57 protein-coding genes (1 of these 57 running past the window's edge) are annotated in these 57,671 nt (G+C 37.7%); 5 read left to right on the forward strand and 52 right to left on the reverse strand.

Annotated features, from left to right (window positions below):
• Positions 1–261: 261 nt before the first annotated feature.
• From B0I10_RS11700 to B0I10_RS11720, 6 genes are all read right to left on the reverse strand, one after another.
• Entirely contained in the window at positions 262–6,159 is a 5,898-nt protein-coding gene (locus tag B0I10_RS11700) for a fibronectin type III domain-containing protein (protein WP_146740352.1), read from the reverse strand.
• A 341-nt stretch (positions 6,160–6,500) separates the two neighbouring features.
• The gene (locus B0I10_RS11705; RefSeq protein ID WP_112086702.1) at positions 6,501–6,854 is read right to left on the reverse strand and encodes a hypothetical protein; all 354 of its coding nucleotides are present in this window, start codon (positions 6,852–6,854) and stop codon (positions 6,501–6,503) included.
• A gap of 7 nt (positions 6,855–6,861) precedes the next feature.
• Entirely contained in the window at positions 6,862–7,029 is a 168-nt protein-coding gene (locus B0I10_RS15695) for a hypothetical protein (RefSeq protein WP_181456946.1), read from the reverse strand.
• 96 nt (positions 7,030–7,125) lie between these two features.
• Positions 7,126–10,845: a hypothetical protein gene (locus B0I10_RS11710; protein ID WP_146740353.1), complete on the reverse strand. Its 3,720-nt coding sequence runs from the start codon at positions 10,843–10,845 to the stop codon at positions 7,126–7,128.
• Positions 10,846–11,065: 220 nt separating this feature from the next.
• On the reverse strand, positions 11,066–15,499 hold the full coding sequence (locus B0I10_RS11715; RefSeq protein ID WP_181456947.1) for a lamin tail domain-containing protein: 4,434 nt from the start codon (positions 15,497–15,499) through the stop codon (positions 11,066–11,068).
• 194 nt (positions 15,500–15,693) lie between these two features.
• Complete coding sequence (locus tag B0I10_RS11720; protein ID WP_181456948.1) at positions 15,694–18,984, reverse strand: T9SS sorting signal type C domain-containing protein; 3,291 nt, start codon at positions 18,982–18,984, stop codon at positions 15,694–15,696.
• A 406-nt stretch (positions 18,985–19,390) separates the two neighbouring features.
• Between B0I10_RS11720 and B0I10_RS11725 the strand changes: the two genes are divergently transcribed.
• A complete protein-coding gene (locus tag B0I10_RS11725) occupies positions 19,391–20,185 on the forward strand; it encodes a helix-turn-helix domain-containing protein (RefSeq protein WP_181456949.1) in 795 nt (264 codons plus the stop codon).
• 46 nt (positions 20,186–20,231) lie between these two features.
• Here the strand turns inward: B0I10_RS11725 and eno are convergent, their stop codons facing one another.
• From eno to rpsL, 34 genes are all read right to left on the reverse strand, one after another.
• Positions 20,232–21,527, reverse strand: a complete 1,296-nt coding sequence (gene eno, locus B0I10_RS11730; RefSeq protein ID WP_112086707.1) for a phosphopyruvate hydratase — start codon at positions 21,525–21,527, stop codon at positions 20,232–20,234.
• Positions 21,528–21,689: 162 nt separating this feature from the next.
• The gene (gene carA / locus B0I10_RS11735; RefSeq protein WP_112086708.1) at positions 21,690–22,808 is read right to left on the reverse strand and encodes a glutamine-hydrolyzing carbamoyl-phosphate synthase small subunit; all 1,119 of its coding nucleotides are present in this window, start codon (positions 22,806–22,808) and stop codon (positions 21,690–21,692) included.
• A 491-nt stretch (positions 22,809–23,299) separates the two neighbouring features.
• Entirely contained in the window at positions 23,300–23,806 is a 507-nt protein-coding gene (rplQ, locus tag B0I10_RS11740; RefSeq protein WP_112086709.1) for a 50S ribosomal protein L17, read from the reverse strand.
• A gap of 62 nt (positions 23,807–23,868) precedes the next feature.
• Positions 23,869–24,861 (reverse strand): DNA-directed RNA polymerase subunit alpha, encoded by a 993-nt coding sequence (locus B0I10_RS11745; protein WP_112086710.1) that lies wholly within the window; start codon positions 24,859–24,861, stop codon positions 23,869–23,871.
• Between the two features lie 21 nt (positions 24,862–24,882).
• Entirely contained in the window at positions 24,883–25,488 is a 606-nt protein-coding gene (gene rpsD, locus B0I10_RS11750; protein ID WP_112086711.1) for a 30S ribosomal protein S4, read from the reverse strand.
• Between the two features lie 116 nt (positions 25,489–25,604).
• Positions 25,605–25,988: a 30S ribosomal protein S11 gene (rpsK, locus tag B0I10_RS11755; protein WP_112086712.1), complete on the reverse strand. Its 384-nt coding sequence runs from the start codon at positions 25,986–25,988 to the stop codon at positions 25,605–25,607.
• 8 nt (positions 25,989–25,996) lie between these two features.
• Positions 25,997–26,371, reverse strand: coding sequence for a 30S ribosomal protein S13 (gene rpsM / locus B0I10_RS11760; RefSeq protein WP_112086713.1), 375 nt, complete (start codon positions 26,369–26,371; stop codon positions 25,997–25,999).
• A 2-nt stretch (positions 26,372–26,373) separates the two neighbouring features.
• Positions 26,374–26,490, reverse strand: a complete 117-nt coding sequence (ykgO, locus tag B0I10_RS11765; protein WP_084139925.1) for a type B 50S ribosomal protein L36 — start codon at positions 26,488–26,490, stop codon at positions 26,374–26,376.
• Positions 26,491–26,502: 12 nt separating this feature from the next.
• Complete coding sequence (gene infA / locus B0I10_RS11770) at positions 26,503–26,718, reverse strand: translation initiation factor IF-1 (protein WP_112086714.1); 216 nt, start codon at positions 26,716–26,718, stop codon at positions 26,503–26,505.
• Between the two features lie 5 nt (positions 26,719–26,723).
• On the reverse strand, positions 26,724–28,070 hold the full coding sequence (gene secY, locus B0I10_RS11775) for a preprotein translocase subunit SecY (protein ID WP_112086715.1): 1,347 nt from the start codon (positions 28,068–28,070) through the stop codon (positions 26,724–26,726).
• Between the two features lie 12 nt (positions 28,071–28,082).
• Positions 28,083–28,535 (reverse strand): 50S ribosomal protein L15, encoded by a 453-nt coding sequence (rplO, locus tag B0I10_RS11780; protein ID WP_112086716.1) that lies wholly within the window; start codon positions 28,533–28,535, stop codon positions 28,083–28,085.
• 11 nt (positions 28,536–28,546) lie between these two features.
• A complete protein-coding gene (gene rpmD, locus B0I10_RS11785) occupies positions 28,547–28,729 on the reverse strand; it encodes a 50S ribosomal protein L30 (protein WP_112086717.1) in 183 nt (60 codons plus the stop codon).
• A gap of 14 nt (positions 28,730–28,743) precedes the next feature.
• Positions 28,744–29,268, reverse strand: coding sequence for a 30S ribosomal protein S5 (gene rpsE, locus B0I10_RS11790; RefSeq protein ID WP_112086718.1), 525 nt, complete (start codon positions 29,266–29,268; stop codon positions 28,744–28,746).
• Between the two features lie 6 nt (positions 29,269–29,274).
• Positions 29,275–29,628 carry a 50S ribosomal protein L18 gene (rplR, locus tag B0I10_RS11795; protein WP_112086719.1) on the reverse strand — a complete coding sequence of 118 codons (354 nt, stop codon included), beginning with the start codon at positions 29,626–29,628 and terminating at the stop codon, positions 29,275–29,277.
• Between the two features lie 12 nt (positions 29,629–29,640).
• Positions 29,641–30,183 carry a 50S ribosomal protein L6 gene (rplF, locus tag B0I10_RS11800; protein ID WP_112086720.1) on the reverse strand — a complete coding sequence of 181 codons (543 nt, stop codon included), beginning with the start codon at positions 30,181–30,183 and terminating at the stop codon, positions 29,641–29,643.
• Positions 30,184–30,199: 16 nt separating this feature from the next.
• On the reverse strand, positions 30,200–30,598 hold the full coding sequence (gene rpsH, locus B0I10_RS11805) for a 30S ribosomal protein S8 (protein ID WP_112086721.1): 399 nt from the start codon (positions 30,596–30,598) through the stop codon (positions 30,200–30,202).
• Positions 30,599–30,742: 144 nt separating this feature from the next.
• Complete coding sequence (gene rpsN, locus B0I10_RS11810; protein WP_112086722.1) at positions 30,743–31,012, reverse strand: 30S ribosomal protein S14; 270 nt, start codon at positions 31,010–31,012, stop codon at positions 30,743–30,745.
• A 3-nt stretch (positions 31,013–31,015) separates the two neighbouring features.
• A complete protein-coding gene (rplE, locus tag B0I10_RS11815) occupies positions 31,016–31,567 on the reverse strand; it encodes a 50S ribosomal protein L5 (RefSeq protein ID WP_112086723.1) in 552 nt (183 codons plus the stop codon).
• Positions 31,568–31,569: 2 nt separating this feature from the next.
• Positions 31,570–31,884, reverse strand: coding sequence for a 50S ribosomal protein L24 (rplX, locus tag B0I10_RS11820; protein WP_112086796.1), 315 nt, complete (start codon positions 31,882–31,884; stop codon positions 31,570–31,572).
• 11 nt (positions 31,885–31,895) lie between these two features.
• Positions 31,896–32,264 (reverse strand): 50S ribosomal protein L14, encoded by a 369-nt coding sequence (gene rplN, locus B0I10_RS11825; RefSeq protein ID WP_007803649.1) that lies wholly within the window; start codon positions 32,262–32,264, stop codon positions 31,896–31,898.
• A 2-nt stretch (positions 32,265–32,266) separates the two neighbouring features.
• Positions 32,267–32,527, reverse strand: coding sequence for a 30S ribosomal protein S17 (rpsQ, locus tag B0I10_RS11830; RefSeq protein WP_112086724.1), 261 nt, complete (start codon positions 32,525–32,527; stop codon positions 32,267–32,269).
• A gap of 17 nt (positions 32,528–32,544) precedes the next feature.
• The gene (rpmC, locus tag B0I10_RS11835; protein ID WP_112086725.1) at positions 32,545–32,736 is read right to left on the reverse strand and encodes a 50S ribosomal protein L29; all 192 of its coding nucleotides are present in this window, start codon (positions 32,734–32,736) and stop codon (positions 32,545–32,547) included.
• A gap of 13 nt (positions 32,737–32,749) precedes the next feature.
• On the reverse strand, positions 32,750–33,169 hold the full coding sequence (gene rplP, locus B0I10_RS11840; RefSeq protein ID WP_112086726.1) for a 50S ribosomal protein L16: 420 nt from the start codon (positions 33,167–33,169) through the stop codon (positions 32,750–32,752).
• A gap of 19 nt (positions 33,170–33,188) precedes the next feature.
• Positions 33,189–33,938, reverse strand: coding sequence for a 30S ribosomal protein S3 (rpsC, locus tag B0I10_RS11845; protein ID WP_112086727.1), 750 nt, complete (start codon positions 33,936–33,938; stop codon positions 33,189–33,191).
• Between the two features lie 8 nt (positions 33,939–33,946).
• Positions 33,947–34,357 carry a 50S ribosomal protein L22 gene (rplV, locus tag B0I10_RS11850; RefSeq protein ID WP_112086728.1) on the reverse strand — a complete coding sequence of 137 codons (411 nt, stop codon included), beginning with the start codon at positions 34,355–34,357 and terminating at the stop codon, positions 33,947–33,949.
• 6 nt (positions 34,358–34,363) lie between these two features.
• Complete coding sequence (rpsS, locus tag B0I10_RS11855) at positions 34,364–34,642, reverse strand: 30S ribosomal protein S19 (RefSeq protein WP_112086729.1); 279 nt, start codon at positions 34,640–34,642, stop codon at positions 34,364–34,366.
• 10 nt (positions 34,643–34,652) lie between these two features.
• Positions 34,653–35,477, reverse strand: coding sequence for a 50S ribosomal protein L2 (rplB, locus tag B0I10_RS11860; protein WP_112086730.1), 825 nt, complete (start codon positions 35,475–35,477; stop codon positions 34,653–34,655).
• Positions 35,478–35,483: 6 nt separating this feature from the next.
• Positions 35,484–35,774: a 50S ribosomal protein L23 gene (rplW, locus tag B0I10_RS11865; RefSeq protein ID WP_112086731.1), complete on the reverse strand. Its 291-nt coding sequence runs from the start codon at positions 35,772–35,774 to the stop codon at positions 35,484–35,486.
• A gap of 6 nt (positions 35,775–35,780) precedes the next feature.
• Entirely contained in the window at positions 35,781–36,410 is a 630-nt protein-coding gene (rplD, locus tag B0I10_RS11870; protein WP_112086732.1) for a 50S ribosomal protein L4, read from the reverse strand.
• A complete protein-coding gene (rplC, locus tag B0I10_RS11875; RefSeq protein WP_112086733.1) occupies positions 36,410–37,027 on the reverse strand; it encodes a 50S ribosomal protein L3 in 618 nt (205 codons plus the stop codon). Before rplC ends, rplD begins: the two co-directional genes overlap by 1 nt.
• 111 nt (positions 37,028–37,138) lie before the next feature.
• On the reverse strand, positions 37,139–37,444 hold the full coding sequence (gene rpsJ / locus B0I10_RS11880; RefSeq protein WP_026710316.1) for a 30S ribosomal protein S10: 306 nt from the start codon (positions 37,442–37,444) through the stop codon (positions 37,139–37,141).
• A gap of 11 nt (positions 37,445–37,455) precedes the next feature.
• Entirely contained in the window at positions 37,456–39,612 is a 2,157-nt protein-coding gene (gene fusA / locus B0I10_RS11885) for an elongation factor G (protein ID WP_112086734.1), read from the reverse strand.
• Between the two features lie 10 nt (positions 39,613–39,622).
• Positions 39,623–40,099 carry a 30S ribosomal protein S7 gene (rpsG, locus tag B0I10_RS11890; RefSeq protein ID WP_112086735.1) on the reverse strand — a complete coding sequence of 159 codons (477 nt, stop codon included), beginning with the start codon at positions 40,097–40,099 and terminating at the stop codon, positions 39,623–39,625.
• A 23-nt stretch (positions 40,100–40,122) separates the two neighbouring features.
• The gene (gene rpsL, locus B0I10_RS11895) at positions 40,123–40,527 is read right to left on the reverse strand and encodes a 30S ribosomal protein S12 (protein WP_026710319.1); all 405 of its coding nucleotides are present in this window, start codon (positions 40,525–40,527) and stop codon (positions 40,123–40,125) included.
• A gap of 497 nt (positions 40,528–41,024) precedes the next feature.
• Between rpsL and B0I10_RS11900 the strand changes: the two genes are divergently transcribed.
• Both B0I10_RS11900 and rlmB read left to right on the forward strand, forming a co-directional pair.
• Positions 41,025–42,692: a BamA/TamA family outer membrane protein gene (locus tag B0I10_RS11900; RefSeq protein ID WP_245942990.1), complete on the forward strand. Its 1,668-nt coding sequence runs from the start codon at positions 41,025–41,027 to the stop codon at positions 42,690–42,692.
• 29 nt (positions 42,693–42,721) lie between these two features.
• Positions 42,722–43,456, forward strand: a complete 735-nt coding sequence (gene rlmB, locus B0I10_RS11905) for a 23S rRNA (guanosine(2251)-2'-O)-methyltransferase RlmB (protein ID WP_112086737.1) — start codon at positions 42,722–42,724, stop codon at positions 43,454–43,456.
• A gap of 67 nt (positions 43,457–43,523) precedes the next feature.
• Here rlmB and B0I10_RS11910 read toward each other — a convergent pair whose 3' ends face one another.
• Complete coding sequence (locus B0I10_RS11910; RefSeq protein ID WP_112086797.1) at positions 43,524–44,279, reverse strand: rhomboid family intramembrane serine protease; 756 nt, start codon at positions 44,277–44,279, stop codon at positions 43,524–43,526.
• Between the two features lie 74 nt (positions 44,280–44,353).
• Here B0I10_RS11910 and B0I10_RS11915 point away from each other — a divergent pair, with 74 nt between their 5' ends.
• Positions 44,354–45,631: a replication-associated recombination protein A gene (locus B0I10_RS11915; RefSeq protein ID WP_112086738.1), complete on the forward strand. Its 1,278-nt coding sequence runs from the start codon at positions 44,354–44,356 to the stop codon at positions 45,629–45,631.
• Positions 45,632–45,782: 151 nt separating this feature from the next.
• Here the strand turns inward: B0I10_RS11915 and B0I10_RS11920 are convergent, their stop codons facing one another.
• From B0I10_RS11920 to radC, 6 genes are all read right to left on the reverse strand, one after another.
• Positions 45,783–46,541: a hypothetical protein gene (locus tag B0I10_RS11920; protein WP_112086739.1), complete on the reverse strand. Its 759-nt coding sequence runs from the start codon at positions 46,539–46,541 to the stop codon at positions 45,783–45,785.
• 18 nt (positions 46,542–46,559) lie between these two features.
• On the reverse strand, positions 46,560–47,252 hold the full coding sequence (locus B0I10_RS11925) for a YjjG family noncanonical pyrimidine nucleotidase (RefSeq protein WP_112086740.1): 693 nt from the start codon (positions 47,250–47,252) through the stop codon (positions 46,560–46,562).
• A 47-nt stretch (positions 47,253–47,299) separates the two neighbouring features.
• Complete coding sequence (locus B0I10_RS11930) at positions 47,300–47,872, reverse strand: hypothetical protein (RefSeq protein ID WP_181456950.1); 573 nt, start codon at positions 47,870–47,872, stop codon at positions 47,300–47,302.
• Positions 47,865–49,250, reverse strand: a complete 1,386-nt coding sequence (locus tag B0I10_RS11935; RefSeq protein WP_245942991.1) for an ABC transporter permease — start codon at positions 49,248–49,250, stop codon at positions 47,865–47,867. Before B0I10_RS11935 ends, B0I10_RS11930 begins: the two co-directional genes overlap by 8 nt.
• Entirely contained in the window at positions 49,251–49,880 is a 630-nt protein-coding gene (locus B0I10_RS11940) for an ABC transporter ATP-binding protein (RefSeq protein WP_112086741.1), read from the reverse strand.
• A gap of 113 nt (positions 49,881–49,993) precedes the next feature.
• On the reverse strand, positions 49,994–50,689 hold the full coding sequence (gene radC / locus B0I10_RS11945) for a RadC family protein (protein ID WP_112086742.1): 696 nt from the start codon (positions 50,687–50,689) through the stop codon (positions 49,994–49,996).
• A gap of 92 nt (positions 50,690–50,781) precedes the next feature.
• Here radC and B0I10_RS11950 point away from each other — a divergent pair, with 92 nt between their 5' ends.
• On the forward strand, positions 50,782–51,366 hold the full coding sequence (locus B0I10_RS11950; RefSeq protein ID WP_112086743.1) for a DUF1287 domain-containing protein: 585 nt from the start codon (positions 50,782–50,784) through the stop codon (positions 51,364–51,366).
• A 60-nt stretch (positions 51,367–51,426) separates the two neighbouring features.
• On the opposite strand, the gene B0I10_RS11955 is transcribed toward B0I10_RS11950, so the two are convergent.
• From B0I10_RS11955 to B0I10_RS11975, 5 genes are all read right to left on the reverse strand, one after another.
• A complete protein-coding gene (locus tag B0I10_RS11955; protein WP_112086799.1) occupies positions 51,427–52,782 on the reverse strand; it encodes a UDP-N-acetylmuramate--L-alanine ligase in 1,356 nt (451 codons plus the stop codon).
• A 66-nt stretch (positions 52,783–52,848) separates the two neighbouring features.
• Positions 52,849–53,535, reverse strand: coding sequence for a tetratricopeptide repeat protein (locus B0I10_RS11960; protein ID WP_112086744.1), 687 nt, complete (start codon positions 53,533–53,535; stop codon positions 52,849–52,851).
• Positions 53,536–53,659: 124 nt separating this feature from the next.
• Entirely contained in the window at positions 53,660–55,807 is a 2,148-nt protein-coding gene (locus tag B0I10_RS11965) for a S46 family peptidase (RefSeq protein ID WP_112086800.1), read from the reverse strand.
• A gap of 167 nt (positions 55,808–55,974) precedes the next feature.
• Positions 55,975–56,979: a GTPase ObgE gene (gene obgE / locus B0I10_RS11970; protein WP_112086745.1), complete on the reverse strand. Its 1,005-nt coding sequence runs from the start codon at positions 56,977–56,979 to the stop codon at positions 55,975–55,977.
• 93 nt (positions 56,980–57,072) lie between these two features.
• Positions 57,073–57,671 carry the end of a hemolysin family protein gene (locus B0I10_RS11975; protein WP_112086746.1) on the reverse strand. It continues 676 nt past the right edge of the window, so only the last 599 of its 1,275 coding nucleotides appear in the window; the start codon falls outside the window, past its right edge — the gene reads right to left on this strand; it ends in the stop codon at positions 57,073–57,075.

Raw genomic sequence — 57,671 nt, forward strand, 5'->3', positions numbered from 1 at the left:
CACTATAATTGTAAACCAATTACAGGATTAAAAATGAACCGTAAACCAATACTAGGATTTAATTAAAAACTGTAAACTTTTTTTAGGACGATACAAAATTCACAACTGAAATACCATCTGATTTTGCTCCCTTGAGGGCCGGGGCAATCAAAATCACGAGAAGCAATGAAATCCCCTACTGAAATACAATCTGATTTTGCTCCAACCTAGGTAGGTCGAGGCAACAAAATCAAGACAAAAAACAAAATTTAATAAAATAAGTTAAAATACTACTTTTTTAGTAACACTATTTCCGTTTACATCCACAATTTGCACCAACACAATTTGATTCGCAAGGTTAAGGTCTTCAAACGTAGTCGTATGAGCATTAATCTTCTCGTTGGCAGCAATGAATCGACCACGAACATCAAACAAAGTTACTTTGTCTAATACCGTGTTCGAGGAAGCTAAAACCGTAATCGCTTGGTCCTTTTTCACGACAATAACATCTTGCAAATCGAAAGGATTGACACCCAATGTTTCGTTGGTAAAACGAAGAACAAAACGATCATCAAACGTTCCTTGTTCGGTCAAGAAAACATACGGTTCGGTTTTTAAATCATGAATAGTGTTTAACAATTTATCTTCCAAGTACACATTTTGCTCATCAAACAAACCATCAAACGTAGCGAGTTGAACTGTGTACATCCCCTGCGAAGAAGACTTGTAGCCTAACGGATGTAAATCCGTTACTTCAAAAGGCAAGGCTCGTCCTTGGATGGTTAACTTTTTATCGTTTAACACGGAATAGAAACTCACCGGGTTTCCGGCCTCGGTTACTTCGCCGTCGTATTTAAAATCATAATCATTAGTTGCTCCGGCTACATAACCCAACAATAATTGCTTAAAGCCGCCTTCATGGTTTGAAAGCTCCAGCCAAAGCCGATTTTTATTGGCTGTAGTTTGTGTCAGTGGCACACCACTCATTCTGAAAAACTGCATATTATTACCTAACAATCGCATGGAATTTCTAAAGATGGCGGTTCCGGTTCCGGCACATTTCATAAAAAACCCTTGTCCGGCCGCAATGGTTCCATCGGGAATGGTGTTGTTGATGCCCGAGTTGGTGGCCGACTGCGTGCCAACTCCACCGGTATAATTATACACCGCATAATCATTGGAGGTATATTGAAAATTAGTGATGGGTGTGTTGTGTGTCCAGAAATAAATCGTTCCACCTACCGCTCCGGCATTGGAAGGATCATCCATAAAATCATCGGCACTAATCGCACTAGGATACGGATTTCCGAGTAGGTTTCTATCGTTCAAGCCATTGACTACTATAGGAACCGTAATATCACCATTGTGTGGAACACCCACAAACTGGCCATTATAGATGGTTGGCGTTACCGCGTTAAAAGGGATTGATCCCGGTGCACGGATAATGTAACCGATTCCGGCTACAAAACTAGACGCTACGGAAACGTTTGACCAATTGTAAATAGCGGTATTCCATAAATAAAAACGTGCGGCATTCGTATTAGGTGAAAATGAACCAAACGTTTGATTCGCTACCGGCGAAGACCAATACGTATAATCATAGGTGACCATTGGCGTTGAATTTCTACGGTAGGTAATTGGTCCTGTATTAACGACATCGTTAATTTGAACTAAACTGGCGTTATTTTCAAAAATAAAATTAGTGGTAGCCGGTGGACCGGTTACGTTGATTTGATTATTCACTATAAAATTATGGTTGGCCAGCACAGTCACTGTTCCGGATTGAACTTCAATAGAACACGCTTGTAGATCACCCGAAGAAGTGTAATTTCCGGCAAACACGACGCGTTTGGTGTTGTCCGGCAAACCATTACTCCAAGCCGTACCATTCCAAATTGTAGTAGGAAACGCTACACTTTCAACCACCGAATAAGCCAATGGACAAACGCCACTTTGAATCACGGCTCTAAAGTATTTGGCGGAAGTGATAACACCCATTTGGGCCGGTGTAAGGGTATCAGTCGTGTTAGCAATAGTAGCGACGTTAACCGTAAAAGCGGCATCATCCGCCGACTCCCATCGCACAATCGTGCCGGAATAACCGGATAAGGTGATAGCCGTTGGAGAGGTATCGGAACACAACACCTGACTGCCGGAGAGCGTTCCGCCCAATGGTGTGGGGTCTACGGTAATGAGTATATCTTCGGTTGTACTACAGCCATTTGTGCCTAAAGCAGTGGCGGTATACGTTCGGGTTGATGTGGGTTGTGCATAAACAATGCCAACAGGTGTTCCGGCAACATAAGGTACCGTAGCTGCTGCATCGGTAAATAACTCGGTATCCGGTGACCATAACACTTCGAGTGAGAGGGCTGCGGATACTTCAAAATTATCGACACCCCACGCCCAACCCCAATTGGATTGGAAGTTAAAGCGAATTTGAACGTTGGGATTCCCAATGTAGGCATCTAAGTTGATGGTGTGTTGTACCCAGTTACTACCCGCTCGTTGAGAAGACAAAAAGGTTTGCAAAACAGTCCAATTCGTTCCATCAGTAGACACTAATACTTGAGCCACATCACCGGAAACGTAACGCAACCAATGCCAAAAGGAAACGGATGCCGAAACATAAACACTTAAGTCAATAGGTGGCGAAGTTAGGGTAGTTCTGGTAACGGTAGTCTCCCCCTGCGAATCGGAGTTGGCCAAGAAAAAAGTTGTGGCATCGTTGCTGGAAAACGTATTGGTCCAGTTGGGACTTCCGTAATTATACGGACTTGTACGTAAGGTCCATTGCGAAGCAATGAAATCCCCTCCTACGGAAGTATTTGCGGCAACCCAACCCGGTGCTGAGCTATTAAAATCTTCCGAATAAACCACTGTTGAGGTCGTTGACCCTACAGATGCAGATAAAGGTTGAATGCTATTTTCACAAATCGTAGCCGCAACCGGAACGATAGCAATCGCTGGCGGTAACGGATTGACAGTTACCGTAAGGGTAGCTACACTAGTACAGAAAGCACCTGATGTTTGAGCAGCCGTTAACGTGTAAGTCGTGGTGGTGGTTGGATTGAACTCAAAACCGGCCCCCACAGAACCTGAAACCCCTACATTGGGCGACCATGTATACGTGTTGTACGAACCGGCACCGGTTACAGTTACGGTGGGTGTTGTTTCTCCATTACAGATTACTTCGGCACTACTACTTAACGAAAAAGCAGGTGGTAAGGCAACCATAGCATTGACAGCAATTCGTGGTGAGACACATTCTGTTGTAAATTTCCAATTATAGAAAAAATAATAAAAAGTATTGTCAATCGGGTTACCCGTAATTTGAGCTACGCTGGATACGTAAGGATACAAAGCTCCTGATGAATTGCTGCGTAAGCCGGAAGTTGGCATAGAACCAATAAAGAGATTATAGGTGCCAACTGGCAGCGGATAATTTAGTGCGATGGTTTGAGGTGTATTTCCGCCGGTTACCGTGGTGGTAAAGGGAAACGTAGCAATGGTTACGTTGAAAGAATTACGCAATACAATTTCACCGGATTGTCCGGAAGCGAGAGGAAATAGATCAACGGCTTGGAGGATGGTACTGTTTAAAACATCAAAACTCATACTGGTGGGGAACGTTGTTATTTCAGTAGTTCCACCCAATGTTGCTGGTGATGTTGGCCCTGCTTTGGCGGTTGCTCCAAATGCTTTGGCCTGAACATAATAGACTGTTGAAGTACTCAACGTAGGCGTGATAAAATTATTTCCTGTAAAAATACTTAATCCGTCAGTGGGCACATCATACCATTCGATAAAGGAGCCTGAATTAGGTGTGGCCGATAAATTTAAAGTGCCTACACCACAACGAGAACCCCCGGAAGAGGCTGTCACCAGAGGCGTATTACATTCTGTTGTGAATGTTTGCACTTCACTCCAAATACTTCGATCTACTCCTCCACAAAAACCTCTTACCCATAGGTAATAAAAGGAAGAGGCGGTTAGTCCCGTAATTGTGGCTGTAGTGACCCCTGCACCCACTGAACCGGAGGGAACGGTAGCTGCTGTTGGTGGTGTTGGAGACGCTGAATAATAATATTGATAACCATTTGATGGCGGTGGAACAGAGGCCGTCCATGAAATAGAAGCCGAATTATTGGTTACGGAAACAACTTGTATATCGGTCGGTTCAAAACAAGTGGGGGAAATCGTCACACTTATGTCGTCTATCGCAATAAAACTTTGGGCGGCAAAACTGAATCCGTGAAACCCAATGTAATAAATACCGGTGCTTACAGGCGTAAAATCAACAGATGCGACTTGAAATGAAGTGTTGTTGATATTGAGTAAATCCAACAAGGTAACATTCATGCCCGCAACATCTTGAGAATTACCCAAACGAACCCGTAAATTTTCAAAAAATGTGCCTGCTGCATTGGTATTGTATCTAAAAAATAACCGATACGAAGTGCCTCCGGTTAAGTTCAACCCTGGCATAAAAAACCAATCGTTCATATCAGCAGTTGGATTTTGGGCAATGAACATCGCTCGGGGGGAAGAAGCAAAACTAACACCTTGCACACCCCACTGAATAACATCGGCATTATCGTTCACACGGGTAAAGCAGGGAGCTAACCCACCAAGCGGTGCGGTATCGAAATTTTGTGTATACGGAATGTTATAATAGCCACAAGGCAACAAACCCACATTGATTACATTGCTATTAATCGCACAGGGCCCCGGACCTATGGCACGCACACGGTACCAATAATTGGTTGCGGTTGGCAAATCGGAAACCGTCAAACTGTTTACTAAACCTACCGAAAGGTTATTGTAAGCGGGTAGAATGTTCGTAAAAGTAGCGTTGGTGGAAATATCGATTCGGTAATCAGTGGCAATCGGCACATCATTCCAATTAAGCGTAAAACCATTTCCGTTGATTGATGTGGCAGCGGTGGCAGCGGCTGTAGGCGTACAAGTAGTTGCCGAAGCCGTTAAAATGTTGGTTAATCGATAAAACGGAGCTCCGATACAAGTATCATTATATGGAATGACCCAATAATAATAGGTAGTTCCCGGAGTTAATCCAGCTTGATTAAAAGTAGTGACCGCAGCAGGAGCTGCACTAACAACGGTGTAGGTTGTAGCAATCGTGTTTCCTGCTATCCAATAGCCTCCGTTAATAACCTCAGCGGCGGTAGGTGGTGTATTGACCAAACTTCTCAAAACCAAATAATGGGTTGAAGACGGTGTAGCAGGTGTAAAACTATTCCCAACAAAGGAATTGAGGGTGGTATTCGTTCCACCGATTACTAATCCTGTAGCAGAAGCGGAGGGAGTAGTACAATTTGCGGTTGGGGGTGACCAAGTATATGTTAACCCTAAATCCGGATAAGCCAGAGAGGGTGGTGCCGGAAAAGGGAGCGTGTTGCCAATGGTTCGTACATTGCTGTTTGCAGCTGTGCCTGGTGTAGTTGTTCCAAACCAAGGTGTATTGGTTGTTTTTGCTCTATTCAATACATTTCCAACATTTCCATTAGCCGGAAAAGTAACATTTGGCCCACGAAGACCAACTTGAACCGGACGGGAAGTTGTGCCAATAGGCACACAGTTTCCGTAGGATACTTGGATTTGGTTGGAGGTTTCAAATAATTTAATTTGAAAATTAAACACACCGGGGTCGATCGCTCGTTCTGCATCTTGCCACTGTATAACTAAAATACGATTAGGAGTTGAACCCTGTATTTCATATCGAATAGGAGAAATACCGGTATTATCGATTAAGTTGATACCTAACGCACTAATGACTCCCAAGTGAGCCGTGTTGGTACTGATCGGTGTATAAGTTGCGGGAGCGGGTTGTACCGCACCGAAAGTAATATAGCCATTCGGACTAACGAAACATTCCGTATGAGTTACCCCATCATAAACAAAATCAAACCCAAAATTAATCAAGGAAGCAGCTCCGGCAGTGTGATCATTCCATCCTGCAGGATAAACTACTGTGGCTGTGGCTGAAATTGGGGTGTACCCTGAAATATCTTCTGAAAAAGAGTAGGTACTCACTTGTGCACGTGCTGAAGAGCTTATCAAAAACAAGAGCAATGTGATGAACAACACAGTTGCGTTTTTAGCCTGTGTATGCAAAGGAAAGCGTCCGCTAACAGTAAAAAGTTTGTTGCACTTCATATTTATTTCATTAATCCTTAAGAGGTAGTATATCAATTTTTTTGTGGTATATATTTTTTGGAAATGGCTAAAAACCTAAAAATCAGTTTTATCCATTATAAAATTACATCTTTTGATTGCACATACTATTTTTTTAATTTTAAAAAATTAACATTTCGTTAAAAACCAAAAAACATCGACGAAATGCACATTGCGTGAAGTACTTATCTTATAATTCTTATAAATGGATTTAGAGGAATAATTCCTGTTTTTTTAACGCTTAGAAATCAAAAACCCCTCTAAAAAGAAGGGTTATGAAGGGTTTTAACTAACTGATTGTTTAGTTTCTTTTTGACGTAAAACTAAACCGTTGCGTTTACATAACTGTCCGCTTTTTTCATAATCGAACGAATCAAGATGGTCTTGGTAGACATTCCAGATTTTAAGTATTGTTCTTTTTTGGATACTAAGGCAGAACGGTTAAGGGTAGTTGATTCTTCTTTTGCAGCAGAAACTTTCGTTTCTTGTTTTGCTCCGGAAAACCAATTGGCTATTTCAATTGAACTCGTTTCAACAGTGTTTTCTTGAATCATCGCTTGGGCTTGTTCTTCTGAAACTAGTTCAGTTGTAACTGTAGTTTGAGCAGCAACTTCAGTAATAGCAGAAAAAAGAACTAAGAGTAAAGTGATTAAGAATTTAGTGTTGATTGCTTTCATAGGTAGTTTAAAATCGTTTTGTTTTTATTGCTGATGTAAAAGTAGCTTGGTTGTCTGCTTCTACCCTATTTTTTCGATAACGTGTCGATAAACTCGATAAAAAGACAGCGGACTGAACATGGATGGTCAAAATGTGCATTTCGTCGATAATTGCTTTATTGACAGTGCTTTCCATAGAACGTTAAAACGTGTAGTTCATCTGATTAGAAGAAAGTAGACATAAAAAAACCCTCGATTGCTCGAAGGTTTTAAGTCTATCTTTTAGATTATGCTAGTGAACCACTTTTTTAGAACTTGTTTGTCCGTCGATTGAAGTAATCTGAACAATCAATACTTGATTAGCTACTCGCTCTAGGGGTAGAGAAATACTTGTTGCAGCAACATCACTTTGTTCCGCTACTAAACGCCCACGCATGTCGAATACTTTCACATTGTTCATTGGGATTGATCCGGAATTGATTTCAATGGTTTTATTTTTAGAATAGACAACAACTGTATTTTCAAGTAGTGGACTAGAAACAGACAAGGTACTTTCGTACACAATTTCAAAACGATTGGAAAATGTTCCTGCATCCGAAACAAAACTGTAAGCAGCATTTCGTAAATCATGTGCTACGTTAAGTAAATTATCTTTTAAGAAAATGTGTTGCTCGTCATTTAAGAATAATCCATCCACCGTATTAATGGCAATTTCAAAACTTCCCGAATTGTTTGTTTTAAATTGTAAGGGCACCACATCAGTAGAAACAAAACCTGCCCGATGTTGAACCGCAAGTGCCGTATCTGCAACAACAGAATTTAACGATAACGAGCTGTCATTGATATATTCTCCATCCAATTGATTATCAATACCATTTGTAGCATCTTCTCTGTATCCCACTACCAAAGCACCAACAACGGTAGAATTATTTTTTAAATGTAACCAGATTCTGGAGGCGTTACTGTTTTCTTCACTTCTGTAAAAAACACCGCTATTCACTTCTCTTTGTAGGTTATTGAAGGCTAAATTTCCGGCACTGTTTGCTTTTACAATAAAACCTTGTCCGGGTTGAATATTGTCGTAAGGATGTGGACCGTCACTAAAAGCACCGCCACTATAGGTAACATAAGCACTTCCTGCGGCGTTATTCGTTTTTCTCCAAAAGTACAAATCGCCATCAATCAAACTACTGTTGTCATCTAAAAATGTCTCAATACTAATGGGAGAAGGATAAGGATTTCCCACCGCATTGTAACCGCTACCGGCATTGGATAACGTAAATGCTAAATCACCGCTATTGGGTTTTCCAACAAAACTTCCTTGCCATGCCGTTGGAGAAGTTGGATGGTTATCCGGCATTCTGATTAAATAGCCTTGACCTGTAGTGAAATCATTTGATCCCGGTGCAATTACTGCATAAGTATTAGCTGATGTAGTATACGTATAAAAACGATTGGCAACAGTGAGTGGTGAAAAGCTCAGTAAATTTTGACTCTCCACCGGCGATGACCACAAGGTATAATCCAAACGCATTAAACTTTGTGATTGTCTTTCAACCGTAATATCGCCACTGTTCGGATTACTGGAACCTTCTTGCATTAAATAAGCATCATTTTCCAACGTAAACGAACTTCCGGTATCTACCGTTAAACCTCCGCTTAATGACACCACATCGCCTGATGAAATAATAACATCTGCATTGCTATCAACGGTCAGAGAACAAGCTACTAAATCTCCGGATGAAGTATAATCAAATGAAATTATCGCAGAAGTGGTGACATCTGGTGCTCCGTTATTCCAACTTCCGCCTGAAGCAACTGTCCATGTGGTGGATTTACCATATTCTAAATCTTGCGTCGCTGTGTTAGAACAGTTTCCATTAGTTAAGGTCCATGTTAAAGTATAAATACCATTTCCGCCGGCAGGCGTAAAAGTAGCCGTTGGACTATTCACATCAGAAAATTGTGCCAACAACGTACTCGGTCCGGCCACCGACCAAGCTCCAGAACCATAAGTGGGTGTATTACCACTTAATACGACAGCTTGAGTAGAACAGAAACTTTGATTACTTCCAACGGAAGCCGTTTGCGTACAAGTACTACCCAAGGTAAATTGATTATTTCCTGTCAAAGTAGTAAAAGCAGTTGTATTGGTATAGTTTGGTGCCGTAACAGCATGACTGCTTGTTGTTCCTGATTCTCTTTTGAGCATAACTATTGTTCCTGTTATAGCATCACCGGCTCCGTCTAAGGTTACTTGATACCCAATTGAAGAACCTCCGGTCTGGCTAATCTCCCAATACCTGCTGTTATTCAAGTTAATTGATGAAGGTAAAGTGCCCGGTAAAGCAGCTTCAAATTGTTCCATAGAAACTGTACTTGTTCCGGTTAAAGCAGTATATTCATAAACAACAGGTTTATACACACCATCTTTCCCTATCGGAAAAGTAAAGCTAGTGGCAGCATTAAATACTTTATGTAAACGTCCATTTATATATCGCGAAGCATTTGCTCCTGTAATTGAACCTGTCAAATGAATGGTAATGGCAAAACTTCCAGTCGTGGCAACTCCATCTAAAAATTCTAAAGTAGAAGTTGTAAAATCTTGATCTAAGGTAACACCCGAAGAACGGTTAATGGTCATTGTTCCGGTTATAGTGTTGGCAGTCGACAAAGTAAACACACCCGTAGCTGCTCCTCTAAATTCATAGCTAGCTCCTGAATTATAGGTGGGATTAACAGTTGCTGTAGTGACACTACCTTGCACTCCGGTTGCATTAGCGGTAATCATTTTTGCACCTGCATTCAAGTTAAATTCACCATTGGTTTCAACCAAACCGCCACCTGTCACAACGTGAGTGCCACAATTAATTGTACCACCATTATTCACTGTAAGTATGCTTCTCCAGGGGGCATTGTTATTTCTATTTAAAAAAACATCACTGCCTAAAACTAAAGTGCTGGCAGTATTAACTGTAAAATTGGTATAAGTAACGTTGGAAGGTGTGGAAAAGTTGAGCGTTTGAGGAGTACTACCCGTTAAAACAAATGTACCGTTCACCACCGCGGTAGTTAAAGTAGAAGTGGTCATCGTGGCTGAACCGGATACAGTAATAGCTCCACCTACATTAATGGTGGTCGTAGCCGTACCACTCGCCCAATCAATTACGCCACCTGAATTAGAAAAATTACCGCCCACGGTTAGCGTGCGTGCCGTTGCAGAATTATTCAAATTAAGTGTTTGTCCATTTGTGGATAAAATCGTGAAATCACCATTTATGGTTGTCAGCCCACCCGAAGCTCCTGCTAAGTTATTTATTGCGGCACTTTGTCCGGAACAATTCCAAGTGAAATTGCCAAACGCTTGACCTAAACCGGCAGAAGGAATTGTACTCGTAATCCCTGTCACTAAACAAGTTGAGTTTGCATTCCATGTGGCGGTAGGAATAGTACTTCCGTTCATCGCATGTTGATAAGTCCCCACAGCAGAGAAACTTAGGTTGGAAGCAGTTGATGTTAGAGTTCCTCCCGTTCGCACAATTGAACCGGTTACAGTGGTAACACTATTAGTGGCCGTATAAATGGAACCCGCTGCGGTTGGAGTTAAAATCAAAGTTCCTGCAATCGCCATCGTTTGATTAGATCCCGTATAGGCCAATCTCATCGTTCTTGATCCGCCTCCGGTTGTACCAACTAAGGTTAACGAACTTCCTGCATCAATTGAACTCCCCGTATTATCAATCGTAATCGTTCGAGCTCCACCATTTGCAGTGAAGGTGACAGCGGCATTGCCGGTAATGGTTAATGTATTAATGGTTGTATTGGTATTTACACTGATATTTAGTGTTGTATTGATAATCACATCATCCCCTGCACCGGGAACTCCGGAAGGTGACCAGTTACTTCCCGTATTCCAAGTTCCATTAGTGGCACCTACCCACGTTTTTTGGGCAAATACAGAGGTACTTCCAAAAATAAGTAACAGCAACAGTAATTGTAAAAATTTATTCATAAAAATTTTGTGGTTAAATTTAGCGAGCGAAAGTAGTTTCGATAATCGAAATAAAAAAAAAATATCGTCAAACAGAATAGAAAACCGATAAATGTTAAAAAAAGGCACAAAACAAAGAAGGGTTTAGACTAACTTAACGGAAAAACACACCGCCTCCGTGACTTTTTTAAAATAAAAAAACCTCCGAAGTTCGGAGGTTTGTATCAAAAAATAGGTCTTTTTATTTGATGATTTTCTTAGTGATGCTCATACCATGGTCAGCAACTACTTTGACGAATAAAACGCCATTGCTAAGCTGTTCTAGTGACGCAGCATAAGAGGTTGAATGGATGTCTTTAACATCCAAAACAAGCCTGCCTTGCACATCAAACACTTGAATTCCCGTGATGATGGAAGAACTACTTTGAACATGCAATTGATTGTCTTTGGCAAAAACAATGGTTTGATTCGCCAATTCAGGAGTGGTTACCCCTAAAGTAGATTGATAAATAATCTCAAAACGATTAGTAAAAGAACCTACTTCTGCTGTAAAATTATAAGATGAGCTTCTTAAATCGTGTTCAATAGCCAAAAGATTATCTTTCAAAAAGATTGATTGCTCTACGTTCGTAAATAAACCGTCAACAGCATTGATAGCAATGGCATACGAACCTGCTGTAGTTGTTTTAAAACTTAAAGGCACTACATCTGTTGCTGCAAATTCGGCACGGTGTTGAACAGCTAATTCTGTGTTGGCTACAAATGAATTTAAGGCAACTGCATTGTCATTAATATAAGCAGCATCGAAAACATCTAAATCATTACTTGCTGAGGCGTTATAACCAATTGCCATTTGACCAATAACAGCATTATTAGCAGTAACATTTAACCAAATTCTTGAATTATCTTCCGATTGAGTTATGTTTCCGTTTCTATAGAAATCACCATTACCTGATTGACGTTGTGTGTTTGCGAACGATAAACCGGCTCCGCTTAAAGCCTGTACGATAAAACCTTGACCCGGTTGAATGTTGTTAAATTCATGCGGTCCATCACTAAATGTTCCACCTGAATAAGTAACATAAGCACTTCCGGTCGCTCCGTTTGTTTTTCTCCAGAAATATAAATTTCCGCCAATCACACCGTTGTTTTCTGAAAGCAGAGTACTAATACTAATTGGTGATGGATAAGGATTTCCTACTAAATTGAAACCTTGACCTGCAGTAAACAAACCAACAGTTAAATCGCCACTATTGGGTAAACCAATAAATTGACCTAACCATGACGTTGGGGTTGTTGGATGATTGTTTGGTGTGCGAATAAGGTATCCTTGTCCTACTGAAAAACCATTCGTATTGGCAATAGGGGTATAAATATCCGTGTCTGTAGTATACGTATAAAAGCGGTTACTTGTTGTGAAGGGTGAAAAATCAGCCAAATTTTGAGCAGCTACCGGAGAAGACCACATGGTATAATCCAAACGCATCAAATCTTGCGAATTTCTAAACACCGTAACATTTCCTGAGTTAGTATTGGTTGTACCTTGTTGAATCAAACTACCATCACTATTGATAACTACTGCAGCAGCAGTTAATTCATTCGTTAAGGCATTCACAACAGTTACACTGGTATCAGCACCAATGGTTAACGAACCTCCTGTAGAAACAGTTAAACTTTTTGCGATAAATCCGCCTTCTACTGACGTGTCATAAGCTCCTTCGAGTATGGCATCGATTTCAAAAGTAGGTCCTGCTCCATTTGACCATGCTGTACCGTTCCAAGTACAAGTACCGGATAAAGTAGCAACCTCAATCTCATTACTATTTGCTGATGTAATAGCACCAAGAACGGCTCTAACTACATAAAAATAAGTTGTTTCAGAATTTAATCCGGTTACCTCGTAAGAAGTTACATTGCCAACATTTACATCTTCTAATACATAGGTTGTTGATGAACCGCCGTTAAATGTGTGTGAGCCTAAATTGGTAACTGTATCTATATTATATAAATCCCATTCTGTTGTTAAAGTTGTAAAAGCAGAAACACCAGTCCCTGTTGGACTTAACGTAACACCGCCTATAACATTTGATTTCCGTACCAACGTTTTATCTAGTGTAGAATAACCGCCAGCACCAGTCCATTGAGTTCCTGGATCATCTCCTATTCTACCAAAAACATCAACAAAGGAAGTTGTACTAATTTTGTATAGAGCAATCGCATCATCACCATTAAAACCAACTGCTGAGGCATTTGTCGTTGCTCCTAAATAAATAGTAGCTGCGGAATTACTATAAACAACAGTAGCACCATTAGCTAAGGTGCCTGATAAGACATTTGTATTAGTTGGTATTATCACACCATTATTATAAGCACGTAATTCGTAATCACTTAAATCTACAGTAACGCCAGTACCATTAAAAATTTCAATATATTTATTATTAGAACTTCCCTCTACATATTCCGAAATAAACAAATCCGTTGCAAAAGCAGTCGTTTGCTCATACACATCAATTGCATAACCAGTCGCACCATCAACCGCATCCCAATTAGCGGTAAATGATGTTACACCAATAGCAGAAGCTGCTATAGCAACCGGTGTTCCCAATGCTTCAACAGTTAACACACCACTATCGTTATTCCATATACCGGCAGTTCCACCATAAACATAAGTTGAACTTCCGGTTTTAATAAAACGCGAAGCATAATAATAAGTACCCGGAGTCAATCCTGCACCTAAATCAGCTTGGTATTCGTCATTGTTTCCTAAATCAGTGTTATAGGTGGTGGGCAACCATGTCCAAGTTCCATCCGGTGTTGTGTTAGTTGAAGAATATCCTATTTCCGCTGTAATACCCGCACCTGCTCCGGCACCCGGAGTAATACCCGGCTCAAAAACTTGTGCAAAAACGGTTACTATTTCACCTTCGGTAAGGGTAGCCGTCGTAGGAAATTGAATATTTGCAAAATCAACTACATCTGCATTTACATTTAAAGTAACGTTGTTATTATTCCAGTTTCCACCGGCACCACCATACGTATAAACCGTACTGTCATCAATCTCAAATCGAGCAGCATAATAATAAGTTCCTGGCGATAATGAGCCCGGGATATCAGCTTGGTATTCATCGTCATTCCCCACTTGCACATTAAATGTAGCCGGAATCCATGTCCATCCCGCATTAGCCGGATTATCATTTGTTGAGCTATACCCTACCCATCCTTTTAAACGAGGTGAAGAACCGGCTAAATTGGTAATGCCGTCTTCATAAGCTCTAATAAAAACAGTAAAACTTGTTCCTTCTGTAATGTTTTGTGTTGTATTTGGAAACTGTACTACATTGTAATCAGCAGTCACAGGGGATAAAGTGGTTCCCGAGTTAGTTGTTCCAAACGAAGTTTCCACGTTGGCACCATTTCTGGCTTTTACTTGAAAAGTATAAGTTGTAGAAGCTGTTAAACCCGTTACAGTAGTAGTTGCCCATGCAGTAGCGGTTTGCCAAACGGCAATTGCTCCTAACGAACCATTCGCTTGTACGTATTGACCACCTGTTTCTTGAATTGCGTACTCCGTTGCAGATGGATTTCCGTTTGCAGTAGTTGCATCAATAGCAATGGCTAAGGTTGTGAATTGCGGATTAGATATAGCTAAAACACCCGGCGTTGCCGCTAAGGTGTAAAAAGTTAAATTAGCACCGTTAGTTGGCACGCCACCAACAGTTCCTACCGCTCTATAATGATATAATGTATTTAAAGTTAATGAACTAACATAAGCATCAATGTCAGTTGTTGTTGTTCCTGTTACAGGACTAGGTGTAGCGGTAGCCGTAGCTTCATAAGCAACTGTAGTTCCGTATTCAAAACTGGCATCGGTTGTTGTGCCATTGGCATTAATGGTTCCTGTTAAGTACGCGTCTACAGTACCTTCTAAACCACTATTGGAAGTTGTAGTTACAGTTGGACCAGACGGGATTGCTGTACCTTCAACAACAATATTATCGATAGCAATTCCAGAGCTATTACCAGCTTGAGTTCCTCTCCATGTGGCCCATCTTATTTGAACAACTGGTTGATCATTTGCATTTGATGGTAAGGTTAAAGATGGAGATGCTTTTATTCCTGTTGTTCCGCCCGCCTGAGAATAAGGGTTGCCTGTACCACTAACTGTTGTCCACAATCCTGAAGTACCTAATCTATATTGCAATACTATTCCAACCGTTCTTGGCTGTGCACTTATTATTTCTACATTGTAATTAACATCTATATCTGAGTACCCCTCAGTATTTATTGCTAAAACCAGTTGATTTGCTCCATTCGTTGTATTGCTACTTGTTTGAACATAAAATCTACCATTTGAAGAATTCATCAAACCAAAAGAACCTCCAGTAGTTGTTGCAGCAGTTTGTGCTGCAATAGCTGCATTACCATTAGGTGCGGATGACTCTGCAAGTGCTAGCGTACTAACAGTTGCTCCACTAACACCATTCCATGATTGCGTTCCAGTAGGCATTGTTGTGAAAGTAGCAGTACCAAAGTTTTGTGAGTATGGTATTGCTTGAGGTGTAGGATTAGTTTGTCCATAACCTAATAAGGTCATAAATAATAAACTACAAATTACAAAAAAATTTTGAAACGATTTTTTACCATTAGTAAAAAACGATTGAGTAGAGTTAACCATATAAAAAATTTTAGTTTTTGGAAACTTAAAAGACATCACACCTTCCAAGCGACGGCAAATATAACGTTAAAATATTACACTTAATCGATTAACTAAAATTTTACATTACGAAATGGTTATTTATTTGTATCGGAAAAAGCACAAAATCAAAAACCTCCTGAATTAACAGAAGGTTTTGCTTGATTTCTACTTTTTTAGTAAACTACCTTTTTTGATACAACAAGGCCGTCCTGCGTAACAACTTGTAGTAAAAGTACTTGTGTTTGCGTAGTGCCCAAAGGAACAGTTACACTGGTAGAGGAATTATTTTGTGAAGAAGCAATTTGCCTTCCGCTTAAGTCAAAAACAGTTACGGTGGCAATCGCTTCATTTACCGAACGAACGGTTAAACCATTGTTTTCTTTTACCACGATAAAATGGTTGGCAGTAACCGCTGATTCAATAACCGACAAAGGCTCTTGATACACTAATTCTAAACGGGCTGAAAACGTGCCTACTTCACTCACAAATTCATAAGGCGATTCGGTGATGTTATGCCAAATTCCTAACGCATTATCTTTGATAAAGATAGTAGAATTAGCAGCAAAAACACCGTCTTTTTCATTTAAAGTTAGGGTAAAAGTCCCTGCAGTGGTGGTTTGAAAACCTAAGTTCACAACATCCGTCTGTTCAAATGGCAAAGCTCGTGCTTGAATAACAAATGGCTCCTGATCCAAAAGGGTATAAAAAGCAGTATCGCTATCGTTAATGTATCGCCCATCCAATGCAGCATCATAAGCATCGGTAGCTTCCGAACGGTAATTCACTAACACTTGGCTATAAAATCCATTAGCGCCTGTTGCTGTTAATCGAATCCGGTTGTTTTCAATTTCGGAAGAATTTCTAAAAAATTGGTTGCCGTTATCCCCAATTCGCATCGTATTATCAAAATTGATGGTGGTAGAAGTTGATTTAACGATAAAACCTTGTCCCACTTGAATAATACCATTTGGTACTTGGGAACTGCTATCGCTGGAATCGGTTCCAACCCCTCCGGCTAACGTATACGTAGCATAAGCAGAGCCGCTTGCGCCATTGGTTTTTCGCCAAAAATACAATGCTTCAGTCAATGAATTGGCATTGATAAAATCATCGGCATCAATCGTCGACGGATAGGGATTCCCCACCGCATTATACGTATCGTTGGCCACCGAAACACTGACGTTACCATTATTAGGAACCCCATTAAATTGACCACTCCAAAGGGTTGCAGTAGTGGTTGGATGGTTATCCGGCATTCGAATTAAATAGCCTACTCCTGCTGCAAAATCATTGGTGGAGGGAACAATTGGACTGTAATTATTGGTCCCGGAATTATAGGTATAAAATCGATTCGCCAATGTATTGGGTGAAAAAGCTAACAAATTCTGACCAGCAACCGGTGATGACCAAAGGGTGTAATCTAAACGAAATAAACTGGAACTATTACGGAAAACAGTGACATCGCCAAGGTTATCATTCGTTGTTCCGCTTTGGATAAGGTTGGCGTTGTTTTCTAAAGTAAAACTTCCTGAATCAACGGTTAATGCTCCGTTTAAAATCACATTGTTGCCCGCTGGAATAGTTACGATGGCGTTGTTATTGATGGTAAGAGAACAAGCAGTCATGTTAACTGCTTCTGCGTAATCCGCAGAAATTATTGCGGCGGTTGTGGCGGTTGGCACCCCATTAGTCCAACTTCCGCCGTTAGCCGGCGTCCAAGTTGTCGAGGCGATTGTTAGTTCAAGTACATTTGATTCAGCAGCGTTCGTCCAATCTGGTTGACAAGTTACTCGCGCTAAACGTTTGAACCAAGTGGTTTGCGTTATTCCGGCAGGGGCATCATATACATCGGATGTTGCGCCGGAAATATCACTAAAGCCTGCAGTGGAACTTGTTGTAGAAATTTGCCATTGATATACTAAGGTACCCGTTTGTCCGGATGGATTAGTGGTACTTGTAAAAGCGGCAGGATCACCACCTGAACAGAGAGCTTGGTTACCGGCAATCGTTCCTCCGTTTGTTGGGTTGGCACATCTGGGCACTAACTCACCTGTCGCTAATAATTGTGCTCCGTTTGGAAAACCGGTGAAATTAATTTTATCTAATTGACTTGTTGTTAAGCCACTAGCACTATTTCCGAAAAACACTCTTCCTGATGTGCCGGCTTGACCTGCTGTACCTACCCAACCCGTGATGGTTAATGTAGTTCCAGCCCAAGTAACACTACTGCTGTTTGCAAAAGTTATCGTATGTGCAGAAGTTCCTAAAGCGAGTGTGGCAGTTCCGGAATTTAATCGAAAAGTAGCGTTGGCTCCTGAAGAAGTTAACGTACGCGTGGAAGCTATGCCGGTTGTAGCTAATACTGCTCCATTTTCTAAGGTGAAAGCAGTTGATAAGGTGAGATTTCCTGATGGATTAAATCGCACTTCACCGGCAGAAATAGTGGTCGCACCACTGTAAGTCACTGTACCGCTCGAAATAGTGAGCAATCCGGTTCCTGCTTTAGTAATCCCACCAACACCGGAAATAGTATTAGACAATATCGCACCATTGTTTGTAGAAGGATTGGTAATTGTTACTACTTTTTCAAGAGCTATCGTTCCGGATAGTGTTGCAGTGGTGGAAGATGGATGAGAAAAAGTAATAGCTCTATTTCCTCCTATTGAATTAAAATTTTTAACGGTGATGCCCTTTGAAATCGTAGTTCCACCATTGGCGACTTCCAATGTGGCATTTAATGGCGACGAAGCAGCGATACCGCCACCGATTTCAATTACATTAGAACCTAAGTTCCGACCAACTCGCACGGTTCCTTCATCAATAAAAATGCTTCCGCTAAAATCGGCACTGCCGGTAAAATTGGCTGTTCCTCCATTTTGTTTCACAAAACTACCACCGTTTGGCACGGCACCGTTGAAGGTTATTGTACCGGTATTTCCATTACTGTTTCGTAGAAAAACAAGATTGTTATTGGTAAAAACAGAACCGTTAAAGGTGAAGCTTCCCCCTGACCCATTACTGAGCACGATTTCTGAATTAGTAGCATCTATCCCAACGGGAGTATTAAAAATGTGTGTAGCTGTTGAGGCGTTGATTAATGATCGACTAAAGGAGAAACCACCACCAGTGGTATTATTTAATGTTCTGGCTGTTGATGCACCGGTTTGAAACGTAAAATCACGGTGAAGATAAAATCGTCCGTTTAGCGACATCGTGGTGTTGTTATTGTGTCCAATAAAAACGTCATTACGGGTAGTATTACCGTTATCGGGATCACCCTGATTGTTATTTGAGGTTTGATAAAACCAGGGTAAGTTCCCAGAACCCCAATCGCCGGTGTTGGCATTATCTCGATGAAATACATTTTGCTGCCCCAAAACCCCAAAACTCACCATCAAAAACAAGCACAAAAACAACGTGCCTCCTAGTGGTTTAAAAATAAAATGAGTGTAATTCTTTTCCATGAACATTACTTTGTTAGATTGTTGCTTGTTGATTGTTAACTTTTTAAGCTAAAAATAACCACTAAATTAATAATTAATTTACATTAATAAAACAGGTAGCGAAAAAATCAAGGCAGCGAAAACGTTTTCGTGTTGATAAATTTAGACTATTTTGAATGTTTTTACTTATAAAACTCAACGATAAGCAAAAAATTATTTAATTTTTTACACATGTTACAACACTAATTAAATTTAATTATGTCTTGTTTTCTTTTAGTGTAAGATTTAATTTATTGATGCATCCTCAATGCTAAGAGGTGCAGTATATTATTTTAAATGGCGGGTAAATGGCGGGTCAATTTCTACTCAAATAATTGCAACAAAAAAAGAAGGGTTGTACTATTGCCTAAAATTAAATCATCACCTCATGAAACAACCGGAACTAGGTAAGATCATTACCAACTTACGCAACGAAAAAGGACTTACACAAGAAGAACTTGTGGATAAATGCAACATTAGTGTTCGAACAATCCAACGCATTGAAGCGGGCGAAGTAACACCCAGAAGTTTTACAATCAAAACTATTTTGGCTGCGCTGGATTATAATTTGGAAAACATAAAAGCATTATTTCCCGACGAAGAGAAGCGTAATTGGTGTGTTTCAAAAAACCAACTTTTGGCTTTAAATCTAGCCATCATTGCCGGAATAATTTACTTTTTTATCGGTTTTATAGAAGTTTATTTTGACCTTGATATAGAAGATTTCAAGACGGTGAAAGCATCAACATCGATTTACATTTCCGTAAAAATGATTTCATTGGTTAGCATGGTATTCTTATATACCGGATTTGTTGTAAGTGGAACTATTTTTTCAAACTATTTATTGCGAATAAGTTCGATCGTTGCCATTTTCACTTTCGGAATGGGTTATGTTTTTGATGTTTTTACATGGTATAATCCGCTCGATACCGAAGAATATTTCTTGGTGGTTTTATCCATTATTTTTGGATGTGCTTATGTATTGAATGGAATTGGCGTTTTAAGACTGAAATCGCATGTAGAGAAAAATTTACCTACGTTAACCGGAATAGTTCTAATTGTAACCGGAGCAACATTTATTGTTGTGTTTCTATTTCTAATTGGTGTTTTCTTACTCATTCCACTCACGATTCTACAGATTATTCTACTTTATAAAATAAAAGAAGAACTCGCAAAACAATAAGCATAAAAAAAGCCCGGAATATCCGGGCTTGTTCTTTATAATCGACTTATTTTTTTTGCTTAAAAGCATTCAATCCGGGGAAGTAAGCTACTTCTCCTAATTCTTCCTCAATGCGAAGCAATTGATTGTATTTTGCCATACGGTCTGAACGCGAAGCGGAACCGGTTTTAATTTGACCACAGTTTAAAGCAACGGCTAAATCAGCAATGGTATTGTCTTCTGTTTCTCCGGAACGGTGAGACATGACTGAAGTATAACCGGCATTGTGTGCCATGTTTACAGCAGCAATGGTTTCGGTTAACGTTCCGATTTGGTTTACTTTTACTAAAATGGAATTAGCAATTCCTTTTTGAATTCCTGTTGATAAACGTTGCACGTTGGTTACAAATAAATCGTCTCCTACTAATTGCACTTTATCGCCGATAAGGTCGGTTAAGTATTTCCACCCGTCCCAGTCGTTTTCGTCCATTCCGTCTTCGATGGAAATAATTGGGTAGTTGGACGCTAATTCAGCTAAATATTCCGCTTGTTCAGCCGAAGTTCTGATTTTTCCGGTTTCGCCTTCAAATTTTTTGTAATCGTAATTTCCGTTTACATAAAATTCGGCAGCAGCACAATCTAAGGCAATCATTACATCATCGCCAAACGTGTATCCTGCATTTTCAACCGCCAATTTGATAGAATCCAAGGCATCTTCTGTTCCACCCGGTAAATTCGGTGCAAAACCTCCTTCATCACCAACTGCTGTCGACAAATGACGGTCGTGTAATACTTTTTTAAGGTTGTGAAATATCTCTGTTCCCATTTGCATGGCATGCGTGAAACTAGTTGCTTTTACAGGCATAATCATGAATTCCTGAAACGCAATCGGAGCATCGGAATGTGAACCACCGTTGATAATGTTCATCATCGGAACTGGTAACGTGTTTGCGGAAACACCACCTACATAACGGTATAATGGCATTCCCAATTCGTTAGCGGCTGCTTTGGCAACGGCCAATGAAACCCCTAAAATGGCATTAGCACCTAAGTTTGATTTATTGGGTGTACCATCCAATTCAATCATCGTTTTGTCGATTTGGTTTTGTTCAAAAACGGACATGCCAACGATTTCTTCGGCGATAATTGTATTGACGTTATCTACCGCTTTCAATACCCCTTTTCCCATGTATGCTTTTCCGCCGTCACGTAACTCAACTGCTTCGTGTTCGCCGGTTGAAGCTCCCGATGGAACGGCTGCTCTTCCTAAAACTCCGTTTTCGGTAATCACATCCACTTCTATCGTTGGATTTCCTCTTGAATCAAGGATTTGTCTTGCATGTACTTTGATAATAATACTCATAATTCTGTTTATTTATTATTTTTTAGTTACTTTTTTTGAATGATACACAAATTTAACGATTCTAAATTTGGATTTTTATATAAATTGAGAAAGTTATAAACGCAAACGTTTTAGTATAAAAAAAGGCCTGACAATTTATAAAACTGTCAGGCTCTGTTGAATTTATGCTTCTTGTAAGCTTGCATTTTTTATGTTGGAAATAAAATCATCAAACAAATAGGATGAATCGTGCGGTCCGGGACTTGCCTCAGGATGATATTGCACCGAGAAGCAATTCTTCGATTTCATTCGCATGCCGGCTACAGTGCCGTCGTTGAGGTGTTCGTGCGTGATTTCTAAATCGGGATGTTTTTCGAGTTCTTCTCTTACTACAGCAAATCCGTGGTTTTGCGAAGTGATTTCTCCTTTTCCGGTAAGTAGGTTTTTTACAGGATGATTGATTCCCCGGTGACCATTGAACATTTTATAGGTTGAAATGCCGTTGGCCAAACCAATGATTTGATGACCAAGACAGATTCCGAATAGTGGTTGATTGTCGGCGATGATTTGTTTGGCCACTTCGATTACACTGGTCAATGGTTCCGGATCGCCGGGACCGTTGGACAAAAAGTAACCATCAGGATGGAAACTTTGTAAATCAGCATACGAGGCGTTGTAGGGAAATACTTTAATGTAGCAATCTCGTTTAGCTAGATTGCGAAGAATATTGGTTTTAATGCCCAAGTCTACCGCTGAAATTTTGTAAGTTGCGTTTTCGTCGCCAAAGAAATAAGGTGCTTTGGTTGAAACGGTAGAGGCTAACTCCAATCCTTTCATATCAGGAACATTCCCCAATTGATGTTTCAGTTCGTCAATATGCGTTCCGTCAGTACAGATAACAGCGTTTTGAGCACCGTTATCGCGAATATAGCTAACTAAAGCTCTTGTATCAACATCGGAAATGGCGATTAAGTTTTGTTTTTCGAAGTAGCTGTATAGACTTCCGGCTGCACCGGGTCTGGAATAGTTGAAACTGAAATTTTTGCAGACTAATCCCCTAATTTTAATGGAATCAGATTCGATTTCTTGGTCGTTTACGCCGTAATTTCCAATGTGTGCATTGGTAGCCACCATTATTTGACCAAAATAAGAGGGGTCGGTAAAGATTTCTTGGTAGCCGGTCATTCCGGTATTGAAGCAGACTTCGCCAAAGGTCGTTCCGCTGATTCCGATTGATTTTCCGTGAAAAATCGTGCCATCTGAGAGTAACAAAATGGCGGGTTGTCGTGTGGTGTAGTTCATGGTTGTGTGTTGTTGTGCAAATTTAGTTTAATTTCTGAATTTGGGAAAGTTTTTTTTCTGAGATGCTGAGTGGCTGAGTTTTTTATGGTTGACATTTTTTTAAACAGATAAGGCAAATAAGTTTTTATATTAGTTGAACCAGTAAGAAATTAAGTTACATGAAGGATTGACTTCTAGTTTAAGTTCAATTTATATTTTCGTTTTTGAAACCTGTCAGGTGTAACCGTAAGTTCTTAATTTATTGATTTTTATTCTTGGCACTTTCTTTTTATGGTTTACTTTTTAGCCCCGACCTGCCTGCCGGCAGGCAGGTTGCAGCAGTATCCTTTTGTGTAGCTTGCGGAACGAAAGATAGAGCGGAAAGCGGGAACATGGTTTCCTGAAAAAGCCCAAGCCATTCGCTTCAGAAACTAAAATAAATTCAGCTTTAATCAAAAAAAAAGGACAAACTCGAAAGTTTATCCTTTTTTATTATTTGATACTGAATTTCATTATTCAGCAGCTTCGGTTGTTGGAGCTGAATCAGCAGCTGGAGCTTCCGGTGCTTTTGCTTCTGGAGCAACAGCTTCGGTTTTCTTAGCTTTTCCACCACGACGGCTTTTTGCTTTTTTCTCTTCTCTTTTACCTCCGTTGTATAATTCGTTGAAGTCTACTAGTTCGATCATCGCCATATCCGCGTTATCGCCCAAACGATTTCCTAATTTGATAATACGTGTGTAACCACCTGGACGGTCACCCACTTTAGCTGCTACTTCTCTGAAAAGTTCGGTAACACCGTTTTTATCTCTCAAATAAGCGAAAACAGTACGTCTGTTGTGTGTAGTATCTTCTTTTGATTTTGTAATCAAAGGCTCAACAAATTGTTTCAAAGCTTTGGCTTTAGCAACTGTTGTATTGATTCGCTTGTGCTCAATTAATGAACAAGCCATGTTAGCCAACATTGATCGTCTATGACCTTGTTGTCTGCTTAAATGGTTGAATTTTTTTCCGTGTCTCATGACGTGTTTTTTAATACTTCATCTTGCATCTATCCGCTTTGGAGAGCAAAATATGAAGTAATTTATTCTTTATCTAGTTTATATTTTGACAAATCCATTCCGAAATGTAAGTTTTTGATTGCTACAAGCTCATCAAGCTCGGTCAATGATTTCTTACCGAAATTACGGAATTTCATTAAGTCGTTTTTATTGAATGACACTAAGTCACCTAAGGTATCAACTTCTGCCGCTTTCAAACAATTTAACGCTCTTACAGAAAGATCCATGTCAACCAACTTAGTTTTAAGCAATTGTCTCATGTGCAATGATTCCTCATCGTAGGATTCTGTTTGTGCAATTTCATCAGCTTCCAAGGTAATTCTTTCGTCTGAGAACAACATAAAGTGGTGAATTAAAACTTTAGCAGCTTCAGTTAAAGCATCTTTTGGATTGATTGAACCATCGGTTTTGATTTCGAAAACCAATTTTTCATAATCTGTTTTTTGCTCAACACGGAAGTTTTCAATGGCATATTTTACATTCTTAATCGGTGTAAAAATAGAATCAGTGAAAATGGTTCCGATGGCTGCGTTTTGTTTTTTGTTTTCTTCTGCAGGAACATATCCTCTACCTTTTTCAATAGTTAACTCCATGTTGATGTTAACTTTTGCGTCTAGGTTACAGATGACCAATTCAGGGTTTAAAACTTGAAAACCTGAAATAAATTTTTGAAAATCACCAGCAGTAATTTGTTCTTTTCCGGAAAGAGAGATAGTAACGGTTTCATTGTCAACATCTTCGATTTGACGTTTGAAACGAACTTGTTTTAAGTTCAAAATAATTTCGGTTACATCTTCTACAACTCCGGAGATGGTAGAAAACTCATGATCTACACCTTCAATACGAACAGATGTAATAGCATATCCTTCAAGAGCGGAAAGCAAAACTCTTCTAAGTGCGTTACCAACAGTCAATCCGTAACCAGGTTCTAAAGGTCTGAATTCAAACTTACCTTCAAAATCGGTTGAATCGATCATGATAACTTTATCGGGCTTCTGAAAATTAAATATTGCCATAATTACGACTTCTGTCAATTATTATTTGTTGTATAACTCAACGATTAGTTGTTCTTTAATGTTTTCAGGGATTTGTAAACGTTGTGGAACAGTTACAAATGTACCTTCTTTAGTATCATTATTCCATGTAATCCACTCGTAAACTTTACTAGCATTAGCTAAAGAAGCATTGATAGCTTCAACTGATTTAGATTTTTCACGAATAGCAACTTTATCACCTGGTTTTAGGTGGTAGGATGGAACATTCACGATTTCACCGTTTACAGTGATGTGTCTGTGTCCAACGATTTGACGAGCTGCTCTTCTTGATGGAGCTACACCCATTCTGTAAACCACGTTGTCTAAACGAGCTTCGCAAAGTTGTAAAAGGATTTCACCGGTTACCCCTTTTGATGCTGCTGCTTTTTCAAATAAGTTTCTGAATTGTTTTTCAAGAATTCCGTAAGTGTACTTCGCTTTTTGCTTTTCCATTAACTGAACTGCATATTCAGATTTTTTACCTCTTCGCTTAGCTAAACCGTGTTGCCCTGGAGGGTAATTTCTTTTTTCGAAGGCTTTGTCTTCTCCGAATATAGCTTCGCCAAATTTACGAGCTATTTTAGTTTTTGGACCAGTATATCTTGCCATTTTAAATTGTTTTAAGGTAGTGATTATGAATTCAGGTCAAATCCTTCGATAATCGAGCTCTACCTTGGGTTATACTTAATAAAAATTATAAAGAACTGAAATGAATCAGTTAATCATTAAACTCTTCTTCTTTTTGGAGGTCTACATCCGTTGTGTGGCATTGGTGTAACGTCGATAATTTCAGTCACTTCAATTCCACCGTTGTGGATAGAACGGATAGCAGACTCACGTCCGTTTCCTGGTCCTTTCACATACACTTTAACTTTCTTTAAACCTGCCTCTAGTGCTACTTTTGAACAATCCTCTGCTGCCATTTGAGCGGCATAAGGTGTGTTCTTTTTAGATCCTCTGAAACCCATTTTACCGGCAGAAGACCAAGAAATTACTTCACCTTTTTTGTTAGTAAGTGAAATAATAATGTTGTTAAAAGTTGCATTAATATGAGCTTCACCCGTTGATTCAACGATAACTTTACGTTTTTTTGCTGTTGCTTTAGCCATATTACTTATTATTTAGTTGCTTTTTTCTTGTTAGCAACAGTTTTTCGTTTACCTTTTCTTGTTCTGGAATTGTTTTTAGTTCTTTGTCCTCTTAATGGAAGACCGGATCTGTGACGAATTCCTCTATAACATCCAATGTCCATAAGACGTTTGATGTGTAGTGACACTTCTGAACGCAATTCTCCTTCAATTTTGTAGTATGATACGGCGTCACGGATTCCTCCGATTTCGTCATCATTCCAATCTTGAACTTTCTTGTCTTGACTAACTTGAGCTTTTTCTAAAATCTCAATAGCTCTGCTTTTTCCTACTCCGAAGATATAAGTTAAAGCAATAACTCCTCTTTTGTTTTTAGGTATATCTACCCCTGCGATTCTTGCCATAATTATCCTTGTCTTTGTTTAAATCTAGGATTCTTTTTGTTAATAACGTACAATCTGCCTTTTCTGCGTACAATAACGCATTCGGCACTTCTTTTCTTTACTGATGCTCTTACTTTCATTGTGAAATAGCTTTAATATCTATAAGTAATTCTTGCTTTTGTCAGGTCGTAAGGGCTCATTTCCAATTTCACTTTATCACCAGGTAATAATTTGATGTAATGCATTCGCATCTTACCGGAAATATGAGCAATCACTACGTGACCATTTTCTAATTCTACACGGAACATTGCATTGGATAATGCCTCAATAATTGATCCGTCTTGTTCTATTGCTGATTGTTTTGCCATAAAAATTAAGCTACTGCTTTTCTATTTTTACCCGATTTCATTAAACCATCATAATGTCTATTCAACAAGTATGAATTCACTTGTTGCATAGTATCAATTGCAACGCCAACCATAATTAATAAGGATGTACCTCCAAAAAACATTCCCCAGTTCTGTTGAACACCCATCAAGTTTACTACTACCGCAGGAAATACTGCAATAAGAGCTAAAAATAGTGAGCCGGGTAGTGTGATTAAAGACATCACTTTGTCTAAGAAATCAGAGGTCTCTAATCCGGGTCGAACACCGGGTATAAAACCACCACTTCTCTTTAAATCATCAGCCATTTTGTTAGTAGGTACTGTAATTGCAGTGTAAAAATAAGTAAATACTATAATTAACAAGGCAAAAACAATGTTATACCATAAACCAAACATATCACTGAAAGCTCCTGTAACGGATTGAGCGGTTTCAGAACTTGAAAGACCGGCTACTGCAGCAGGAATAAACATGATAGCTTGCGCAAAAATGATTGGCATAACTCCCGAAGCATTAAGCTTCAACGGAATGAACTGTCGATTGCCACCCATCATATCTTGTTCAAAATCGCCACCGGCTGTTCTTCTGGCATATTGTACAGGTATTTTTCTAACGGCCATGACCAATAAAACACTGGCAACGATAATTAATAACCAAAGAATTACTTCAAATACTAATTTTACCAAACCTCCTTGATCTTGTGTTACGGTAGAAACAAACTCTTGTATAAACGCTTCCGGCAAACGGGCAATAATACCCACCATAATCAACAAAGAGATTCCATTTCCAATACCTTTATCGGTAATTTTTTCTCCTAACCACATGGCAAAAATTGTACCTGTAACAAGGATAAGAACTGCTGAAAATAAGAACGAAAAGGAATTAAATCCTAATAAAAATGCGTCACCTGGCAAAGTTCTGTAAAGATTATAGATATAACCCGGACCTTGTACCAAAGTGATGGCAATAGTTAACCAACGTGTAATTTGATTAATTTTCTTTCTACCACTCTCACCGTCCTTTTGCAGTTTTTGTAAATAAGGAACTGCGATTCCCATTAATTGCACCACAATCGATGCAGAAATGTAGGGCATAATACCCAAAGCAAAAACCGATGCCTGAGAAAATGCTCCTCCGGTAAACATATTAAGAATCGATCCGATTCCTTGATCTGTTTGCGATGCTAAGCCTTCCAACTTAGTTGCATCGATTCCCGGTAAAGTAACCTGTGCTCCAAAACGATAAACTAAAAGTAACCCAAGAGTGATAAGAATCCTATTCTTGAGTTCTTCAATTTTCCATACGTTTGCGAGTGTTTCAAAAAATTTCTTCATACAGTCAGTAAATTATAAAGTTACGGCTTCTCCACCGGCTGCTTCGATAGCGGCTTTAGCAGTTGCTGTAAATTTGTGAGCGGTTACTTTTAATTTCGCTTTTAATTCACCTCGACCTAATACTTTTACCAATTCGTTTTTAGTCGCCAAACGGTTTTCGATGATTACAGAAAAATCTACTGTATCAGTTACTGTTCCGTTATCCACTAAAGCTTGTAAAGTATCAAGGTTAATTCCTTGATAATCTACTCGATTGATATTTTTAAATCCAAACTTAGGCACACGTCTTTGAAGTGGCATTTGACCACCTTCAAAACCAATCTTTTTAGAATAACCAGAACGAGATTTTGCTCCTTTGTGTCCACGTGACGCAGTACCACCTTTTCCGGAACCTTCTCCTCTACCTAATCGTTTATTTTGATTGTGCGTTGAACCTTCAGCTGGTTGTAAGTTACTTAAATTCATTTTGAATAGTGTTATTTAGTTTCTTCTACAGAAACTAAGTGTTTAACTTTATTTACCATACCAAGGATAGCAGATGAATTTTCATGCTCTACTACTTGTCCTAATCTTTTAAGACCCAAGGAAACCAATGTTCTCTTTTGTGTTAGAGGACAGTTGATTTGACTTTTTACTTGTTTTACTAAAATCTTTGACATAATTTCCTTGTATATTAACCTTTAAATACTTTCTCTAAAGAAATTCCTCTTTGCTTAGACACTGTATAAGCACTTCTCATTTGAAGTAAAGCATCAAAAGTTGCTTTTACTACGTTGTGAGGATTTGAAGATCCTTGAGATTTTGATAATACATCGTGAATTCCAACTGATTCAAGTACCGAACGAACAGCACCACCAGCAATAACCCCTGTACCATGAGAGGCAGGCATTAAGAATACACGAGCTCCACCAAATTTTCCTTTTTGTTCGTGAGGAACTGACTGACCACTTAAAGGAATTTTTACTAAATTTTTCTTAGCATCTTCAACAGCCTTAGCGATTGCTTCTGATACGTCTTTAGATTTTCCTAATCCGTGTCCAACTACTCCGTTTTCATCACCAACCACAACAATAGCAGAAAAACCAAATGCTCTACCACCTTTTGTTACTTTGGTAACACGATTTACACTTACCAAACGATCTTTTAATTCAAGACCACTAGGTTTTACTAACTCTACATTTTTGTATTTGTTATACATAATTTCTTAGAATTTAAGTCCGGCAGCTCTCGCTCCTTCTGCTAATGATTTAATACGACCGTGGTATAAGTAGCCTCCTCTGTCGAAAGTTACTGTATCTATACCAGCTTTCAATGCTTTTTCAGCAACTAGTTTTCCTACTGCGTTAGCTACGTCTACGTTTGTTCCTTTTGCATCTACTCCTTTTTCTCTGGAGGAAGCGGCCAAAATGGTTACTCCGTTTACGTCGTCTACTAACTGTGCGTAGATTTCTTTATTGCTTCTGAATACAGAAAGTCTTGGTTTAGTAGCAGTTCCGCTTACAATCTTTCTAATTCTGAACTTAATTCTCTGTCTTCTATCAGATTTTGTTAATGACATAATCTTACTTTTTTAAGCTGATTTACCTGCTTTTCTTCTTAATACTTCACCTACGAATTTAACTCCTTTTCCTTTGTAAGGTTCTGGACGACGGAAACCTCTAATTTTAGCGGCAACCTGACCTAAAAGTTGTTTATCGTGAGAGGTTAGCTTAACGATTGGGTTCTTACCTTTTTCTGAAACTGTTTCCAATTTTACTTCTGGAGCAATTTCTAAAACGATATTGTGCGAAAATCCTAAAGCAAGATCTAACTTCTGACCTTGATTAGAAGCTCTGTACCCTACGCCTACTAACTCTAATTCTTTTGTAAAACCGTTTGATACGCCGTTAATCATGTTACTGATTAATGAACGGTATAAACCGTGTTTAGCTCTATGATCTTTGTGGTCAGATGATCTTTCCACAATTACTTGACCGTCTTCAACCTTTACAGTTACGTCCGAAAACTCCTGTGTTAGTTGACCTAATTTTCCTTTTACTGTAATTACACCTTCGTTAACTTCTAACGTAACGCCTGATGGAATTTCAACTGGATTTTTACCTATTCTTGACATCGTTCAGTCTTGTTTATTAGTATACGTAACAAATTACTTCTCCACCAACATTCAATTGTTTCGCTTGTTTTCCGGTCATAAGACCTTTTGAAGTTGAAACAATTGCAATTCCTAATCCGTTAAGGATTCTTGGAAGGTTTGAAGAACCTGCGTACTTACGTAAACCTGGTTTACTAATTCTTTGGATATCTCTAATTACCGGCTCTTTAGTAACTTTGTCGTACTTAAGGGCGATTTTGATGGTTCCTTGAACAGAACTGTCATCAAACTTGTAACTTAGGATATAACCTTGATCGAATAAAATCTTTGTGATTTCTTTTTTAAGATTAGAGGCAGGAATTTCAACCACTTTGTGATTAGCCATTACCGCATTTCTAACTCTTGTTAGATAATCTGCAATAGGATCTGTATACATATTGATTTATAAAATTTTGGCAACGGTTTTCAGAAGAACTATTCCGCTGAACCTGAAACCATTAAACTCATTTTTTAAAGAAGATAATTGTACGTTACCCGCTAAAAGCTGGCAAATGTACAATTATCTGCTGAAATAAACTAACTACCAGCTAGCTTTCTTTACACCTGGAATTAATCCTTGGTTAGCCATTTCACGAAATGTTACACGTGAAAGACCGAATTGTCTCATATACCCTCTTGGTCGTCCTGTTAATTTACAACGATTGTGCAAACGAACCGGTGAAGCATTCTTAGGTAATTTTTGTAAACCTTCATAATCTCCGGCTTCTAATAAAGCTTTTCTTTTTTCAGCGTACTTTTCTACCGTTTTCTGTCTCTTAACCTCACGGGCTTTCATTGATTCTTTAGCCATATCTTAATTCTTTTTAAAAGGTAATCCTAATTCTGCTAATAATGATTTTGCTTCCTTATCGGTTTTAGCCGTTGTTACAAAAGTAATATCCATTCCTGAAATTTTGTTTACTTTGTCAATATCAATTTCTGGGAAAATGATTTGCTCTAAAACACCAAGATTATAATTACCTCTACCGTCAAAACCAGTTGCTTTGATTCCACCAAAATCCCTTACACGAGGCAATGAAGATGTAATCAATCTGTCTAAGAATTCATACATACGCTCACCACGTAAAGTTACTTTGGCTCCAATCGGCATACCTTTTCTTAATTTAAAGGCAGCAACGTCTTTCTTAGAAATCGTCGCTAAAGCTTTTTGACCTGTGATTTTTGTCAACTCGTCTACTGCGTAATCAACCAATTTCTTGTCTGATACAGCAGCTCCGACACCACGGCTTAAAACGATTTTTTCAAGTTTTGGAACTTGCATTACGTTTTTATAACCGAACTCTTCTTTCAAAGCAGGAATAACTCTGCTTCTATATTCTTCTTTTAGTCTAGGGATATAAGCCATTACTATAGTACTTGATTAGATTTTTTTGAAAATCTTACTTTCTTATCTCCTTCTACTTTATACCCTACTTTAGTTGCTTTTTTTGACTTTGGATCAATTAAAGACAAGTTTGATATTTGAATAGGAGCTTCTTTCTTTACGATTCCTCCTTGAGGGTTCTTTGCACTTGGCTTCGTGTGAACTGAAACCATGTTTGTACCTTCAACAATCGCTTTATTTGCATCTACGAAAACACGTAAAACTTTACCTTCAGTACCTTTATGGTCACCTGCGATAACTTTTACAATATCTCCTGATTTAATTTTTAATTTTGTCATCATTAATCGAATTAAAGCACTTCTGGTGCTAATGATACAATTTTCATGAATTGTTTTTCACGAAGTTCTCTTGCAACCGGACCAAAAACACGAGTACCTCTCATTTCACCTGCCGCGTTTAACAATACACATGCGTTATCGTCAAAACGGATATAAGATCCATCAGCTCTTCTCACTTCTTTTTTGGTGCGTACAACAACTGCAGTAGATACAGCACCTTTCTTAACGTTTCCGTTTGGTGTTGCGTCTTTTATTGACACTACAATTTTATCTCCAACAGAGGCATAACGACGTTTCGTTCCTCCTAAAACACGGATAGTCAAAACTTCTTTTGCCCCAGTGTTATCTGCTACTTTTAATCTAGATTCTTGTTGTACCATAATTACTTCGCTCTTTCAATGATTTCAACTAATCTCCAACATTTTAACTTACTTAAAGGACGCGTTTCGCTAATTCTTACAGTGTCTCCAATGTTACAGTCATTTGTTTCGTCGTGTGCAACGTATTTCTTTGTTTTTAACACGAACTTACCGTATAACGGGTGTTTTACTTTTCTTGTTTCAGAAACAACGATAGATTTCTCCATTTTGTTGCTAGTAACTACACCAATTCTCTCTTTTCTTAAATTTCTTTTTTCTTCCATCTTTCAGCAGAATACAATTATTGTAACTCTCTTTTACTTAGCTCAGTAACTAATCTCGCAATTGTTCTTCTCATCGCTCTAATTTGAAGCGGATTTTGAATTGGAGATATAGTATGAGTCGTTTTTAGGTCGGCATACGTTTTTCTTGACTGACTAAGTTGTTCTTTTAACTCAGCTACAGATAGACTTATAATTTCTGATTGTTTCATAATGTATATAAGATTATGCTTCGAAATCTCTAGCAACTACAAACTTAGTTTTTACAGGAAGCTTTTGGGCTGCTAAGCGTAATGCTTCTTTTGCAACGGCCAAAGGTACTCCTCCTACTTCAAACATAATTCTTCCGGGTTTAACAACGGCAGCCCAATATTCAACTGCACCTTTTCCTTTACCCATACGTACTTCAAGAGGCTTCTTTGTGATTGGTTTATCCGGGAAAATTTTGATCCATAATTGTCCCTCTCTTTTCATAAAACGAGTAGCTGCAATACGAGCCGCCTCGATTTGACGTGAAGTTAAGAACGAAGAATCCATTGATTTTATTCCGAACATCCCATTTGAAAGCTCGTGACCTCTTTGAGAATCACCTTTCATTCTACCTTTTTGTACCTTACGGTATTTTGTTCTTTTAGGCTGTAACATTTTTCTTTAATTTAAAAAATTACTTTCTTTTACGTGGGTTTGATTTTCCGTTTGGTTTTCCTCCTCTTGGAGCATCACCACCTTTGTTTCCACCACCACCGGCTTGTTTTTTGTCCATGCCTACTAATGGAGAAAGGTCTCTCTTTCCGTAAACTTCACCTTTCATGATCCATACTTTGATACCCATTCTACCATAAGTAGTGTGAGCTTCAGCCAAAGCATAATCAATGTCGGCTCTGAAAGTTGATAGAGGAATTCTACCTTCTTTGAAACCTTCTGAACGTGCCATTTCAGCACCATTCAAACGACCGGAAATCAAAACTTTAATACCTTCTGCATTCATACGCATTGCTGCTGCAATAGCCATTTTAATAGCTCTTCGGTATGAAATACGGCTTTCGATTTGACGAGCGATGCTTGTTGCAACTAAATAAGCGTCTAACTCAGGTCTTTTAATTTCAAAGATGTTGATTTGAACCTCTTTGTCTGTAATTTTCTTAAGTTCTTCTTTCAACTTGTCTACCTCTTGTCCACCTTTTCCGATAATGATACCAGGTCTGGCCGTAGTGATAGTAACGGTTACAAGTTTTAAAGTTCTCTCGATGATTACTTTTGATACACTAGCTTTTGATAAACGAGCATGGATGTACTTTCTGATTTTATAATCTTCGGCAATTTTATCACCGTAATCATTTCCACCATACCAGTTTGAATCCCATCCTCTGATGATCCCAAGTCTGTTTCCTATTGGATTTGTCTTTTGTCCCATCTTATTTATTAATTGCTTTGTGTGTTATTACTAGCTCCAAGCACGATAGTAACGTGATTAGAACGTTTTCTGATTCTGTGTGCACGACCTTGAGGAGCCGGACGAAGTCTTTTTAACATCATTCCACCGTCAACTCTGATCTCTTTTATAAATAAAGCTGCCTCTTCAATACTAGCTTCTGCGTTTTTAGCTTGCCAGTTGGCAATAGCTGATAACAACAACTTCTCTAGTTTTCTTGAAGCTTCTTTTTGACTAAATCGTAATAAATTTAGTGCTCTTTCCACTTTCTGACCTCTTACCAAGTCTGCAACCAAGCGCATTTTTCTAGGTGAAGTAGGGCAGTTATTCAATTTCGCGAAAGCAATCGACTTATTAGCCTCTTTTCTCGCATCTGCTGTTTCTCTTTTACGAACTCCCATTGCTTCTTATTTTTTACCTTTATTTTTAGCACCGGCATGACCTCTAAATGATCGTGTTGGTGAAAATTCTCCTAACTTGTGTCCTACCATGTTTTCAGTTACATAAACTGGAACAAATTGACGACCATTGTGTACTGCGATTGTTTGTCCTACGAAATCCGGTGTAATCATCGAAGCTCTTGACCAAGTTTTGATCACTGCTTTGCTTGATTTCTCGATATTTTCAAGAACTTTTTTATCTAATTTGTAATGTACAAATGGTCCTTTTTTTAATGAACGTGCCATGTCTATCTAATTATTTCTTTCTGCGTTCAACAATATACTTATTACTTGGGCTCACTTTAGAACGGGTTCTGTATCCTTTTGCAGGAATACCGTTTCTAGAGCGTGGGTGACCTCCGGAAGAACGTCCTTCACCACCACCCATTGGGTGATCGACAGGGTTCATTGCAACCGGTCTTGTTCTTGGTCTTCTTCCTAACCATCTAGATCGACCCGCTTTACCGGAAACAATCAACTGATGATCTGAGTTAGACACTGCACCAATAGTAGCCATACAAGTCAACAAGATTAATCTTGTTTCGCCCGAAGGCATTTTGATAGTGGCATATTTTCCATCTCTTGCCATTAATTGAGCAAATGTTCCGGCCGAACGAGCAATAATAGCTCCCTGACCCGGACGTAACTCAATACAAGAAATAACAGTTCCTAATGGAATTTTACTTAAAGGAAGGGCGTTTCCAATTTCTGGAGCCGAACCTTCACCTGAAGTTACTGTTTGACCAACATTTAAACCATTTTGTGCAATTACATAGGTTTTAGCACCATCTGCATAAGCTAACAAAGCGATAAATGCTGTTCTGTTTGGATCGTACTCAATTGATTTAACCGTAGCTGGAATTCCATCTTTAGTTCTTTTAAAATCAATGATACGATACTTTTGCTTGTGACCACCGCCTGTATAACGCATGGTCATTTTTCCTTGACTATTTCTACCTCCTGAGTTATTTTTCGGTGCCAATAATGACTTTTCCGGCTTATCAGTCGTGATGGCGTCAAAACCATTCACAACTCTAAAACGCTGACCCGGGGTAATAGGTTTTAATTTTCTAACTGACATTTCTTATTAGATATTGTTGTAAAAATCAATTGTTTCTCCTTCTTGTACTTGTACGATTGCTTTCTTGAAAGAATTCGTTTTAGCACTAATCATTCCACTTTTAGTGTACTTTACAGAACGGTCTGGTCTAACATTCATAGTGTTGATCGCAATAATTTTCACTCCATAAGTTGCTTCTACAGCATTTCTGATTTGAATTTTGTTTGCTTTCTTGTCCACTACAAAACCATAACGATTGTTTAACTCACTTTGCTTCGTGATTTTTTCAGTTATGATAGGTTTAATTATGATACTCATGGCCTATTATTTACTTAAATTTTCTTCAATTCCTTCTAAAGAACTCTCTAAAAGCACTAATTTATTTGCGTTTAATATCGCATAAGTGCTTAATTCTGAGCTAGTTACCACATTAGAAGCCTTTAAATTGCGTGACGACAAATATACATTTTTATTCGTATCACCCAACACAATTAAAGATTTTTTATTTTCTAACCCTAAGGCTTTCAGAACTGTAATAAAATTCTTAGTGCTTGGGGTCTCGAAATTAAAATCTTCAACTACGACTAATTCTGAATCTTTTACTTTTTGAGAGAAGGCCGATTTACGAGCTAATCTTTTTAAAGTTTTGTTCAATTTGAAAGAATAACTTCTTGGTCTTGGACCGAAAACTCTACCCCCACCTTTGAACAATGGATTCTTTATACTACCGGCACGAGCTGTACCCGTTCCTTTTTGTTTCTTAATTTTTCGAGTACTCCCTGTTACTTCCGCTCTTTCTTTTGCTTTATGCGTACCTTGTCTTTGGTTGGCAAGATATTGCTTTACATCAAGATAGATAGCATGTTTGTTAGGCTCGATAGCGAAAACAGCGTCAGAAAGTTGAACTTTTCTACCTGTTTCTTTTCCGTTGATATCTAAAACTTTTACTTCCATTACTTCTGAATGATTACATAAGAGTTTTTGTGTCCAGGAACGCATCCTTTAACTAATAACAAATTTTTGTCTGCTACTACTTTTAAAACTCTAAGGTTTTGAATTGTTACATTGTCTCCTCCCATTCTTCCTGCCATACGCATTCCTTTGAATACTCTAGATGGATAAGAAGAAGCTCCTACAGAACCTGGTGCTCTTAATCGGTTGTGTTGTCCGTGTGTAGCTTGTCCAACACCACCAAAACCGTGACGCTTTACAACCCCTTGGAAACCTTTACCTTTAGATACTCCTTGTACATCAACGAATTCTCCCTCGCTGAATTGATCTACAGTGACTAAATCACCTAATTTATACTCCGTTTCAAAATCTTGGAATTCAACGACTTTTTTCTTAGCAGAAGTTCCCGCTTTTTTAAAGTGACCTATGGCCGCTTTAGTGGCGTGTTTTTCTGTTTTGTCATCGAAACCAAGCTGAAACGCTTCATACCCGTCAACCGCTTTGGTTCTGACTTGGGTAACGACACATGGACCCGCTTCAATCACGGTGCAAGGAATATTTTTCCCGTTCTCGTCGAAAATGCTAGTCATGCCGATTTTTTTTCCAATTAACCCAGACATATTAAACTATTTATAAATGATTAAAAAATTCTTTTTGTTTTGTAGTAGGAAAAGAGCAATAAGTGTTAAGAGAATGCCTTAACACTTACTACTTTCCTCTTTGTACATTTATCACACTTTGATTTCAACTTCTACACCACTTGGTAACTCTAATTTCATTAGAGCATCAATAGTTTTAGAAGAAGAAGAATAGATATCTAACAATCGTTTGTATGAACTCACTTCAAACTGCTCTCTCGCTTTTTTGTTAACGTGTGGAGAACGTAATACGGTGAATATTTTTTTGTGCGTTGGTAATGGAATTGGCCCTGTTACCACCGCTCCGGTACTTTTTACCGTTTTTACGATTTTCTCAGCTGATTTATCAACCAACATGTGATCGTAAGATTTCAATTTTATTCTGATTTTTTGACTCATTTTCTTAAAGATTACGCGTTTCCTTTTGCTTTTTTAATCACTGCCTCTGAAATATTCGCTGGCGTTTGTTCGTAATGTGAAAATTCCATTGTAGATGTTGCTCTACCTGAAGACAATGTTCTTAAAGTAGTTACATAACCAAACATTTCAGACAACGGCACATCAGCCTTAATAGTTTTTGCACCATTTCTATCTCCCATGTCATTCACCTGACCTCTACGACGGTTAATATCACCTACGATATCGCCCATGTTTTCTTCTGGTGTAATAACTTCCATTTTCATAATTGGCTCAAGAATAACAGCTCCAGCAGCTTTAGCAACTTCTCTGTAACCCATTCTTGCAGCTAATTCGAAAGAAAGAGCATCAGAATCCACAGGGTGGAAAGATCCGTCCAATAAAGTTACTTTTAAACTATCAACTTGATATCCAGCTAATGGACCCGTTTTCATAGCTTCTCTAAATCCTTTTTCTACAGATGGTATATATTCTTTAGGAACGTTACCACCTTTAACAGCGTTGACAAATTGTAATCCTACCGGTACTTTACCATCAACAGCATCAGCTGGCTCAAGTAAGAATACGATATCACCAAATTTACCACGACCTCCAGATTGCTTCTTATACGTTTCTCTGTGTTGAGCAGATTTTGTGAAAGCTTCTTTGTATTCAACTTGAGGCTCACCTTGGTTCACTTCAACTTTAAATTCTCTTTTCATACGATCGACAAGAATGTCTAAGTGTAACTCACCCATACCTGAAATAATCGTTTGACCAGAAGCTTCGTCTGTTCGTACAGTAAATGTTGGATCTTCTTCAGCTAATTTAGCTAAAGCCATACCCATTTTATCAACGTCAGCTTTCGTTTTTGGTTCGATAGCGATACCAATTACCGGTGCTGGGAATTTCATTGACTCAAGAATAATTGGGTGTTTTTCATCACACATTGTATCTCCAGTCTTGATATCTTTAAATCCAACTGCTGCTCCAATATCACCCGCCTCGATATAATCGATTGGGTTTTGTTTGTTCGCGTGCATTTGGTAGATACGAGAAATTCTTTCTTTATTTCCTGAACGAGTGTTCAAAATATATGACCCCGCATCTAAACGACCTGAATAAGCACGGAAGAAAGCTAAACGACCAACATAAGGATCGGTAGCGATTTTAAAGGCTAAAGCTGCGAACGGCTCTTTTACATCAGGACGACGTAAGATTTTGGTTTGATCTTCTTCTAATAAATCTTGATCATCAGGGTGAATACCTTGAATACCTTCTTTATCTAAGGGAGATGGCAAATATTTACATACAGCATCCAACATGAATTGAACACCTTTGTTCTTGAATGAAGAACCTGCAATCATAGGAATGATAGCCATGTCCATAGTTGCAGCTCTCAATGCGTTATTGATTTCTTCCTCAGTGATAGATTCTGGATCTTCCATGTATTTATCAAGTAGGTTTTCATCATAATCAGCAACCGCTTCAATAAGGATATCTCTGTATTCTTTCACTTCGTCAATCATATCCGCTGGGATATCGACAATGTCAAAAGTAGCTCCTAGCGTTTCATCATGCCATACAATAGCTTGATTTTTCACTAAATCTACCACACCTTTGAAATCATTTTCTTCACCAATTGGTAAAGTGATTGCAACTGCGTTAGACTTTAACATATCACGAACTTGTTGACAAACCATCAAAAAGTTTGATCCTTGACGGTCCATTTTATTAACAAACCCCATACGAGGCACTCTATATTGATCGGCAAGTCTCCAGTTAGTCTCCGATTGTGGCTCTACACCATCAACAGCACTAAACAAGAAAACTAAGCCATCCAATACACGTAACGAACGATTTACCTCAACGGTAAAGTCAACGTGTCCTGGAGTATCAATAATATTGAAGTGATACGGTTTTGATTCCGGCATAGGTTTCCCTTGCTCTGTTGGAAAACTCCATTCACAAGTAGTCGCAGCAGAAGTAATCGTAATTCCTCTTTCTTGCTCTTGTGCCATCCAGTCCATTGTTGCAGCACCATCGTGCACTTCACCAATTTTGTGTGATTTTCCGGTATAAAATAGAATACGCTCCGTTGTTGTAGTTTTACCTGCATCAATGTGAGCTGCAATTCCGATATTTCTTGTGTATCTTAAATCTCTAGCCATTTCTTATGAATTAAAATCTAAAGTGAGAGAACGCTTTGTTAGCCTCAGCCATTTTGTGCGTATCCATTCTTTTCTTAACTGCTGCTCCTTCTTCTTTAGCTGCTGCTAAAATTTCTGAAGCTAATTTAGCTGCCATTGATTTTTCGTTTCTTCTTCTTGCATAAAGAATCATCCATTTGATAGCGTAAGAAATCTTTCTATCCGGACGAATTTGCATTGGAATTTGGAACGTAGCTCCACCCACTCTACGTGAACGAACCTCTACGTGAGGCATAACATTTGTTAAACCATCTTTCCATACTTCTAAAGCAGATTTTTCAGCATCTTGCTTTTTTGTTTCCACTATTTCTAAAGCATCATAGAATACTTTAAAAGCGGTCGATTTTTTACCATCCCACATTAAGTTGTTTACAAAACGTGTTACCAATTGATCATTGAATTTTGGATCTGGTAAAAGAGGTCTTTTTTTGGCCTGTCTTTTTCTCATGTCTTTTCTTTAAAAGTTTCTAATTACTTTTTCTTTGCGGGTGCTGCTGGTTGACCTGGTTTTGGACGTTTTGCTCCATATTTTGAACGACGTTGCGTACGACCTGCTACTCCGGCAGTATCTAACGCACCACGTACGATATGGTATCTAACACCTGGTAAATCTTTTACCCTTCCGCCTCTAACTAATACTATCGAGTGCTCTTGTAGATTGTGTCCTTCTCCCGGGATGTAAGCATTTACTTCGTTTCCGTTTGTTAAACGAACCCTTGCTACCTTTCTCATCGCTGAGTTTGGTTTTTTTGGAGTCGTTGTGTAAACACGAGTACATACACCTCTTCGTTGAGGACAAGAATCTAAAGCAGCCGATTTACTCTTCTTAGTTACTTGGGCTCTCCCTGTTCTTACTAATTGTTGAATTGTTGGCATAATTAATACTAAAAATTTCTATGTTTTTAAAATTACCCTATTTTAAGGGGTTGCAAATGTAGTAATATTTTTTGGTAAAACAAATCATAATTTATTTATTTTGTTTGAGTTGGGTTTTTTTTTGAGTGGCTTAGTGGCTGAGTAGCTGAGTAGCTAAGTTTTTTTGTTTCAGGTTTCAAGTTCGAGAATTTATACAAGAAGAAAATGTTCTCTAAACGAATCCAATAAAGTCCATTATTGCAAAGCAATCAAATCAGTGAAAACCTGTTTAATCCATCAAACCCGTGTGCTAGTAAAAAAGCGAAGCATGTTTAAAATTTTTCAAGGTTGAACGTTTCAGGCAGGAACTTGAAACCTGACAAGAGCCTAAAGAGCAAATGGCGAAGCAAACTTGAAACTTTTTTCCGGCACATCAAAAGCTTGGAATGAAAAGCAGGAAATAGGCCCTATACCATATTCCTTTTTTTTGCGTTACTTTTATCGAAATTAAATTGGTTTTGAAAAGGCTTTTATTTATCGTATTCTTCTTGTTGTTTTTCTGTTTTGGAAAGGCTCAAAATGTCTATTTAACCATGGAAGGCTCTACTATTGAAGAAACAAAAAAAATGGATTCGATTGGTTATGCCAAACAATTTGTAAATGCCAAAGGCGTGATAGATGAAACGAAACTGTTTAGTAAAAAGCTTTTTGAATTTGGCTACTTGGAAAATGAAAACCTGAGCAATAGAAAGGTAAACGATTCTACTTTTTTGTTTGAATTTAGACTGGGAGAAAAAACTTCACACGTACATATATATATTGGTGATGAAATGTTGCCGTATTTGAGTGATGATTTTAAGGTGACTGATGGGTTATTGAAGCTTCCTATTGAAAATGCAGAGCCTTTGATGAATTCGATTTTAAAACGCTTGGAATCAAAAGGGTTTTCTTTGGCTCAGTTAAAACTAGAGAATTTTAGAACGCAAGAAAATTTGCTTTATGCCGATTTAAATAGTAAGCCTAACAAACAAAGAAATTTGAACGATATTGTGATTGAAGGTTTTGAAAAGTTTCCGGAAAGTCATCGGAAAAGCCTAAAAAAAATGTTTACTAAACAAACGTTTAACCAAACCAATTTAGAAAAACTCTATAAAACGGTAGAAAGTTTTAGGTTTGTTACGCAAACAAAATATCCGGAAATTTTGTTTACGCAAGATTCTACAAAAGTTTACCTTTATTTAGAAAAAGCCAAAGCCAACCGTTTTGATGGTTTTGTGGGTTTTAACAACGACGATGGCGGAAAAATAAATTTTAACGGTTATGTTGATTTGCTTTTGCACAATCTTTTAAATTCCGGCGAACAGTTTACTATGTTTTGGAAAAGCGATGGCAACGAGCAAACTACGTTTAATGTGAATTTGCAGGTTCCTTATCTTTTTAAAAGTTCATTGGGGTTAAAGACAGAATTACAAATTTTTAAACAAGATAGTACTTTTCAAAATACACGCACTTCAATTGATTTAGGCTATCTTTTTACCTATAACACGAGGTTTTATCTTGGCTATCAATCGACAGAATCGAGTGATATTCAAAACACCAATTCGAATTTTATTAGTGACTTTAAAAATTCCTTCGTCACAGGGCAATTTGAATACACCGATTTTAAAACCGATGATTTTTTATTTCCCGAAAAAACAGCCTTTGATGTTAAAGTTGGTCTGGGAAGTCGGGATTCTAAAACCGATTCGCAAAGTCAATTATATGGTCAACTAGAATTTAGGCACAACTTGTATTTGAATGCAAAAAACATTCTACACCTTAAAACCCAAAATTATTACCTCAAAAGTGAGGCTTATATTGTGAATGAATTACACCGCTTTGGCGGAATTAATTCGATTCGAGGTTTTAATGAAAACAGTTTACAAGGCAATTTATTTTCGTCTATTCTAACCGAATATCGCTATGTTTTGACTTCAGGAATGTACCTCCATTCCATTATTGATTATGGCTATTTTCAAGACCAAACAACCGATTTGAGTGATTCGTTACTAGGCTTGGGATTCGGTTTTGGACTATTAACCAAAAACGGACTCTTTAATTTGGTGTATGCCAACGGAAGTACTGGAAATCAAGAAATAAAACTTTCCAATTCGATTGTACACATTAGTTTTAAAACAAGTTTTTAGTATATCAAAGATAATCCTACCTTTGCCGCATGGAAAAAGAAAATCAAATTTTTGGAATTAGAGCAATTATTGAAGCAATTCAGGCAGGAAAAGAAATCGACAAAGTGTTTTTGCAAAAAGATATGCAAGGCGATTTGATGCGTGAATTAATGAAAGTGATGAAATCACACAAAGTGAATTTCACCTATGTTCCCGTTGAAAAATTAAATCGTCTTACGCCAAAAAACCATCAAGGTGCAGTAGCAACCATTGCTCCAGTGAATTTTCATGATTTAGAAAGTTTGATTTCCAATGCCCTGGAAAGTGGTAAAACGCCCCTATTCCTTATTTTAGATCAATTGTCTGATGCTCGGAATTTTGGAGCTATTATCCGAACGGCAGAATGTACCGGTGTGGATGGAATCATCATCGGCAAACAAGGAGCCGCTCCCGTTAACGGAGATACCGTAAAAACCAGTGCCGGTGCTGTTTTTAATGTGCCAATTTGTAAAGTAGAACACATTAAAGATGCCATTTTTTACCTGCAAGGTTCCGGCATCAAAACCATTGCCGCCACCGAAAAAACAGAAGATACGATTTATGATTTAGCCCTCAATGAACCGTTGGCGATCATAATGGGAAGCGAAGACCGCGGCATAAACCCATCCGTTTTGAAAATTGTGGATGAAAAAGCAAAACTACCTATGTTCGGCACAATTGCTTCATTAAATGTTTCAGTGGCGTGTGGAGCTTTTTTATATGAAGTGGTGAGACAGAGAAGATAATAAACAGGATACGCTCTTTCGCCTGACAGGTTTTTAAAACGGCAGGTGTAGAAAAATCTAAAACAAATCACTCCTTCTCTTTCTCCGGTTTAAATTCATAAAACACGTTTTCATCCATGTTGAAAAACGTGTACTCTACTTCTAACTCTTCCGGTTTTGGTGTATTCACGAAATTTCCATTTTCATCAAAATGTTTCATAAACGGATCATTTTCAGGATTGAAATCGGGTTTTTCCCAGTCATAACGAATGGGTTTTTTATATTTTTCAGCTTTGTATAAAAGAGAAAATAAAAACCCGGTGATGAATCCGGCCAAATGTCCTTCCCACGAAATGCCGTTTTCAACTTCTGGAAAAATATACCAAATCATTCCGCCATACAACATCACAATCACTAACGAAAGGGCAACTAATCGATAATGCTTGGTTTGAATTCCTTTGAAAAAGATAAAACTGACTAATACATAAATCAATCCGCTGGCACCAATATGGTAACTTTCTCGACCAATTAACCAGGTTCCAAGTCCGGAAATTAATATTCCGAAAACTAAAACTTGCAACGAAACTTCTCGGTAGAAATAACGCAAAACCGCAAGTAGAAATAAAAGCGGAATCGAATTATTATACAAATGCTTGATATCGCCATGCAAAAACGGACTCAAAATAACGCCTTTTAATCCGCTCACTGTCCTTGGCAAAACGCCGTAGATGCCTAAATCGATTTTAAATCGAACTTCCACCCAAAAAACAATCCACAACGCCAACACAAAAAATAAAGGCCACGCGATGACTGAGGTTGAAAAAATAAAGGATTTTTGTTTCATAGTAAAAATCATAATCAAAAACACATCCAAAGCGAAAATAGTGCTTTTTTGTCAGAAATGAGTATTTTTACACCATGGAAGCACCACTCGCCGAACGCATCCGGCCGCAACAGTTATCAGAATACATTAGTCAATTGCATTTGGTTGGCGAGCAAGGTTCGTTAACACATCAAATTGCCAAGGGAATCATTCCGAGTTTAATTTTATGGGGGCCTCCCGGAACCGGAAAAACAACCTTAGCACAAATTATGGCTCAGGAAAGTAAACGTCCGTTTTTTACGTTGAGTGCCATTAATTCGGGCGTAAAAGACATTCGTGAAGTCATTGAAAAAGCAAAAATGAGCGGCGGATTATTCACCGCCAAAAACCCAATTTTGTTTATTGATGAGATTCATCGCTTCAGCAAATCGCAACAAGATTCCTTGTTAGCCGCCGTTGAAAAAGGTTGGATTACACTGATTGGAGCCACCACCGAAAATCCAAGTTTTGAAGTGATTCCGGCGTTATTGTCAAGATGTCAGGTGTATGTGCTAAATGCGTTTTCAAAAGAGGACCTAGAGCAATTATTACACCGAGCAATAGAACAAGACGAGATTTTAAAAACCAAGCAAATTACCCTAACAGAAACCGAAGCCCTCCTCCGCCTATCCGGTGGTGATGGACGAAAACTGCTGAATATTTTCGAGTTAATCGTCAATGCAACAGAAGAAGATTCAATTGAAATCACCAATGAAAAAGTGATGCAATTGGTGCAAAAGAACACGGTTTTATATGACAAAACGGGCGAACAACATTATGATATTGTTTCGGCCTTCATAAAATCCATCCGCGGAAGCGACCCCAATGGTGCAGTGTATTGGTTAGCCAGAATGATTGAAGGTGGCGAAGACGTGAAATTCATCGCCCGCAGAATGCTCATTTTAGCCAGCGAAGACATTGGCAACGCCAATCCGACTGCGTTAATTATGGCAAACAATATTTTTCAAGCAGTAACCACCATCGGTTATCCGGAAAGCAGAATTTTATTGAGTCAATGCGCCATTTATTTAGCGACTTCCGCCAAAAGCAATGCAAGTTATTTAGCCATTGGAAAAGCCCAACAAATCGTCAAACAAACCGGCGATTTACCCGTACCGTTACATCTGCGAAACGCTCCTACCAAACTGATGAAAGAATTGGGTTATGGTGACGAATATAAGTATTCGCACGATTTTGAAAATAATTTTGCTGAACAGGAATTTCTACCTGATGAAATTCAAAACACCTCCTTCTATGAACCGGGAAATAACGCCCGAGAAAAAGAACTACGAACTTTTCTAAAAAACCGCTGGAAAAACAAATACGGCTACTAGAAACTGTATAGATAATGTATGGATAAAGCATCAACGTTGGCAGAATGATTGTCCATAGAAATAATCATAAATAGCCTAGCCTACATAATAATCCAACCCCATAAGAATTGAATCCCTTCGCGAGTTAATTGAAAATTGTTTGGGAAAGCAATTAAAATTTAATCTCCAATTTCTCCGAAACCACTTTTTCATTTTCTTGGTATTCAAAAAACCAACTCCCGTCTTTTAAAGAAACAACACCGTTTTGGTCTCCTTTTTGAGCTAAAAACATAGACGGATTGTCTGTTTTAAATAATTTAAAAACCACTTTTGGAGTTGAATCAACCAATTGAAAACCGTTAGCTGTTGGTTGTGCAAATAACAATTTTGAATAGTCTGTTGTTTCGGATAGCGGTGCAGGCAAACTTGCTTTTGGTTTTTCAAGTGAGATACTAACATTGTTAGGGGGAACTTCTCCTAATGGTTCCGCTGTACTCGATTTTGTTGCATTGTATTTATAATTTAAGGCAAAAAGCGAAGTAAACGCTTCTTCTAAGGCCTTTGGAAAAGCAGTTTTAAAATCTTTGTCTTTCGTTTTTCCTATTTCACTTTGGTGAATGACTTGGCCGTTACAATCTTTAAAAGTTAAAAAGACGCTAGTAAGGAGAAATTTTTTACCTTTTACAACATCGACCATTACTATATCACATCGTTTACTTAGTATCTCAACTGGAATATTTGAGTTTTCATAAAAAGCGACAAAGCCCATTTTTTCTAAATTAAACTTGGTAATCGTATTTAATCGGTACTGATTTTCACTATCAAAATCATTGAATTTAGTAGGCACAATAACATATTGATAATCGTTTAGGCCTTGTGAAAAAAACTGAAACGAACTCAACAAAACAGCTATAAAAAGTAATTTTTTCATCTTATATAAGGGATAAGTTTAAAGATAATTCTTTAAGTGCAATAAATGATTTACTTGCGGAAAACTGTTTTCAACAGGAACATTGAATTCATTAAAGAAAATAGCATCAATTCCGCTGTTGATTGCTCCTTGAATATCTGCTTCCCAACTATCGCCAATCATAATTGACTTTTCTTTTTCGGCATTTGCTAATTGAATGGCGTAGTTAAAAATTATTGGATTTGGTTTTTTTACTCCGGCACTTTCGGAATTGGTAATGGTTTTGAAATATTTGGAAAGATTCGCATTTTTCATTTTCCCATCTTGAACCGACTGAAAACCATTGGTAATAATGTGTAAATTATAGTTGGGGTATAAGTATTGTAAAATTTCCTCTGCACCCTCATACAAATGATTAAACTGTGGCAAATAATGAATGTATTCTTGCGAAAGAAGATGAATTAAATCATCCTCTACTTTTTTATTCATCAAATCAAAAACCTCATTCAAACGCTGGTAACGAAGTTCTTCTTGCGAAATTTTTTCATCGCGATACAATTTCCAAAATTTAAGATTGGTAGGAATGTAATGCTCTAAAAAGTTTGCTAAATCTAATTCCAATTGATGCTTTTTGAAAATAGTTTCAAAAGCCAAGGCCGAATTTTTTTCAAAATCCCATAAGGTATGATCTAAATCAAAAAAGATATCGGATTTGTATTGGAAAGGTTTCATTTTGTGATAATAGGTGAATGGTAATGGGTAAACGTTTAATTATCTGTCTATTTTCCGCCTTTAACAATCACAGCATTTTCAATATGATAAATCCAATCATTTACATCATTATCGTTGTAACGAAAAGTTCCTTCCATCGTAACATATTGATCGGTTTTTAATTTTGGCGTTGGGCCTTTGAACTTAATCCCCATAATGGTTTCCGGACCGGCTTGACCGCAGAAAAAACAAGAAGCAAAAACGTTTTTACTTAATGCATATGATACGTTATCAATCGGTATAATAAAACCGCTCATGACGATTTTCTTTTTACCTTTTGCTTTTAGCTCCGAATTGATAATGGGAAACATTACCCCATCAGGATAATCTTTGTCCGGCTTTTTGATGTATTTTATCACGCCCAGTAATTTCCATGATAACGTATCAGGTTTTGTTTGTGCGAATAAATCATCTTCAATAAAATTATTTTGTGTTTCAAAAGAAGAAAGAAAACCTGCTTTTTGAACCGGAATTTCTTTCGAAGAATCAATAGTTGAAAACGGGTAATTTAATTCCAGAGAAGAATCCAAGACAATTATAATTCCGAATAATAAAATAAAAAATAGATATGTTTTACGCATTTGCTAATGTTTTTGAAATATTTAATCGATACGCTTTTACCGCAGGAATCACAGCAGCTAAAATCCCAACAAAGATAGTAACCAAAAATAAAATTCCTTCTTTTTCCCAAATTATTGTCATAGGATTGAAAGCCATTTTAAATTGTTCGTCGGTTGTGCTTGAAATCATAACTAATGCAAATCTTCCAAAAAGCGTACCAAAGATAAAGCCTACCAAACAAAGCAATAAACTTTCAAACAAAACTAAACCTAACATTTGGATTCGCGATGCACCCGAAACGCGTAACAAAGCAAATTCATATTTTCGTTCTTTCAATCGATTATACAAAGCAATAAAAATGCTAATTCCTGAAATTAACATAATTCCATAAGCCAAATATTGTAATGCTTGTAGGCCGATTCCGAATAAAGAAAACAATCTATTAATTTCAATTGCTGGTAAAGCCGCTTGCATTTTGGTGTTTTGAGCAATCATTCGTGGCCAAGAAATGATACCCATTTTGTTTTTAAATTTCACTAAAACGGCTGTAATTTCTTTGGCTTCATCGTGGTCGTGTTCATCACCTTCTTCGTGCACGTGACCTTCTTCGCCGTGAGCGGGATTTTCAGAAACTTCATGGTCATGACCTTCCTCGTGGTCATGATTACAATTTTCATCGTGAACGTGTTCCTCATGGTCATGCTCATCGCCTTCCACATGAATATGTCCTTCCTCACCGTGTGGCGGATTTTCACCTTCCGAATGAGCTTCTCCACCATGATCGTGTCCGGAATGCATTTCCCAAACACTTTCCACCGTACACAAAATCAAATTATCAATTACTTTTCCGGTTGGCGAGGCAATTCCGACGACTACATAAGCATATTCTTCATGCAAATGCCCTTCTTCGGCATCACCATGCGTTCCAAAAAATTTATCTCCCAATTTAATGCTGAGTTTCTTGGCAATTTCGCTTCCGATAACAACTTCAAAATTCTTTTCAAATACTTTCCCGTCGGCAATCGTTGCTGTGTATTTTTTGATGTAATCGGGCGTAGTTCCCACAATTTTAAATCCACGGTAATTATCGCCAAAAGCTAAGGGAATAGCAGTTTCTACAAACGGATGTTTCATCCAAACTTCGGCTTCTTTATAATCAATATTTCCGGTTGGAGCATCCACGTGATACACGGAAGAAAGTATCAATTGCAGGGGACTTCCTTGTGCTCCCAAAACCAAATCGACGCCATCAATGTTACTTGAAAATTGTTTTTCAAATTGTTCTTGCAATAAAATTAATAATGAAATTATCGCCACCGAAGCAGTCAATAAAACCAAACTTAAAACTGTATTCAACGGCTTAAACCAAAGGTTTTTCCAAGCTAATTTTGCTATCATTTAGTTTAAGTTTAATTGATTAGAAAATTTATCTTTCAATCGTTGGTCGTGTGTGACGATTATCAATGCAGCGTTGTATTCTTTGGACAATTTTGCTAGTAAATCGGCCACTTTGAATGCATTTTCATCATCTAAACTTGAGGTTGGTTCATCGGCTAAAAGCAGTTTCGGCTCATTAATCAAAGCTCTGGCAATAGAAACTCTTTGTTGTTGTCCTACACTTAAATTAGAGGGTAATTTATACATTTGATCTTCTAAATCTAATTGTTTTAAAAGTGATTTTGCTTTCTCTGTTGCTTTTTTACCGGTGGCTAACCAAGAAGCCAACACCACATTTTCGAGTACATTTAAAGAAGCCACAAAATGCGATTGTTGCAGCACTAAACCAATATTTCTTCCGCGAAAGCGATCTAATTCTTTTTCAGATAACGAAGAAATGCTAGTGTCTTCAATGGATATTGATCCTGATTTAGGTCGCAATAATCCTCCCAAAAGGTGTAATAAAGTGGTTTTCCCTTTTCCTGAATTTCCGGTAATTAATAAAGTCTGTGACGCTTCATTCGATATATTGGGAAAAGCAAACGTTGTTTTTTCATTAAATGAAAATTTCAAATCTTTGGTATAAATCATTGAATTAAGTTTAATTTCGAAAGATACTAATAATTTAAAAAATGAGCTGTTAATCAAATCTAAAAATTAGCCTAAGATTTTATTTTAATTATTGAAATTTAAATTATATATTTTCACAACTTTTCATCATCTGCAAAACTATAATACCCATTTTCAGCAATAATCACATGATCGACTACATGCATATCTAATTGTTTTGCAGCTAATTGTATTTTTTTAGTGATTTCAAGATCAGAATCGCTTGCAAATAATTTACCCGAAGGATGGTTGTGTACTAGCACAAAAGCTAAAGCATTATGTTCCAAAGCAGTTTTTAAAATCAAACGAACATCCACTACGGTGCCGGTTATTCCGCCTTTACTCAATTGAGCTTTGTGAATGATTTTGTTTGCATTATTCAAATATAAAACCCAAAATTCTTCGTACGGCAATTCACCAATAATAGGTTGCATAACATCGTAAATCACACGACTTGAAGTGATTTTTACCAATTCCGGAACTTCTTCTGCTCTCCGTCTTCTTCCTAGTTCGGTAGCCGCTATAATAGAAATGGCTTTAGCTTCGCCGATTCCTTTAAATTCTGTGAGTTGTTTGAGTGATAATTTTCCAAGTGCATTGAGGTTATTTTGTGCATGGGATAAAATGCGTTTACTCAAAGCAACCGCACTTTCATTTCTGCTTCCTGAACCGATAAGTATTGCCAAAAGTTCGGCATCACTGAGGGCGGTTTTTCCTTTGAGCATTAATTTTTCACGAGGCTTGTCGTCTTCTGCCCAAAATTTTATTGAGAAGGGTGTGTTTGATTCCATCTGTTTGGCGTTTAATTAAAATCGAAAGTATTAAAAATATTTTTAAAAGCAATAATATTCTTAAAAAATTCGTTACTAATGAAAATAGCAAAATGAAAATACTTTTACTGGCACCAGCACTTTTTATATGGTTTTTGCCCGTTAACCTAACTTCTTTTTCACAAAAATTAGCCAATGCAGCATTGGCATTAACGCAAGACAACGTAACGTATGATCCCTCGTACGTGAGTATAAAATACCCAAACGGTGATGTCGCAAAAGACAAAGGTGTTTGTACGGATGTGATTATCCGAGCTTATCGGAAATTAGGAATCGATTTGCAAAAAGAAGTACACGAAGATTTGAAAGCGAATTTCTCCAAATACCCAAACTTAAAAAAATGGGGTTTAAAAAAACCGGATACGAATATTGATCATCGCAGAGTTCCAAATCTGGAAGTGTTTTTTGAACGTAAAGGAGAAAAATTAACTGTAACCAAAAATCCTTCCGATTATAAAACCGGTGATTTAGTAACTTGGATGATTGGCGACAAACTTCCACACATCGGAATTGTGACACACAAAAAATCTTCAGATGGTAAACGCAATTTAATTGTACACAATGTAGGTGGCGGACAAGTTTTGGAGGATTGTTTGTTTAGTTGGAAGATTGTGGGGCATTTTCGTTATGAGAAATAATTTGTCAATGTGGCAATGAGCAAATTTGTCAATTAAAACTCCTGCTAATTCCCACATTGACTAATTGACTAATTGCTTCACCTCCTCAAAATTCAATCCACCGTAATTCCCTGAACTCATCAATAACAAAGCAGAATTATCCATATTAGTTGAAAATAAAAAATCTTTAAATTCGGTTGGATTAGTATAAATAATCAAATCATTTCGTTTGAAAGACTGTGCGATTTGGTCGCAAGTCACTTCTTCCAATTGTTTGATTTTAACTGCGTCTGGCGAATAAAATACAACGGCAACATCCGCAGCATCTAAGGCACCTTCGTATTCTTTTAGAAATTCGGCATTCAAACTACTGTACGTATGCAACTCTAAACAAGCTACTAATTTTCTGTCCGGATATTGATTTTTCACGGCTTTGGTAGTCGCAGAAACTTTACTGGGTGAATGAGCGAAATCTTTGTAAGCTACTTTTCCTTTACCTTCAGCGATTTTTTCTAAGCGTTTGGATGCTCCTCTAAAACTGGCAATCGCTTCGTAAAAATCGGCTTCATCGACACCCATGTTTTGACAAATCCATTTCGCTCCTGCAAGATTGTTTAGATTATGAGCCCCGAATACTTCAATTGGCATTGGTCCTTCGGGTGTGTCCAAATAAGTTGTTCCATTTTCAACGGAATAGTTTGGTGTTTGATAGGGCAATCTTCGGATGGTGTTGGTCGTTTCTTCGGCTACTTTTTTAACCGTTTCATCTTCTTCATTATACACCAAAATGCCACCTTTGGTAATGTGGTTGACAAAAATTTCAAACTGTTCTGCATAATTTTCAAACGTTGGAAACACATTAATATGATCCCAAGCGATACCTGAAAGCAAAGCAATATTAGGTTGATACAAATGAAATTTTGGTCTTCTGTCAATTGGAGAAGACAAATATTCATCGCCTTCCAAAACGATAAAATCATTTTTTTCGGTGAGATGAACCATTGTATCAAAACCTTCCAACTGTGCTCCCACCATATAATCAACTTCGATATTGTGATAATGCATCACATGTAAAATCATGGAAGTTATTGTTGTTTTTCCGTGCGAACCACCAATTACCACACGGGTTTTATTTTTTGATTGTTCGAATAAAAATTCTGGATAGGAATAAATTTTCAAACCTAATTCTTTTGCTTTTAACAATTCTGGATTATCAGCTTTGGCATGCATTCCTAAAATAATCGCTTCGATATCTGAGGTGATTTTTTCGGTAAACCAACCCATTTCGTTTGGCAAAAGTCCGAACTTATCTAAACGTGATTTGGAAGGTTCAAAAATAGCATCGTCGCTTCCGGTAACATGGTATCCTTTATGATGTAAAGCAAGTGCTAAATTGTGCATTGCGGCTCCGCCGATGGCGATAAAGTGGGTTCTCATTTTTTGTTGTCGGTTATCAGTTGTCGGTTGTCGGTTAACAGAAAACGGACAACCGACAATGGTCAATTATTTTTCAAATTTCTTTTTTAATTCTTCTGCTTTTTGGGGTTGTTTTAATTTGTTTTTATACAAATCATATAATTTCTGAAAAGTTGTTTTAGAATTTCCAATTTCGTGTGCTTTCTTTAAATTTACTTCTGCTTTAGCATATCTTTTAAAATACTCATCAATAAAGCCTTTGGCCAAGTAGCCATCGATTTTGGATAAATTCATTAATTCATCGGCATATTTTTGAGCTTTTGTTTCGCTGCCACCCACAATTCCGGGTAATTCGATATATAACATTACTAAAGCCCAACGAGAATCAATGTGCTTTACATCTAATTTTGCCGCGGTTAAAAATGATTGCTCAATTTCATCAATCATTCCTAATGCTTTGAATTTATTAGATTCTTTGGCTTTCATTCCGAATGCTCCACCATATTTATAGTGATAGTCAGCATTTTTAGGAAATTGACTTTTTATTTTTTTATAGTATAAAATCGCTTCATCCCAATTTTTTTCTTTTCCGGCGATGTCACCCAAATATTCAAGTGTTTTGGTGTGGTTGGGATTTGATTTTAAGTGATTTTCAAACAATCCTTTAGCTTCCACAAATTTTCCTTTTTGGAATAATTGCTCTGCTTTTTCAAAATCTGAATTGGCCATCAGTTGAAATGAAATTAGAAAAAAAAATAGTTTTAAAATTGACATAGCTTTTATTTGAATTCAAAAGTAAGGAAATGAAATTAGGAAATAAATTATTTTAGAAATGTTTATCACAAAAAAATCTGCTCCATTTCTGAAGCAGATTTTTTAATTGAATTAATAATAAACCTTATTTAACGATAGTCAACTCGTCAATAATATGTTTTGCTCCGGCATATTTATCGATAATGAATAATACGAAACGGATATCTACATTAATTGTTCTTTGTAATTTTTCATCAAAAATAACGTCTCCAGCCATCGCTTCGATGTTTCCGTCAAACGCTAATCCGATTAATTCTCCTTTTCCATTCAATACAGGAGAACCTGAATTCCCTCCTGTGATATCGTTGTCTGATAAAAAGTTAACCGGCATATAGCCTGCTTTATCAGCATATTGACCAAAATCTTTTTTGTTATACAAATCAATTAAAGGTTGTGATAAGTCAAACTCAGGATCACCTGCTTTATGCTTTTTCACCATTCCTTCTAACGTTGTATAGTTGTTGATTTTTGCATCGTTTCTTTTGTCAGCTGGTAAAGAACGAACTTTTCCGTAAGACAAACGCAAAGTTGAATTGGCATCCGGATAAAGAATTGGGCTTAATTTTGATTCTTGTAAACCAGCCACTAATTTTCTGAAACCTGATTGGTATTTTTCTTCAGCTGCTTTTAACTCGTCTGATTTTTTGTTGTAATGGTCTAATAAATCGGAAGACAATTTATATAATGGATCATTTTCAACCAATTCTGCATTTGGAATTTCTAAAAACGCCAACAATCTTTCTTTTGAAGTAAACAAACTTAAATCAATTGCATTTGAAGCATAACTTGCTAAATCAGTTTTATTAGAAACTAATTCTGCCACACTTGGAGCAAGAGCATAGCCTTTTGCTTTATCAGCATACAATGCCAATTGACCTGCCATCACATCTTTTTCTAATGGAAGAAAAATCGTTTCAAAAGTTCCTTCAATCATTTCCGCCAAACGAGGTTTCATTTGAGTTCGTTGAGCAGCCTCCGCTTTTGCATAATTGTTAAGCTGATTTCCTAAACGACCCGGAAAAACACCAAAAGCAGAACCACGTAAGAAAGTCATCAAATAATTATCGTGCTTCGCTTTTTCATTTGTCAAAGCATAATAAGCGTTAATGTCTTTTATAACTGTTCCGTATTTTGCTTTGTTTGCTTTGCTATTTGCCCATTTATCAAATTTCTTTTCAACTTTTCTTTTAGAATCTGCAGTTTTAAATTGAGAAAGTGCATCAATCATTCCTTGTCTATTTTTCCAGTAATTGGCGATTGAAGCATATTTTGAAGCATATTTTAAACGAACTGCATCATCTTTATCCATGTGCGTTTTCATTTTGTCCATCGACATTTTTGAACCTTCTACCCAAGCCGGATAAGCAAATTTTACATTTTGTTCGATTCCCTCTGCCGGCATCCAACGGTTTGTACGACCAGGATATCCTAGAATCATTGCAAAATCATTTTCTTGCACACCTTTTAAACTAATTGGTAAATGGTGTTTTGGTTTTAAAGGAACATTGTTTTCTGAAAAAGCAGCAGGATTTCCGCTTGCATCAGCATAAACTCTAAATAGAGCGAAATCTCCCGTGTGACGAGGCCATTCCCAGTTGTCTGTATCACCACCAAATTTTCCGATACTTTCGGTTGGCGTTCCAACTAAACGAACATCGGTAAAATCTTCATACACAAAATAGTAATATTCATTTCCTTGAAAAAACGGACGAACAGAAACAGTATATTTTCCGCCACCATCATTTTCTTTTTGAATTTTTGCTGTTTCTTGATTGATTGCCGCTTCACGTTCTGCCTCGGTCATTTTATCATTTACAACACCTAAAATTCGTTTGGTTACATCGTCCATACGAACGAAGAAACGCACGAATAAACTTTTTGGTTTTAATTCGGCTTTGCGATTTTGAGCCCAAAATCCGTCACGTAAATAGTTGCTTTCCGGAGAAGATAATTCGGCAATAGCATCATATCCACAGTGGTGATTAGTTAAAACCAAGCCATCTTTAGAAATCATTTCTGCCGTACAACCTCCATTAAATTGAACGATTGCATCTTTTAAACTGGAATTGTTTACGCTATAAATTTCTTCAGCAGTTAATTGCAATCCCATTTTTTGCATATCCCGTTGGTTTAGACGTTGAATATGCATCAAAAACCACATCCCTTCGTTAGCAAAAACAGTTGCCGGAGCAAATGCGATTAATGCCACAAAACTTAAAATAATTTTTTTCATTTCTTGATTAATTTTTAATGTTTGCGAATATACTTTTTTTTGTGTTTTCACACTTGATTTTAGGCTTAAAAACTACAACGTTATGGTATTTTTTAACTTAATTTTTAGAATTTCATAAAAAAAGCATCCGATTAAGGATGCTTTTGTAAGAAATATATAATTTTTAATTATTCTTCATTCAACATTTTCCACAACATGTCTTTCAACTCTTGTAAACCTTGTTGGGCAACGGACGAAATAAAATGATATTTCACTCCTTTGAACTCTTTTTTCATTTGTTTTTCAAGTTCCGATTTCAATTCTTCATCCAGCATATCGCATTTGGAAACAACTAAAATTCGGTCTTTATCCAACATTTCCGGATTGTATCGACGAAGCTCATCCAACAAGATTTCGTACTCTTTTTTGATATCGGCAGCATCGGCAGGAACTAAAAACAGTAAAATCGAATTTCGTTCGATGTGTCGTAAAAAATAATGACCAAGTCCTTTTCCTTCGGCAGCACCTTCAATAATTCCGGGAATATCAGCCATTACAAACGATTGAAAATCTCTGTACGACACAATTCCTAAATTGGGTTTTAATGTTGTAAAAGGATAATCGGCAATTTTTGGCTTAGCTGAAGTCATCACCGAAAGTAACGTTGATTTTCCTGCATTTGGGAAACCTACTAAACCAACATCGGCCAAAACTTTTAATTCTAACGTCACATCCACTTCTTCCACAGGCATTCCGGGCTGAGCATAACGTGGAGTTTGATTGGTTGACGAACGAAAATTCCAGTTTCCTAATCCGCCTTTTCCACCTTTTGCGATGATTTTTACTTCATCATGTTCCGTGATTTCGAATAAAATTTCTCCTGTTTCCTGATCGCGAACAACTGTTCCTAACGGAACTTCAATAAATTTATCTTCGCCATCGTGTCCGGTACTTCTTGAACTTCCACCATCACCTCCGTGACCGGCACGAATATGTTTCACGAATTTCAAATGAAATAATGTCCAAAGACTTTTGTTTCCTTTTAAATAAACGTGACCACCTCGACCACCATCTCCACCATCAGGACCACCTTTTTCAATGAATTTTTCGCGATGAAGATGCGAAGAACCCTTCCCCCCTTTTCCGGATGAAACATATATTTTTACGTAGTCTACAAAATTTCCCTCTGTCATTTTTTTTGTTTTCTGTTGTCGGTTTTTCTGTTCTCTGTTCTCTGTTCTCTGAAATAAACTGATTACTTAAAACTGCAAACTGACCACTAATTTTTATTCTTTTAGGTTGCTGATTAAAATTTTATCGATTTTAACCCCGTCCATATCAATTACTTCAAATTCTAGTTTGTTCCAAATTAATTTTTGTCCTTCTTTCGGAATATTTCCTAATTCGGTGATGACAAATCCGCTTACAGTTGTAACATCATAATCATTAATGTGCTCATCCATATCAAAATAGGTCAAAAAGTCGTGGAGCGAATAATGTCCGTCAACCAACCAACTTCCGTCTTCACGGGCAACCAATTTAAATTCTTCTTCATAAAAATCGGAAGCATCTCCAACCAACGCTTCTAAAATATCATTCAACGTAATTATTCCTTGAAAAACGCCGTGTTCATCAACAATCAATGCATAATGAACTCTCGATTTTTTAAAAATTTCAAGAGCCGTGTAAGCTGAAGTTTGTTCGATTAAATAAACAGGTTCTTTTGTGATGGATTTCAAATCAAATTCACCACTTTCAAAAATAGAAAACAAGTCTTTTAATAAAACAATGCCTTCCAACTCGTCTAAATTCTCTTTACAAACCGGATAAAATGAATGTAAATCTTCTAACACTTTTGCTTTCAATTCACTCATCGAATCATTCA

The organism is Flavobacterium lacus, from assembly GCF_003268815.1.
GTDB lineage: Bacteria > Bacteroidota > Bacteroidia > Flavobacteriales > Flavobacteriaceae > Flavobacterium > Flavobacterium lacus.

What these genes read in the sequence shown, in the direction of transcription:
- rplR (WP_112086719.1), bottom strand. Translation starts at nt 29,628, where the DNA reads ATGTCATTAACAAAATCTGATAGAAGACAGAGAATTAAGTTCAGAATT.
- fusA (WP_112086734.1), bottom strand. Translation starts at nt 39,612, where the DNA reads ATGGCTAGAGATTTAAGATACACAAGAAATATCGGAATTGCAGCTCAC.
- rplF (WP_112086720.1), bottom strand. Translation starts at nt 30,183, where the DNA reads ATGTCAAGAATAGGTAAAAATCCAGTTGAAATTCCATCAGGCGTTACG.
- rpmC (WP_112086725.1), bottom strand. Translation starts at nt 32,736, where the DNA reads ATGAAACAATCAGAAATTATAAGTCTATCTGTAGCTGAGTTAAAAGAA.
- rpsQ (WP_112086724.1), bottom strand. Translation starts at nt 32,527, where the DNA reads ATGGAAGAAAAAAGAAATTTAAGAAAAGAGAGAATTGGTGTAGTTACT.
- rpsS (WP_112086729.1), bottom strand. Translation starts at nt 34,642, where the DNA reads ATGGCACGTTCATTAAAAAAAGGACCATTTGTACATTACAAATTAGAT.
- secY (WP_112086715.1), bottom strand. Translation starts at nt 28,070, where the DNA reads ATGAAGAAATTTTTTGAAACACTCGCAAACGTATGGAAAATTGAAGAA.
- B0I10_RS11935 (WP_245942991.1), bottom strand. Translation starts at nt 49,250, where the DNA reads ATGATAGCAAAATTAGCTTGGAAAAACCTTTGGTTTAAGCCGTTGAAT.
- B0I10_RS11710 (WP_146740353.1), bottom strand. Translation starts at nt 10,845, where the DNA reads ATGAATAAATTTTTACAATTACTGTTGCTGTTACTTATTTTTGGAAGT.
- rpsD (WP_112086711.1), bottom strand. Translation starts at nt 25,488, where the DNA reads ATGGCAAGATATACTGGTCCAAAAACTAAAATAGCTCGTAAATTTGGC.
- rpsN (WP_112086722.1), bottom strand. Translation starts at nt 31,012, where the DNA reads ATGGCTAAAGAATCAATGAAAGCCCGTGAGGTTAAGAGACAGAAAACG.
- rpsM (WP_112086713.1), bottom strand. Translation starts at nt 26,371, where the DNA reads ATGGCAAGAATCGCAGGGGTAGATATACCTAAAAACAAAAGAGGAGTT.
- B0I10_RS11910 (WP_112086797.1), bottom strand. Translation starts at nt 44,279, where the DNA reads ATGAAACAAAAATCCTTTATTTTTTCAACCTCAGTCATCGCGTGGCCT.
- rpsC (WP_112086727.1), bottom strand. Translation starts at nt 33,938, where the DNA reads ATGGGACAAAAGACAAATCCAATAGGAAACAGACTTGGGATCATCAGA.
- rplN (WP_007803649.1), bottom strand. Translation starts at nt 32,264, where the DNA reads ATGGTACAACAAGAATCTAGATTAAAAGTAGCAGATAACACTGGGGCA.
- B0I10_RS11940 (WP_112086741.1), bottom strand. Translation starts at nt 49,880, where the DNA reads ATGATTTATACCAAAGATTTGAAATTTTCATTTAATGAAAAAACAACG.
- rplO (WP_112086716.1), bottom strand. Translation starts at nt 28,535, where the DNA reads ATGAATTTAAGTAACTTACAACCAGCTGAAGGTTCAACGCACAATCAA.
- rpsL (WP_026710319.1), bottom strand. Translation starts at nt 40,527, where the DNA reads ATGCCAACAATTCAACAATTAGTAAGAACAGGGAGAGCCCAAGTAACT.
- B0I10_RS11965 (WP_112086800.1), bottom strand. Translation starts at nt 55,807, where the DNA reads ATGAAAAAAATTATTTTAAGTTTTGTGGCATTAATCGCATTTGCTCCG.
- B0I10_RS11745 (WP_112086710.1), bottom strand. Translation starts at nt 24,861, where the DNA reads ATGGCAATATTTAATTTTCAGAAGCCCGATAAAGTTATCATGATCGAT.
- infA (WP_112086714.1), bottom strand. Translation starts at nt 26,718, where the DNA reads ATGGCAAAACAATCAGCAATAGAACAAGACGGATCAATTATTGAGGCA.
- rplP (WP_112086726.1), bottom strand. Translation starts at nt 33,169, where the DNA reads ATGTTACAGCCTAAAAGAACAAAATACCGTAAGGTACAAAAAGGTAGA.
- ykgO (WP_084139925.1), bottom strand. Translation starts at nt 26,490, where the DNA reads ATGAAAGTAAGAGCATCAGTAAAGAAAAGAAGTGCCGAATGCGTTATT.
- rpsJ (WP_026710316.1), bottom strand. Translation starts at nt 37,444, where the DNA reads ATGAGTCAAAAAATCAGAATAAAATTGAAATCTTACGATCACATGTTG.
- rpsE (WP_112086718.1), bottom strand. Translation starts at nt 29,268, where the DNA reads ATGTATAACAAATACAAAAATGTAGAGTTAGTAAAACCTAGTGGTCTT.
- rplW (WP_112086731.1), bottom strand. Translation starts at nt 35,774, where the DNA reads ATGAGTATCATAATTAAACCTATCATAACTGAAAAAATCACGAAGCAA.
- B0I10_RS11705 (WP_112086702.1), bottom strand. Translation starts at nt 6,854, where the DNA reads ATGAAAGCAATCAACACTAAATTCTTAATCACTTTACTCTTAGTTCTT.
- B0I10_RS11920 (WP_112086739.1), bottom strand. Translation starts at nt 46,541, where the DNA reads ATGAAAAAATTACTTTTTATAGCTGTTTTGTTGAGTTCGTTTCAGTTT.
- rlmB (WP_112086737.1), top strand. Translation starts at nt 42,722, where the DNA reads ATGGAAAAAGAAAATCAAATTTTTGGAATTAGAGCAATTATTGAAGCA.
- rplX (WP_112086796.1), bottom strand. Translation starts at nt 31,884, where the DNA reads ATGACAAAATTAAAAATTAAATCAGGAGATATTGTAAAAGTTATCGCA.
- B0I10_RS11720 (WP_181456948.1), bottom strand. Translation starts at nt 18,984, where the DNA reads ATGGAAAAGAATTACACTCATTTTATTTTTAAACCACTAGGAGGCACG.
- B0I10_RS11725 (WP_181456949.1), top strand. Translation starts at nt 19,391, where the DNA reads ATGAAACAACCGGAACTAGGTAAGATCATTACCAACTTACGCAACGAA.
- B0I10_RS11700 (WP_146740352.1), bottom strand. Translation starts at nt 6,159, where the DNA reads ATGAAGTGCAACAAACTTTTTACTGTTAGCGGACGCTTTCCTTTGCAT.
- rpsH (WP_112086721.1), bottom strand. Translation starts at nt 30,598, where the DNA reads ATGTATACAGATCCTATTGCAGATTATCTAACAAGAGTTAGAAATGCG.
- rpsK (WP_112086712.1), bottom strand. Translation starts at nt 25,988, where the DNA reads ATGGCTAAAGCAACAGCAAAAAAACGTAAAGTTATCGTTGAATCAACG.
- B0I10_RS11915 (WP_112086738.1), top strand. Translation starts at nt 44,354, where the DNA reads ATGGAAGCACCACTCGCCGAACGCATCCGGCCGCAACAGTTATCAGAA.
- rplD (WP_112086732.1), bottom strand. Translation starts at nt 36,410, where the DNA reads ATGGAAGTAAAAGTTTTAGATATCAACGGAAAAGAAACAGGTAGAAAA.
- rplB (WP_112086730.1), bottom strand. Translation starts at nt 35,477, where the DNA reads ATGTCAGTTAGAAAATTAAAACCTATTACCCCGGGTCAGCGTTTTAGA.
- B0I10_RS11960 (WP_112086744.1), bottom strand. Translation starts at nt 53,535, where the DNA reads ATGTCAATTTTAAAACTATTTTTTTTTCTAATTTCATTTCAACTGATG.
- rplE (WP_112086723.1), bottom strand. Translation starts at nt 31,567, where the DNA reads ATGGCTTATATCCCTAGACTAAAAGAAGAATATAGAAGCAGAGTTATT.
- carA (WP_112086708.1), bottom strand. Translation starts at nt 22,808, where the DNA reads ATGAACTACACCACACGACAACCCGCCATTTTGTTACTCTCAGATGGC.
- eno (WP_112086707.1), bottom strand. Translation starts at nt 21,527, where the DNA reads ATGAGTATTATTATCAAAGTACATGCAAGACAAATCCTTGATTCAAGA.
- rplV (WP_112086728.1), bottom strand. Translation starts at nt 34,357, where the DNA reads ATGGGAGTTCGTAAAAGAGAAACAGCAGATGCGAGAAAAGAGGCTAAT.
- rpmD (WP_112086717.1), bottom strand. Translation starts at nt 28,729, where the DNA reads ATGTCAAAGATTTTAGTAAAACAAGTAAAAAGTCAAATCAACTGTCCT.
- rplQ (WP_112086709.1), bottom strand. Translation starts at nt 23,806, where the DNA reads ATGAGACACGGAAAAAAATTCAACCATTTAAGCAGACAACAAGGTCAT.
- B0I10_RS11950 (WP_112086743.1), top strand. Translation starts at nt 50,782, where the DNA reads ATGAAAATACTTTTACTGGCACCAGCACTTTTTATATGGTTTTTGCCC.
- B0I10_RS11925 (WP_112086740.1), bottom strand. Translation starts at nt 47,252, where the DNA reads ATGAAACCTTTCCAATACAAATCCGATATCTTTTTTGATTTAGATCAT.
- obgE (WP_112086745.1), bottom strand. Translation starts at nt 56,979, where the DNA reads ATGACAGAGGGAAATTTTGTAGACTACGTAAAAATATATGTTTCATCC.
- rpsG (WP_112086735.1), bottom strand. Translation starts at nt 40,099, where the DNA reads ATGAGAAAAAGACAGGCCAAAAAAAGACCTCTTTTACCAGATCCAAAA.
- rplC (WP_112086733.1), bottom strand. Translation starts at nt 37,027, where the DNA reads ATGTCTGGGTTAATTGGAAAAAAAATCGGCATGACTAGCATTTTCGAC.
- radC (WP_112086742.1), bottom strand. Translation starts at nt 50,689, where the DNA reads ATGGAATCAAACACACCCTTCTCAATAAAATTTTGGGCAGAAGACGAC.
- B0I10_RS11930 (WP_181456950.1), bottom strand. Translation starts at nt 47,872, where the DNA reads ATGCGTAAAACATATCTATTTTTTATTTTATTATTCGGAATTATAATT.
- B0I10_RS15695 (WP_181456946.1), bottom strand. Translation starts at nt 7,029, where the DNA reads ATGGAAAGCACTGTCAATAAAGCAATTATCGACGAAATGCACATTTTG.
- B0I10_RS11955 (WP_112086799.1), bottom strand. Translation starts at nt 52,782, where the DNA reads ATGAGAACCCACTTTATCGCCATCGGCGGAGCCGCAATGCACAATTTA.
- B0I10_RS11715 (WP_181456947.1), bottom strand. Translation starts at nt 15,499, where the DNA reads ATGGTTAACTCTACTCAATCGTTTTTTACTAATGGTAAAAAATCGTTT.